Origin of the sequence: Flavobacterium cheongpyeongense, assembly GCF_003202435.1 — a bacterium.
Taxonomy (GTDB): domain Bacteria; phylum Bacteroidota; class Bacteroidia; order Flavobacteriales; family Flavobacteriaceae; genus Flavobacterium; species Flavobacterium cheongpyeongense.
In genome coordinates, this window is sequence record NZ_QJHK01000010.1 from 1 (window position 1) to 57671 (window position 57671).

Genomic DNA, 57671 nt, shown 5'->3' on the forward strand with positions numbered 1-57671 from the left:
GTCCGAAAACAGATTTAGTCGAAAAATACTTATTTTTACCCATCGTTATTTGAATTTTGCAACTCTAAATTACGATGTTTTTTAAGAAGCCATTAATTTGGCTTCTTTTTTATCGGACAACAATGTTATCTATTATTAAATCTCGAATCTGTTCTTTAATTTTTAAAATTTGATCTTTTGATGTTTCATCTTTTAATCTATATCTAAAAAAATCGAAAAGCAATGTATTCGAGGGATTCATATAAAGTTTTGGTAGCAGCATTAGTAACAGAACTTTTTTATATTCAATAACCTTATACTCTTTCCAATTCTCTTTAGCAAAATTATATGCTATTGCATATTTTTTTTGAAATACAGATTCATCAATATCACTTGGTAATCTTATATTCTCAATTTCAGTAAATTTCATGGAAAGTATTTCTGCCAAGTCAGAGCAGCCACTACCAGTTCTTCCTGTTAACCCTATAATTGTAAAGTTCCTTCTTAAAGAATATAATTGATCTAATCTCGTATTCATATAATTTTATTTTTATTCTAAAATCTTTAATTTATTGCGAACACATCTGAATATTAATACTAAAATTTCTCAACAAAAAAGCAAAAATGATTTTTATTTTTTTTCTCTCATTACGGAAATCCATATTTTAAAATTTTTAATAACTGAAAAAGTCAAATATATTGAATCAAGAAAACCAACCACCACGTATTTATACCTGTTTGTTTATAATTAATATCATCGAATTTCATAGATAAGAATATTTCAGAAGAAAAAAGCGTCATTATTCTTCCAATAACGATATGCACCTGTCGATGCTTTGGAACTGACTGAAAGAAACTTATCCGACGATTCCACTGGAAATTTATGGATCATGACCAGCAGGGCAAAAACTGCCATTAGAGCCAATGTCCCGTTACTACCTACCGTTGACAAAATTATTTCGAAATACAAAAACCAACAAAAAGGCCTTATTCCTAAAATTTCCAATCAGAAAATGAATGCTTATCTTAAGGAAATTGCTGATGTCTGCGGCATAGACAAACATCTTACATGGTATGTTGCCAGACATACCTTTGCCACCACTGTCACTTTAGGGAATGGAGTAAGACTCGAAAACGTGTCAGCCATGATGGGACACACCAACACTAAACAGACACAACATTATGCAAAAGTTTTGGATAGGAATATAATGGAAGATATGGAGAAACTTAAATCCAAGTTTAGGTGACATTCGCTTACCACAAGACTTCTGAATCTGAAGAGTCTTGAAGAACTTCAATCCATTTAGAGCAAAAAAACAAGTTGAAAGATATCAAAAGCTTTGCAGTATATTTCCAATTGCGTCCGCAGTGCGGACGCAATTGGCATGGACACATATTCTTTTTAGTTTTTAAAACTTATCCGGTTTACTAATTTTAACACAACCGAATATACTAATTTAAACACGTTTGTATTTCCCAATTGAATGGCAGAGAAAAGATAAAGCCGATGACGCGGTGTTTACTTGATTAAATATCTTGCAGAAGAAGAGCAGCATCAATACTGAACCAGATTTCATACTGCTAATTAAAGTGGTATCGAAAATTTTACATAACATTTCCAATTGTGTCCGCAGTGCGGACAAAATTTAGCTGGACACAATATAAGCTCCTGCTATCTATTGATAATGAAGAAAAAAGAGAGTTCTATATTGCCGAAAACAAAAAAAAGAATTCCACATCACACCAGATGGAACTACAGATACAGCAGGTTATCTGAAAGGCTTCTAAGGAGCAATGATTAAGAAAGTGTATTGGCAAACTGCACAAAATGAAAAATCACCTTTAGATGCTCTTCAATTTCTTCTAAGCTCATTCTTTTATTTTTTTTGAAAACACATTGCGTATCCGTAGTTACTATTTGTTGTTTTACTTAAGCTGAAAATTGATTTATTTCTTACAGCACTAAAAGCTAATATTCGAACAACATTAAAAGCTAATTAACATACAGCACTAATAGCTAATGATCTGGGGCATAAAAATGAACCAGGTCACAATAGAGCGTGTCCCTTTTTTTTCAATTTTAGATTAAGGCTAGTTTATTTATTGCTAAAAATTTCACAGATAATCGGATTTTTTCCGATTATAGCATAAAAAAGCAACAATAATAGACTTAAAATATTCAATCAGAAAGTTAAATAAGGGACCATTGAATAGACATTTTATTATAGCATTTTTTGCACGACCAAATTATGAATTCACAACCTCTCTTACAATTTTAGTCCATGATAATCATAATTTGACCTTCCTTTTAAATTATAAAAACTGCCTTCCCAAAGCAGTTAAAAAAAAGACAGCTCGGAAATAACAAGTCCCATTTATGTTTACTAATTGTAACACCAGATATACTAATTAAAGCACGTTTGATTTTACTATTTTTTTATGCAAAACTAATAACTAATCTAATATGAGAAATTGGACTAAAAATTAAATCAATACAAAATTCAAAAATATCAATAACTAAAACCTCGCCAATCGTTCTTTCATCAATTTAAAATACTTTTCTTTCATTGCTTCAGACAAAAAAGAAATCTCAATTAATTCATTCCATTTCGTTGTCTTCTCAAACATTGATTTTAAAACGCTATCGATAATTTTATCATTTAACCCTAATCTTTCTTTTCCAAAATAATCAATAAAATCACCCGCTTTAAAATTGCTTTTTTTCCCTTTTAATTTAAGAGCCATTTCTTCCTGCGGATTTTTAATAGCAATAGACGAATTCAGGAAATCATAAGCAGGTGTTAGAGTTGTTTTTCCTGATTTTGTTATCAAGGAAAAGTTTTTGAGATGCATGTCTTCATTACCAGTGATAAAACAGAATAGGATTCTCTTAAAAAACTCTGCTTTTTCAATTGAAGGAAATGTACAAAAGTCCTCTATCACTTTTACAATTTTCTCCATAGTAAAATTATATTTAGTATCTCTGGAACTCCCTGTTAGCTGTGCAAAATCTTCAGTGGCATATTTCCTGCCTTTACCATACCGGTCAAACCTTTTTATGAAATAAGATTTCGAATTATCTTTAGAATATATCAGTCCGTGAAGCGGTACCTCAATTCCATAAACCTTAGCCATTCGCATAGTAAGATCTTCATTTTCGGGTAATTCAGGAAATATATCGCTCTGCGGTTTGATAATAAAATTACCGTACTGATCTACAATTTCAAATTGCTGGTTTTTAATCGATAATACGGCGCTTAATTTAGGCTGAACGCCCTGAATTGATAACTTAGTTGCTCTATTTACTGCTTCCTGACGTAGTTCTGATGCAGAAAAAGGAAGCGTTTCTAATGAGAGCAATTTAGAAGATAATAATTTCAAGCCTTCTATGCTATACAGATCTCCTCCACAAGTTTTATAAATAATCGGACATCTATTCATCGCTTTTAGCTTTAACCGTTACTGCCCCTACCAGATCATTTCCTACAGCCATAAGCTGTGAAAAATAATCTTTCTTATCTATTTTATTTATTTTTAAAAGGCCTTCAAGCATTATACCCTCCGGTAACAGCCCTTCAAAAAACGGCGGAAAATCCAGAAATGAATATTTTTTGTGGGAAGAAGGCATCGTTAAGGACACTGGCTCTGAAGAATAATCATCATCATAGATAAATAAATATCTTCCGCTTTTTTCTTCCATAAGTTCACCCGCTCTCGTACCGTGAACATAAACTACTGCTTTTCTCATCTCTTATTTTTTTAATGGACTTATGAATTGAATATCAATATTCAAAATATTCAAGACTGCGATTACACTGTCCCATCTTACAGATGTTTTATTCTTTTCAATATCAAACACAGTTGTTTTGCCGATACCTGCTAAATCTGCTAATTGGAGCTGCGTCAGTCCAGCAGCTTTGCGATGTTCTTTAATTAACTTTCCTAAATTAAAATTAATCATAATTACTGTTTAAGCGGTAAATATACTTAATTTTCATCTTATAAATATTTAAAACATATGTTTTATGATATATTTACCGCTTTAACAGTAAATAATTTCAAATATTTAAATAATTACAAAATTTAGTGTTTCATTTATGAAAATTACTGCCCTAAAAATAATATCTGTATATATACGGAGTTTCTGTCTTTTTTAAGACGACAAGTTAATACTGCATTTAAATTAGAAAAAAAAGACATATATGATCTTCTAAGTATTTCCAGTCTTGTGGCAGAATCGTGGCACATGATTTTTGATAAAGTAAATTCAGTAAAATCAAGGAGAGCTGAGTTTAGGTGCGAATCGATGTAAAACTTGTTGTAGCAATAAAAAAAATATGAGGTTTTTATATAATTGAGTCCGCAATACGGACTCAATTTATTTTTTTTGATCCCAAACAGTTTTAAAGTTTGTGCCGACAATGTCGGCACAATTTATTTTATCTTGTTTCTTATTTAGTGTACTCGCTTAATTACACTAATTACGGAATAGATAAGAAAAATTCTTGTAAAAAATTTATCTATAATTATGCAAGCGCCACTTGCACAATTAAAATATAGAAAAGGATTCTAGAAAGTTACTTAGATTCTAAATTTGAAAAAAAATCAAGGTAATCATCAAAAATACTAAATGTAGTACTTAAGAACATACTCGATAAACCAGTTAGGAAGTTCAGAAGGGTCTATTTCTAATGATAATTTATTTTCAGCAATTTTAGCAATTAATTTGTACTCTTCACTTGAATTATCAAATAAATAACATTTGTCTACATTTTCAATCATTGGCATAAGATTGTTTAATGTATTAAAGTAACGGCTTGAAATTTTTTCAGGCGAAACATTATGACCGCCTTTAATTACTCTATTTTCAACTCGCGAAACATTTACCTCAGGATCATCTATACAAATAAAATATAAGTATGTCTTGTAGCCTTTTTGTTTTGCTTCCCTTATTTCTTCAATTTTAGAAGGGTGACTCATTACTGTCTCAAAACAAAAATCAATTTTGCTTTCTTGTAAATGATGTCTTAAAAATGCACTTATAAGAGCTCCTTCGTAACTATGCGTTTCTTTTTTTGCATCAACTATTACATTTTCTTTTAAAGAAAAATCCATTTTATGATTATCTTCTAAAGATTTTTTCATTAAAGAAATAGCTCTCTCAGTGGTTAAAAATTTATTTAAATCATTTTGAGTAAGATTTAAATTAAATTCACTTAAGTCAATATATCCATTATTTGCCAATTCCTTTTCAATTAAATCAGCATTAAGAAATACCCCAGAATTGTATTTTTTGGAAAAAGAATCAAAGAGAGTACTTTTTCCCGAACCATTTGGTCCTGCAAATATCCGTAATCTTGCTTGAGACATATTACTTTCTTTCTAAAATCATTCCTTTTCTCAATGATGATAAATCAATAGAAGGCTTTGCAATTTTTCTTACAACCTTAAAAGATCTATCAGGATTGACAGCAATAATTTCATGATCACGAATAACTTTTATTGTGATACCTAACGCCATAGAACTTCTGACAGCCTTAGATGATGCAATTTTTGCAGAATCTAACAATGCACTATCTTCCTTAGAAGATAATATTGCTTTTCTACTTTTGGTTCTTGCACTAATATGTCTTCTTCTATTATTCATAATTCAACTTTGCTCAAAAATACGAAATATCTGCAATTATTACAAGCTTTAATATTTGGACTTTCTAGGTTAAAAAAAGTTTAGACTTTTTTATTTCATTTTTTGTGGCAGAATCATGGCACATTCAAGATAAAAGTAAAACCCCAGCATTTACAAAGCAGGACATTATTTGAGTTCGAATGGCAGAGCATCCCTCCTCAAAATTCGGAGAATATGTAAATTATTAAAAAATAGGCCGTTTGTTGTTCGTACAAACTAAATGTTTAGCTAGCTGTTCTACCGATGCGAAAAATGGTTTGTTTGTGATCCTTATGTTGCGGAGTCTGAAGTTCCGCACTAGAATGTTTCTCCAGCGAAACTTAAAGACTAACCATATTCTTTATTAATAATTAGTCATCTTGAAATTTCCATTGATGTCGGCATCCCTGAAGTCTAGTTTTATCCCTGTCGGATCGACTTCATGAACAATACAATTACAAGGGCTTGTAAATGAGGCCATTCTTAATAAATAAGCTTATACATTACCTATCCACAATTTAAAATCTCACTTGAATCTAATACTTCCCTCATCAGATATTCCGAAAAAAGGCGTATAAACAACAGCTTCAAAAGTTTCGAAGATTCCTTCTTTATCTAATTTGGTCAGAAAGACCGCCCAAAAACCAACTATTAAAATAATAATGCTTGCTCTTTTATTAAAACAGGGTATTTCTACGTGCTTCCGATTGAAAATTTTTAACGACTTTTAACCTATTATAATTACAATAAACCAAGCACCTGCAAATTTATGTGATACGGCGTTGTTACAGTTTCTTATCAGATAAAAAATCAATAATAAGCTTTTATTTTTCATTATTAATCTACAGATTTAAGTTATGAAATATCTCTATATTATTTTTTTTATCCTCTATGCTGCAATTACAGTCACGCTTAAGGCTCAGAATATTAATATAAAAATAGAACGGCTGACTATAAGGGACGGACTAATAGTCGGGAAAATTTATGCTAATGGTGAATATTTGGGTCCTGCCTACGAAAATGAAGTGCTGCGAATTGAAAAGGGGACTTATAAAGGCATAATCAGGTATTATTCCGGGAGAAATTTCGTCAGTAGCAATCTTGGAAAACTGGCCACCGAAGGTGATTTTCTTTTGGAAGTCGGTAATGTGGATAATAGAAGAGACCTGCTTTTTCATACGGGAAATAAACCATACCATGCAAGGGGCTGTGTTCTATTAGGGATCCCGTCAACATCAAACAATAAAGTGTATCTTCCGCCGGAAAACCCAATACGACAGCTGAGAAAGATTTTTTATGGCACCGAAGATCCGTTGAGTTCGCCTAATAAAGAGATTACAATTACACTGGACGAAACAAAACTGAAAACCAAAAACGACAATGTTAATACATCCCTACTGATTCTTATAGATGTATCGGGGAGCATGAGTGGCGACAAGTTGACCCAGGCAAAGAAAGCAGCACAAGAAGCTGTAGAAATAGCATTAAAAAATAAAAACACTGAAGTTGCCATCTTAGCTTTTGAGGGTAAATGTAGCAATCCTATCCACACTGCTAATGGTTTTTCAACTAATCTGAAAAATTTAACAGAGACTATTAAACGCCTCACAGCCAATGGCGGCACCCCGCTTGCCAGTGCCTTAAGCAGAGCAAATTCTTATATGGCTTCAAATAAATCGCTGGCTTCTGTAACACAAATGATAATCTTACTGGCTGATGGCAATGACGACTGCGGAAATTTAGAAAGTGTTTTAGCCTCCCTGGCCAAAAAAGAAATTATTTTCAGGCATGAAACCATAGGACTTGGTCTTGATAATAATTCAACTGCACAGAGCCAGTTAAAGTCCATCGCACAAACTACAAAAGGCCAGTACCATAACTCCTCATCATCAGAAGAGCTTTCAGTTCAATTTAAAAATGCCCTTGAGAATATGAAAATGCTTGAAATGATGGGAAAAATGAATGGCAGCAGCGCTAAACCGCAGGCCGCAGACAGTGAAATTAATTGGGACATTTTAAAAGATTAAATATGAGAAATACTTTACTATTACTATTGATGCTTGGTTTTTCAAATATTATATCCTCGCAATGTACAACCGGAAATTGTGAAGATGGGTACGGAGAGCAGAATTACAGCGGGGGTAAATACCAAGGATATTTTTCTAACAGTAAAAGGAGCGGCAAAGGCACATATACTTGGACAAGCGGTGCTAAATACGAAGGTGAATGGAAAGACGGACAGTATCACGGGTATGGTATTTCAAAGTCCGATTCAGGAAGCTGTTATGAAGGTGAATTCAGGTACGGCAAAAGACACGGGCTTGGAACACAATACACTGCCAATGGAGATGTTACATTTGCCGGACAATACATTGAAGGTGAGAAACAGGTCATTAATTCTGCATTAAGCACTGACGTTCTTGCTGATAAATATCTTTTGGAAGCTAAAAAATTAATGGATGCCGGATCCTATAAAGAAGCAATCGTTTCCTTCAATAGGATTCAGGCCTTAAAAGTTTCACCACCGGTTACATTTTATTATTTCCTGGGCAAATGCTTTTACAAATCTTCCAGCTATACGCGTTCAATCATTGCTTTGACAAAATATCTTAATACTTCTGGGAAAAATGCCGAATATTATTCAGTCGCCCTTGAAATGCTTAGCGATGCTGAATCCAAGAGCAGCACTATTGCCCAATCTTTTAGTGAAAAGAAAATGGAAATCAAGAATTGCTCTCTATGCAGCGGAAGCGGTTATTACTATAAAAAAATAACATGCGGAAGCTGCAGGGGAAGAAAGCAGTTTTATGGAAACTGCTCTGATTGCGCTGGAAGCGGCAGGTCTTCTACGCGATGTGGCTATTGTGGAGGCGCGGGAAGTGTTTCAACTCATGTCGGTAATGGTATTTATAGCAGCCAAGGCTGCAGTTACTGCAATGCATCAGGCTGGATGCAGTGTTATAAATGCACAGGTAACGGGGGATACTATTACGCCTGCAACGCCTGTAACGGCTACGGCACCAGTAGTGAAAAGACAAAATGTTATAAACACTAAATTGGAAAAGGAAAGCTACAGCAGTCTTCTTTAATAACATGATCTTTTAATGAATGATCAAGATCCCAAATTTTATCAATAATACTGATTGGAGAATTATAGAAAAATTCAAAACCTGATATTACAATATAAGGTAAAATGGTATTGACATCTTTCTGCCACAAAAAGCTAAGACGAATTATACAGTTTTTATTTTGCTTAAGTTTGTGGCAGAATCATGTCACATTGCATTTGAAAATTTAAAATCCAGCGAAATAAGGATCTACAAGATTTAGGTTCGAAACATGTATTACCACAACCGCTACCCACTCAATATTTCTTTTTTTTAGGAAATTCACCAAGTTATCTTTATGTTGTGTAGTCTGAAGTTCCGTACTAGAATGTTTCTCCAGCGAACTTTCCGGACTACCCATAATCTTTATGAATAATTAGTCATCTTGAAATTTCCATCGGTCTCAACAACCCTGAAGTCCAATTTAATCCCCCTTTATATATATTGCTAATCAAAAACAAGACGAAGATTAAAACATAAATTATAGTGATAGAATCTATAGATATTCAGAAAATGAAACCCTTACAAGTTCAACCCCTAACGGAATTCATTTTCAGCAAATTGATCAAAAAGAACACACCTTTTTTTAAGAAAAACAAGTATAAATACGTATCTATTAATAATTCCCAATACATATCTTTAACAATGCATTATAAAGGAAGTCGAAAATATGACTTTGGTACAAGAATGCATATGCACAATTCCTGATTAATATTGTATTACTTTAAAAAACCATAAACGAAGTTTTGTTTTAGAAGTGCCTAATGCAGAGCTAATAAAATAACTTGTTAAACCTAAAAGACAATTTTTATGACCTTTTTTGAATTTTTAGCGCAAAATTATAAAGTAGAAACAATTCTTGGACTATGCTCCTTTATTTTCTCTGCATTCCTTGGCTTTTTAGCCTACAATAATTCACTGCGAATGAAGAAGATATCCTCAATAATTTCAATGGCAAATACAAAAAACAAGGCTAATCTTGCTACAGCGATGCTTGAGGTGTTACCTTCATATAAATTGCCGGATTTAAATCAAGAGAACGGCTTTAAAATCATCAAAATGGATATGCAACAGAAAATGAAGAAATTCGAAATTAACATGAAACTTCTAAGATTAGGCATTCTTCTGTTTACTGGTCTGATTATCCTCCTTATAATCCCCACATATATAAAATTTAACAAAACTAAGATTGAAACGCATGGCAAAAATAGCCCAGTTTTGATTGGGGACGATACAACGATAAACTACAACACAACAGAAAAATCATCTGATAGCACTAAAAATGTAAAAGATACCGTAAAAAATTAAATTATGAAAAAAGTTATATTCTTTTTGATGCTCGTTACGCAAATAAATGCTCAGACCTCAAAAGGCAATAACTCACCTGTAATCAAAGGAGCTAAGGCTAAAGTCGAATATATAAAAAAGCAAGTGATTAATCAAAAATTGCCGGCTAACTTGACTCCTTACTTGGCTGGACTAATTTTCTCGAATAAAACAATTACACCAAATCAATCTTCAATTAACAAAGCCTTATCAGTATGGTTTAAAAAATATTCCGAGCTAAAATTAAAGATTGACAAGATAAGTGACGGCAATACGAAAAAGATGGCTGAGAAAAACTTAGACGAAGGCAATTTTTCAGCGGTGGAAAAAATAATTGGCACCAAGATACACTACTCGGATCTAACTTTTACTTTTCCAAAATCGTTTGGAACAAGCGGTGATAATAGTCCTGTTATTATTGGAGACTACGCAACGGTTTCCTATGTTGTACAACAAATAATTACTTATGATTTACCCGAAGGTCTAACCATTAACTTAATAAATGAGCTAAAAATTAAATCAGAATTGATTGATAGCCAAAATGAAAAACTGGACAATATCAATACTAACTTAAAAAAGAAAGATATCATTATTAAGGATTACATTAAAAAATACCAATTTATTGAAAGTGAACTAAAAAAGACTCCTTCGGAAGTATATAAAAGAGCGTATGTATTTTTTAAAGAAGGTGATTATGAAAAAACATTAAAAGAACTAGAAAAACAGGGTGGCAGCGACAAAGCTACAGGAGAATCAAATATGCTAAAAGCAAAAATTCTTCTCCTTAAATTAGATCATTCCAAAATTGATACAATACTTACTGAGGCGGACAAATCATTTACTATCGGGGTTACATTAGCTCCAAGCGGCCAAAATTTTTTTGAATACGGCAAATTTCTTGTTGATTATATTCATAATTATGTTAGTGCAATTAATTTTCTCGAGAAAGCAGACCTTTCTATTGAAGATAATCGGCTAAAAGTTGAAATCTATAATTACCTTGGTTTGTCCTATTATGTTGTAGACAGAGTAAAATCAAACAACATGTATTTTAAAGCCATCGCACTACTTGACAGCATGGAGACATTATCAGACAATTCCCTTATATCCGCCAAATCACAAATTTATTCTAATATTGCTTTTAACTACTCTACCAGAGATTTTAATGCTGAAAATATCAAGACAGCCATCTCTTACTCACAAAAAGCTATTGATGAGATCAGCAGAATACCTGTACCTTCACATTCGGATCTATACAAAAAAACAGCATTCATACGCCAAAAAGGACAAGGGCACGCCATGCTTAATGAAATCAGCCAAGCTGTAGAGTGCTATAATACCGCCCTTCTATTTTTAAAGGATTCTTATAAAAACGACCCGGATAGTTTTGCTATTGACTTGAGTTCTGTATATTACAATTTAAATCAAGTATATTTTTACTCGGAAACCCCTGAACGTGGCATCGATGCTTTAAAACAGGCCATTTCCATAATAGAACCTAAAATTTCACTAAACAGCAAAATATTCCTTTATGCATATGAACAGCTTTATACAGCATTGTTTGCATATTATGCGATCCAAAATAAAGTTCCAGAAACAATGGAAGGCCTAAATATCATTAACGAAAAACTAAAACCATTTGTCCAGGAAAATCCAAAAGAATTTTTAATCCATCAAGCTTGGATAAATTCAGATAAAGGATACATTTATGGATTACAAAACAATTTCATTGAAGCTGAAAAGTTCTTGCTGCAAGCTTACGATTATTATGCGCAAAATATTAACATGATACAGTTTGATAAACAAAAAGCTGCAGATTGTTTTTACAGAACCAATGAGCTTCTTCTCAAATTAGGAAAATCCGAAGAAGCGCTAGCCCACAATAAAAAATTACTAACCGAAATTAAAACTGCAAGCAGCATAAATAGGTTCGCTTATGAGGATTTTATCCCTCAGCTTGAACAGCAGATAGGAAGAGTTTACACCGTTACTAAAGAAAAAGACAGCGCTTACCATCATATGGAAAAGAGCACAGCGCTTGTTGAGACAAAAGCCAAACAATATGGCTCGTCTTACCTTGGCAGCTACGGCAATTACATCTCACAGTATTATTTAACTAATTTATACTTTGGCGACTATTCTCTAGCAGATGAAAAAGTCAAAAGATTTATCAAAGTCTGTGATATTATTCTCGATGTAGATTATTATGTTAAAGAAAATATGCAGGCGGTGATTGGTGAAGTCACCTCAAATTTCGCAGTACAGCTTTTTGGATTTGCCCAGGCTGGATCAGCTACAACTAAATATAGCGAATTGAGTAAAATATATGACAATTGTTCTTATTATTTTTTACTCTCAGAAAAGTATTTTGAAAATGGGCTGAATAATGCCAACAACAGATTTAAATATTCTCAAACCTTGTATAAGTCAATGATTCTAGAAGAATTTCTTTTCAAGTTTTCTCAAAGTGATTCTCAGAAAGCACTTTCTTTGGAGAAAAAATGTAAATTAAGCAGCAAGTCGCTCTCTAACATCAAGGATTTACCTGATAATGTTTCTACACAATCCTTAAGAAATAACATCAAAGTACTAAGTTTTAATTGCAATTAAAATTGTATTTAAATAGCATATTACTGCTAAAATTTTGCTTAAGGCCGCTTTCTAATTCATGTATTATATCATTTTTTTTATAAATAGTTTAAAAAAATTTTCGAAATAAAAAAAACATTCTATATTTGCACCCGCAATGAGAAAATGATTGCGTCTTACTGGAGGAATGGCAGAGCGGTCGAATGCGGCAGTCTTGAAAACTGTTGACTGTAACAGGTCCGGGGGTTCGAATCCCTCTTCCTCCGCTGAAAGCTAAAAAAGAGACTTCTCAAAGTTTACAAAAAGGCTAAAATTAACGGAAAACCCTGCAAATCTTTAGATCTGCAGGGTTTTATCTTTTATACTCTTTGCCGATTAATAATATGCAGTTTTGTGGCACATTCGTGGCGTATCGGGAATAGAGTGTAGTGCGCCACAAATTGCACTTTATATATTTTGTCGCAGAATCGTGGCACAGCTGAAAAATTACTAACCATACCATTTAATGCCAACAAATGAGAATTATGGTTCAAATCGGAATGAGACCGCTGTTTTGTCGATTTGGTAAAACATATTCCATTTTTTTTATCTGTTCACGTTTTTAAATGGTTCACGTTTAGTGAACACTACAAAAAAATGAAGATGATTTAACTTAATATAAGCTAGCTAAAAATAAATATACTTTCCAGTTTTGATGTCTTAAATTAAAACGCTCTAAATTTGAAAGGTGGGTAGAAAGATAGGTAGATAACATAATTAACAATTATATCATAATTGAAGAAAATTTAAAGCCCGTCTTACTAACTGGTAAGAAACTTACAATTATAATGGGTAGAAACATAGGTAGAAAAACAAAATTTCGATGCCATTTAGTTAATTACTTCTAGCACTCTGAATTATTAATTTTAAATTCACATAGAAAAAGAATCTTAAAATTAAGAAAGTGCAGAAACATCAAATTTATGATCTCTATTTCAAAGTAAATATAACTTGCCTTTACAACATTTCACAGGGCTTACTGCAAAACAAAAAACTAACAATCAACCGTTTAACCCAAACAAAACATCTCCAAACTCTTGACTTTCTCAAAAAAAAAAGACTAACTTTGCCTAAATGGATACATGAGACGCTTATTGCTTAAACAATAACGCTTTTTCCAAATTAAGTAAGCAATAAGCGTCTCATGTATCCATTTAGAGACTGATAGTTCTTCATCACAAAGACTTCGTCTTTGTGATGAAGAACTATCGTAAATTTTACCATCCGACTTAAAAATCCCGTACATTTAACTTTCCTCCTTAAAGCAAATTACAAGGTACATTCTACAAAAAAATCACTCCATTCCATAAGAACATAAAATTAATATATTTGTCGCAAATATTTACTATATTTGCGACAAAGTAGCACTTAAAAAATGACAGAAAGCACTGAATATAAAGTAATTGAACGTATAAAAAAAGCCAAGAGGGGGTCTGTGTTTTTTACTGACGATTTTCTTCGTTTCGGAAGTGCAAAAACAATCAGTAAATCCTTAGAACGACTTACTGAAAAAAAAGAAATCATGAGAGTTTCCAGAGGTATTTATACAAGGCCCGAAATAAACAAAACCCTTGGAATCACAATAACTCCTTCAATTGAGAATATCGCAAAGGCAATAGCGCGTCGAGATCGGGCACGCATTATTCCTACTGGTGCATATTCTCTAAACATTCTTGGACTTTCTACACAGATACCAATGAATGCTGTATATCTTACTGATGGTGTTGCCAGAAAAATAGCAATAGGAAAAAGATCGCTACATTTAAAAAAAACAGCAACAAAAAATCTGGCCTCCATTGGAGAAATAAGCGGACTGGTAATTCAAGGCCTTAAGGCATTGGGAAAAGACCAGCTTAATGAGGACGAGATATTAAAAGTAATTGAAATATTAAAAAAAGAAAAGATAGAACGCCTGCGACATGATATCAAATTAGCTCCTGAATGGATCCGAACAATAATGAAAGCGGCATTACCAGAAAACCAGCAGCTATGATAAAAAATTGGATTTCATTAACAGATGAAGAAAAAGCAGGTTTATTTACAGAAGCAGCAGCACAAAAAGGGCTTCCTGCTTACGCTGTTGAAAAAGACTGATGGGTCACTGTGACACTGCTGGCAATTTTTACCACCCAATATTCAGATCATCTCATATTCAAAGGAGGAACTTCATTAAGTAAAGCTTACAATTTAATTGAACGATTCTCTGAGGATATTGATCTTGCTATAGATAGAAGTTTCCTTAAATTCCCAGGAGAACTTTCTAAAACTGCGATCAAAAAACTTCGCAAAGCTTCTGGGCAATTTATCATTGCTGACTTCAAAAATGAACTTGAAGCACAACTTTTAAAAATTGGGATACTAAGTACTCTCTTCAGCCTCAAAACTGATGAAAATATCGATGACACAAGCGACCCGCACTCAATTGAACTAATATACAAGCCTGTAATTAATCATGGATCAGGTTACTTGCCTCAAAGAGTTCTGATCGAAATCGGAGCCAGATCACTAAGAGAGCCCTCTGAAATGCGTCCCATTTCATCCATACTTGATGAAACATTCCCTGAACAATCTTTTAATATCCCTGCTTTTAATGCAAACGTAGTATTAGCATCCAGAACTTTTCTTGAGAAAGTTTTTCTGCTTCATGAAGAATTTAGTAAGCCTGTTGATAAAATCAGATTTAGCAGGCTGACCAGACATTTATATGATCTAGAAAAAGTTATGGATAATGAATACGGAATTTCTGCGGTTAAGGATAAAAATCTATTTTTTACCATTGTAGAATTTAGGCAAAAATACACCGCAGTGAGAGGCATATCTTATGAAAGACACACCCATTCTACTTTATCATTCCTTCCACCTCCAGAAGTGGATGAAGCATGGAGACAGGACTATACAGAAATGAGAGAAAATATGTTCTATGGCGCAACACTTAGCTATGATATGCTAAAAGAAAGACTAAATGTTCTTAATGATCGCTTTAAAGAGAACGGCATTAACTCACAGAACGACAACTAAAAGAAAAACATCAAATCTAAATTCGAAACCATTAGTAAAAAAAAAATTCCTATCTTAAATTTTAAACAATAAAAACCTTATCAGCGGCAAATCTTTCATTTTCACCTCTCTGAATATACCCAAGCTGGTTTGTTACCACATTTGTATTTCCAATTTTAAAATCTTTAGTATTATAATGGCTGTGTCCATAAATCCAGCACATTGGGTCGAACCTCTCAATAAGCTCTGAAAGCTCAACAGCAAAAGCTTCATTCAATAGGCTCTTTTTATACATTTTCGGATATTTTTTAAAAGTTGGAACATGATGAGTTGCAACGACAACTTTTTTAGAATGTACTATTTCCAAGGCGTTACTAATAAAATCTACATTCTCAAAATACAGCTTATTGTAATTATCTGCCGAAAACCTGTCTCCATCGTATTTGACAACATGAAAATCACTAAGCCCTCTTTCAATATTCAATCGGGAACCCGGACTAATGTGGGACCATAGAGTCGAGAAAACCAGTTTTAAATTATCATATTCTACAACATAATTATTTAGAAGGATTACATTATTTCTAATCTTTTCATAAAAAGTTCCTTTTTTCAGAAGAGCGTCAAAATAGTAATACTCATGATTTCCAGGAATCCAATATGTCATTTGGAAATTATCGGATAAGAAATCAAAAAAATCCTGATGTTTATCCATGAGCGAAAAAGGTACAATATCCCCAGCCAGAATTAAGATATCTCCGTTTGGAATTAAGGGATTATCTCTCATGAATTCTTTGTTTTTAATAAACTCCAGATGCAGATCTGAAGCATATTGAATTCTGTTTATCTCCATATTATTATTTTTTAAAGAACCAAGATTCCCAAAAAGAAAGAAAGTTGCTCTTTATATTGTCGATTAATCATTCTTGTAATCAGATTGTTAAATATAGTTTGCTTGTGTATTGACCTGTTTAATCGATAGCTATACTCATCTAAACACCTTTGGATATTTTGCTCATGCATCCAAGAGTATGTACTTCTTAACCATGATTTAACCTGATGGATGATTGTATTGATTTGAAAAAAATCAGATGTATTACTCTTAATTTGTTCAATATCGTATTGCATTTTTAGTGGCTTATATCCAGTCCATTTATTTGTTTTTACTTTTGCCTGAGGTGATATAAGTCTTAAGACTTTGCTTAGCGGAGGATAGTTGTTTTGGTGGCAGTTTAGGTCATAAATACTTTTTAATTATTTCTTGATTTTCAGTGTCAATTATGATTATACCTTCGTCTTTCCCATTTAATTGTCCCATTAAAACTCCTTGTCTGTTCCAAATTGAACTCTTACCTGCACAATCGTATTCGCCCGACTTTCCTGTCAAGTTGGACATCAATGAAATCATAGCATATTGTTTTGCAATTTCTGAAATTCTTTTTATGTCTTTGTCTACTCCTTTTACAGAATTCAAAACACTTGCAATATAAATATCTGCTCCATTTTTATGTGCTGTCTCAGAATGTTCAAAAATTGAAGTTTCGTAGCAAATCGCAAACGCTATTTTTTTGTTCTTTTGTTCTATTGGTAGAATGTTTTGACCGCTTACAAAATATTTTTCTTCTCCTGGGTGTAGATACTGCTTTGAATATATTTGTCTTTTTTTATTCGGCTGAAAGACTATCATACTTATACAAATTCCTTTTTCATTTTTTGTTGGCATACCAACGCCAATAATTATTTTACTTTTGTCACTTATAATTTGAAAATCATTTAGTATGCTATCCTCTATTTGTGATATTAATAACTCCTCTGCTAATTCAGGTTCATAACCTGTCAAAGAAAGCTCTGGAAAAATAATAATGTCTGCTTTATTAGAAATTGCAATTTCTATAAGTTTCTTATGATTCTGAATGTTTTTTGCAATGTCACCTTTAAAAGGTTTTGTTTGGGCTGCACAAATTTTCATAATAATGTCATTTTAAATTAAGACTAACGGCAGTTTTTCTCAAAACCTCCGCCGCGCAAAAATCTTCAGACTTTGTGTCTTTTTTTTAATGTTCTTGAAAACCGTAAATCTAATAAAAGTCTCCTGACTTTTCCTTAAACATCTTATGAATTCAACACCTTTGTTAATACTTTAGTTTTTTTACAACTCTTTCAACGCATCCCTAACCAACGCCTTCCTGTTAAAAGTCAGGAGACTTTTGACACTTTTATGGATTGGAACATGATTTTAAATTACGCAAAGTCTGAAAAAGACTTTGCGTAGCGTTAGAATGGAATACTTCATGAGGAACAGTTCGGAGAGCGGGTGTTTCATTAGGAACACTTCGGGGAACTGGGTTAGTTGAGCAGCAGTTCCTAATTATGAGTTGTCAGTTTTTTATTGTTGATTGTCTCCAAACCATTTTACAATTGATGGCATATTTCTCTCAAATCCACCAGGAATAAAAAAGTTAAGAAGTCCACATTTCTTATTTGTCCTGTTAGCAAAGTCGTGAACGGTTTTAGCAGGTATTCTTAAAAAAGTTCCCTTTTTTACATCAATCCATTTGTCACCAACAAGAACTGATGCGGTACCTTCAATACCATAAAATACTTCGTCATTGTCTTCGTGTTGGTGTGGTCCTGGACCATTTGAGTTTGGTTCAAGCCACCATTCAGAAATACTGTATTTGTTTTTGGTTTCATTTTCGTCTGCTTTAAAAACAGCTGTCATTGTACCGCATTTGTAAACTCTTCCTTCACCTGTTTTAAGAAAGAGGGTGTCGTTTTCGTTTTGTTTATGCACCATATTTCACTACTATTTTTGTTTCCTAATGAGAATGCTTATATCCAAATATACGTAAGTCCTATTTCAAACAGTGCTTGTTGATCAATTAAATTAATAAAGAATGCGAGGTAATTTTGCTTTTATCATAGCAAGTGATTAATAATTATGTAAAAATAGTTGAATACGAAGGAATTAAACAAAGATAAACTTATAAAAGGGTTGCTAAACAATATAATAGCTATTACAGACAGAGGATTTAGAGGATGATACAAATGATTGTTAAACAGATAATTATTTCTAAAAAGAACAAAGATAAAACAAAATATTGGCAAGAAGTAGCACGAAAAGATTTAGAGCTAGAGCTGAAAATAGAACCAACAATATCACATTTTAAAAATAAGAATATAATTTTGTTAGATATAAAAAAGGGATATAATTAATAAATGTGGTTGGGTGCTATGATTTTAAAATCTTTTGTAACTCGCAATTCAGTTAGAAAAATGTTTTGGTTTACTACTAAGCCTTCAAATAGTAAGTTTTTAGCAGTTCTATTATCATCTTTTTTCTTTATCAAAAACGACAAGTCTAATTCTTTACTATAGTCTGTGAAAAAAGTATTTTTTTCTTTTTCAATAACATATGAAAAATCACCAGGATTGAATTTCAGGTTATTAATTTTTTCAATATTATGGTATTTAGGATTGTTTGTTTGGTATTCTTTAAGCGTAATAAGAAATTTTTCTTCCGAGTTTGCCTTTAACATACTTGAATCTATGGCTAAAACATAAAAATTTTCGTGATTATGCTTTTTTCCAAAACCAATTAAAGCATTAATCCATGTGTTGATTTGTGCAATTATTTCTTCTTTTTCTACAAAATCAAAAGGAGATTTTGGTTTGCCAAGCAAAAAAGATTCCATCATTAGCTGAAAAGAAGGATCGTAATATCTTTCTTTAGCTAAATCTAATGCACTTCCATATTCTCCTTCCAAGTTTGGATTTGCACCATAAAGTAATAAAAGATGAACCATCTTTGGGTTACCATTTCCTGTTGCTAGCTGAAGAGCAGAACGATTTTGATGTATTAAGTCTACTGGAACTTCATTTTTTAATAGTATTTCCATTTCTTTAATGTATTTATCCTCAGAAGAGTATGAATACAAAGTACAGGCTTGGTCTTCTATGCTTGAATTTTCTATAATTAATTTAGTAATTTCTTTAGATACATTATATTTCATTTGGGCTAAAATTACTAGTTGAATTGCTGAAATACCATATCCTTGAGGTGATTTAAAAGTCATTTTGTTAAAATTTCCTCCTTGATTGAGATAGGAATTCAAAAAAAATAAATCTCCCGATAATATGGCTCTACTAATTGTTTCTTCCATAATTATTTTATTATCAATATTTTTTAATAAATCATAATTGTTTAAATAACCCTTTATCTATTCTTTCATATTGTTTGTATAGTTCAGTATTCGTAGAGGTTTTCATAGGAAGATTACTTTTTAATTTCATTAAATGGAAATGGAGAGTTATCTGGTGATGGAAAATAGTAAGAATATTAAATTGTATAAAAAACTTCAGGAAACTCATCGTCAAAAGTGCTAAAACCGAAATGGCAATGTGATTTTCTTGGTAATTTGTTAAAACCCTCAGTTTGTACTATTTCTGGTGTAATTTCAACGATCACCAATTCAAATAATCGAATCAAAAAGGCATATTATAAAAACGCAATTTCTTCTAGTTTGTAAAACTCGATATGATCGTTAAAACCGCCATGAATAAATCCCTTTTCAAGTAAATGATTCTTCACACGTTCATGCACCAAAATACTGATTAAGCTTTCGGCTAGTCTAAACATAAGTAAACCCTTCATATCATTTTCTTTCAGTATCAAGTCATCAAAAGGGACATCCATCAAGGGAGTACTATCGCCTAGTTCAAACTTGGATTTTTTCATATCTGCAGCTGAAACAACACCAATAATGTTGACCGCTTTATAGTTATTGTACACCTTTCCGTCATCTGGATCAGTAATGGAGACAGGATACTTATGCAAGTTATCTACACCGACTGCTTCTAAAGCAGCGATAAGGTCGTCACGAAAAAAATGGCATCCGCATTGACTCATATAGGGTGCTAGAAAGTCAGACATTGAGGTATTTGCGGGATGATTATGAAGGAGTTTTATATCCATGAACGGCACAGGGGCAGTAAAGACTTCACCCCTAAACCACTTATTAGGAGTTTTTTTATAGCCCTTCGATATGTAGTCGTCAATATCAAGCCAACGTTTAGGCTTACCTGCTTGTTGCATACTATAAAACATATTGCTTCTCAAAATTTATATTAATATTATACGAATCTTATTCTTTATCAAGTTATCTATCTTGTTTTTATAATTCTTTGATTTTAAAAGTAAATAGCCTTAGAATTTTAAGAATCATTATTTATAGTGATTTTAATTGAGCCATTCAATTTAATAATGCTACCAAATTTGAAGATAAATGGCTTAACATGAATTTGTTTTTTATTCCTCGTCAATAGCTTTTAAAAAATCCCCATCGTTCCAGTATTTTTCAAAATCAGTATCATCTAAAAATTGTTGTTTGTTTTTTCCTAATCTAGTGGATTCCTTGATATAATGTAACATTTCTTCTTTTCTTCCAAAATGTGCAAAACCACAGGAAAGATTGAAAGCTAATAAAACCTGACTAATCTCTTCTAGTTTTTGTACCTTTTTTAAAACAGCATCAAAAAAAATAGTGTCATTTAATTTAATTGCAGCAATAACATTTAGATACAAAACATTTTCACTAGAATAATTTTTTATTCTGGGAGATAAATAATTAAAAATAATTCTACATTGCTCATTTTCAGCATCTTTTACTAAGTAGTAAACATCATAATATAAATTACTGTATGAAAATTTAGCTTCGGTTTTACTAAAAATTTCTTTTACTTTTTCTAGTATATAAATATGCTTATCAAAAGGACTAGTAGGAATGGAATTGAAAAAAACAGATAATAATCTTTGTACTTCATTGTCATAAATGGTATCTATAGAAATGTTACATTTTGAAACTATAAAATTTCTATAGATTTCCAAATCATCAAACGATACCTCTTTATTAGGAACTAAATCTGTAATAATCATTCGTGCCAAATTGTAAGCTTCATTTTCGTCAAATGAATTATCAGTTAATGATTGACTTAGTATTGAAATAATTTTTTCAGGATTTTTTTTGTGATATTTAGATTGAAGCAATTCAGCTAAATAGGAATTTTCTTTTTTCTTAATAAGAAAAACTATTAATTGGTTAACGGCTTCTTTATTAATATTATTTTTTTTGCAGGCTTTTACAATTTCATAAAGATATTCATCCTCTAATTTTTGAGTAATTTTACTGCCTAATATTTTAATTATTTCGGGAAGATTATCTTCGGTTAAGTTTTTTAAGGATAGTATTAGGTCTTCTTGTTCTTTGTTCTCTTCTTTTTTTTCGGCAATTATTTTTTCTAATTCAGGTGACACTATATTTCTTATTTGCTGCAATAAGTGATTAAAATATTCTTTTCCGTAATAGGTTTTTGCTTTTTCTTCATATTTAAAAAATACTTCTAGTACTTTCGTCTGCAGATTTAAATCGGTTGTGTTTTGAAAAGCCGGAATAAAAAGATCTTCCATTTGGTCTCCACCTTCGCTGTTTAGCATGTCTGTGGATGCTTTTTTCAAAAGTTGGTACAACGCCTCAGATGTAAATTGAGGAAATAAATCATCTATTAATTGATCGTGAACTGTTGAACTCCATGAGCGGTGTCCAGCATCATAAAATTTGGATGCATCATAAAATTGTTTCACAATCTTTTCTTGTGTTGCAACATTTTTCCTTTTAATAATTTCTTCTAAAACAATCAAAGAAGCATTGTAATTATCGTAGATTACTGATTTAAAAGTCATTTCAAAAATGGAAATTAGTGTTTTCTCGGAAAGACTTTTTATGTGTTTCAGAATGGCATTTTCTAAAATTGGAATTTCGGTAATTTCATCTTCATCAATTTCTAGGTTAAAATAGTCTGCTAGAGGGTTTTGTTTCGTTCTATAATTTACGTTTACTAGTTTGGCTAGATAAGAAATAGCTTCTTCGAAATTTGGAAGTGTATCTGTTTCTAATTGTCCCAGAATAGTTTTTATCGGTGGTAATTCTCTAATTTCACCCCTTTTTTCCCAGTTTTCTAAAATTTCGTGTTCTGCTTCTAGTGCTTTGAGGGTTGGATGGTTGTAAACAGCACTAAAATCATTGATATGTTTACAACTTTCGATGTCTAAAGCTTCTAACGACTTTAAAGTGGAGATGATTTCAATTGATTTGATGGGACTAAAAAGGAGTTCTAATTTTTTTATGGGTAAACCTTTCAGTGCTTCCAAGTCCACTAAGTCGTAACTCATTGACAGGTCCAAATCTTCTAACTGGGTAAAGCTGGAAAACCCAGCACAGTTTGTTAAAACAGAATATCGTAAGTTAAGTTTTTTTAATTTTTTAAGTGGTGTAATAGGGCTAATGTCAAAAACCTTGCAAGAGCCCAAGTTTAATTCTTCTAAATTTTCAAGCGCTCCAATAACACTAGGTATAGGTTTTAAATATTGGGAATCACGTGTTTCTCCTTGGTTGAGAGCGCCGTTTAAATCCAGTTTTTTAAGTTTTGTTAAATTGCTGAGGCTGTTGGGTAATTTTAATGAGGAACCCCTAATTTTTAAATTCTCCAAGTTTTCTAGTCGGGTAATAACCTCCGGAAAAGACTTCAGAGGAAGTCCTATTAATTCTAACTCTTGAAGCTGTTTTAGATTTACAATAGAATCAGGTAGAATACTCAACCCACATTCGATTAAACGCAAGGATTCCAATGCATGAAGATTCCCGATATCGATAGGTAATAGTTGTTTTTCCAAGAAGTTACCCCAAACTGTGATTTTTTTCAAATTGGGGAACAAGGTAATTAGTTGTTTTGTATCTGTTTCTACATTTTTCACCGCAACATATAACTCTTCAAGCTGAGGCATTGGTTTTAATTTGGATAAGTCACAATATTTCCAAAGCGTTAAATCTCTAATATGAATGAGTTGTTCTAAATGAGATGGAGTTTCAAACAAATCTTCTTTAGATTTTCCATGAAAACTTAGTTTAGTAATGTTTGGATAATCATTTATGGCTAATGGGATTTCAATTTTGTTGCTATAATTATCGAAATGTAGTTCTTCTATTTCGGATAGATTCGGGATTTCAGAAAAATTAAAAGTTTCTTTTGCTAAATCAAAGCTTATTTTATTTGCTCCCATGCTTGCTTTTTTAATTATTTGATTTCAAATGTAACAGAGCTAGAGCGTATAAAAATCACTATTTATAATGATTTTAATGGAAATTAATTAGGAACTTTTAAAGTAAATTCTTGTTCAATCTAAAGTGCTAGTAGACCGAATTCATCAAAGAAATGATTGAAAACGTTTGGAGATACATGGGGGCACTTCGATTGATACACTTTTTAGGATGTCACCTAGGTATTGAATGTTCAGCTCTCTTGTGAATTCAGCCTAGAAATGATCCTTTAAAGAAAATACTTGTGATTTGGCATAGGCCATATTCGGGAAATATTCGGGATAATAATATAAGCAAATTTTGAGCTCCTTAAAATCAGCTCGAACCCCAGCGATCACAGAAAAATAAACACCCGATCCGTATGTTGTTCTATAGGTAAATTTGATCTTTGTGGTTTCAAAGGTTGAATTTGAAGCCAGTTTAGAATTTCCTATTCTAGTTTATTTTTCATAAATCTAGTATTTATAATTTTCGATTTACAAAGCTAAATAATAGAGAAAAGCAGCATTCTTCAAAAATACTGCTTTTTTATTTTCTGTCCATTTTAGGATTTAGGTCATAAAATCTCGTTACACTCTAAAAAAATGAGCATCCAGCCAGCGTTCTTTCCAACTGCTCCATACCTGTTCGAACTGGACTGTATTCTCTTTATAATGGCTATTAAACCATTCTTTTGTTTCAATCATGTTCTTATTCTCTTTTAAAAAACACAGAAAATCATACTGCTCTTTGTGCAGATCGTAAATGGACAGTTTAAATTTGTGCCTTAACACCACACAATAACTTTCTTTTCCAAAAGGCAGAGCGGGATTTTTACCGTTTTTGAATTCATGATAATACTTTCGGACCGGAAACTGAAACTTAAATAAAGCAAATACAGGTACCAACTTTAGTTGCTCTTCGGATGTATCGATTGCTGCCAGCTGGTAATTTTCTTCTGCCTTCTCTTCAAAAAGAACACCAATCGCATATTCAAAACGGGCCAGTTCAATCATAAAATCAATCCAGTCTTCTTTGATATCTTCATTGGCATCGGGCCTGTTGTTTTCCAGATAGTCTGCAAAATGAGCTCCCAAAAAAGATAAATTGTAATTATTTGAGGGGTTTGAAGCCAAATAGTCATCAGCGAAAGCACAAAAAATTGCTTCACCTAAAGCATATTCCAATGCACTAAACTGCTGTGACATACAATTTCGCAATCGGGCAATATAACTCCTTTGGTAAATGGCCAGATGTTCCTGAGCCGTAAGTTTTTCTGAATGGCAAATTACATCTTCAATAGAAGCTGCATTTTCTGCATTCGAAAGCAAATCATCAGGGTTCACTCCTGTTTGCTGATAAGGATCGAGCAAAAGCTGCTGCATCCATTGCTGAAAGTCTTTTAATGGTATTTTTACCGTTTTCTGCATCTTTGGAGTCTATAAAAATTTGTCTACAGCAAATAAATTCAATGGGTTTGAAACCTGCTCTTTATCAATAGAGAAAACTTCTTTTTCAACCCCAACAAATGCTGCATCCATATATTGTTTTGATTTCAGTAATTCAGAATGATACACATCAAAAGCCGGAATGTTTCCATCCCATTCTAGTAAAATTGAGGCCTGATCTGCCAATTGATAAGCCTGTTGAAACAATTTCCAAACCTGACTGTTTACTTCCCTATCGTGTGTATCAATAATGTAATTGCCACAATTTTGATGGCCTGCCAAATGCATTTGAACTACTTTATTATGCGGAATTCCGTTAATGTATTCTACAGGATCAAAATCATTATTAAAAGAAGACACATATACATTGTTTACATCCAGAAGCAATCCACAGCCGGTTTCTTCAGTCATGATTCGCAAAAACTCCCATTCCGGAAGTGTCGAATTATTGAAGGCTGCGTAGGTACTTGGGTTTTCTACAATCAGCGGTCGTTCTAAATAATCCTGAACTTGTCTAATTCGGTTACAAACATGTTTTAATGAATCTTCGTTTAACGGAAGCGGCAATAAATCGTGCGAATTGGTGGTTAAAACTCCTGTCCAGCATAAGTGATCGCTAATCCAGGCTGGCTGAACCTCAGCTGCCAGTTGTTTTAAACTCTTTAGATAATCAAAATTTAAGGGATCAGTGCTTCCTATAGAAAGCGATACCCCGTGCATGACCACGGGATATTTTTCTGCTATTTGTTGTAAAATATATCTTGGACGTCCGTGCGAATCCATAAAATTCTCAGAAATTACCTCAAACCAATCTACGGCAGGGTTCTTTTCCAGGATATGTTCAAAATGCTGGCTTCTGAGTCCTAATCCCAATCCTAAATTGGGTAATCCAAGTCTAGTGTCCATTATTTTTGGGTTGACAATTTGAAAGACTCTCCGGTAGTTTTTTAGCGCTTTCTTCCTCCATCTTCAAAACTCTTTCCGCTGCCGCAATTTTTCTTTCAGCAGGGTTGCTGATGTAGGAACAAGATCTTGAACCGCTTTGTCCGCAAGAAGAATAATCTACGCCTGAGGTGCCGCGAATGGAATTTACGTACTCATCGCTTGGCCCGTATTGCTGCGGAGCTTCACCAAAGGATTCTCCGTTTTTTATTCTTTTTTCTTCAAAGCGTATTCTTGCCAATTGCCAAACACTAAGTCCTTTGTTAGGGCCTTGTGCCATAAAACGGGAAGACAAAATAGGCACACCGCAGCTGCCCTGATAGCGACAATCATTTTCGCCGGGATGGCAAAGTTCTTCAGTCGTTCCAAAAATCCCACAGCCTCCCTGCCCTTTACAGGCATTTAAGGTGTGGCAGGGATGACCAACTGCTGTTGAGCAATCGCCTTGGCCTGCACAATCATTATTTCCTGAATATCCCGCATTTTTGCATGAATTAAGCCCCATGCATACATGAAGTTCTTTAGTTACTAATTCTGACATGTTGTATCTTTTTATATTAATGATTATGTCTATAAGGTGTACCTGGTACTTTAGGAATATCGGCTTCAATGCTGTAATCCAATCCTACATCTGGTAAAGACGGGAAATAGTTTTCGCTTTTTATAGCCCAGCCCCAATTAACAGGGTCTGCCTTCGCCAATTGATCCACCAAACTCATGATTTGTGCTTTTGGTCTTAAGAAACTTTGCTCAAACGAAAAAGGTTCAAATGTTAAAGCACCTTTATAAGCCTGATTGCCTTTCGTATAGGTGTATTGATTGATTTGGTTACCAACTCCACTCAAAAGCCAGATCATTGATTTATGAATACCAAAAATGAATAAATCGTATTGTGTACTTTCGTCTTTATGATAACAAGCTTCAATCATTAAAAGAATATAAGCAAAAACTGCATTCCCTAATTGTGAACATAGCGCCAGCGCCTGATTGCCAGAAGCTATATAATCGGCTGTTTTAGGATTAGCATCAGTATCATATACAAAATAGCTGAAGAAATCATCTAAGCCCTGAATGTTACGAAACTTTTGCTGATAATGCCCGCCAAGTGTGTAGGCTTCAAGAAATTTGGCAAAATGAGCAGGTTCTTTACCAGAATCATCATAATCACCTTCCCAAAAAACTACTTTGCCCTCAACAATATCCATTGGTACCGGCATTTTATTTTCGCCCCAAATTAAGGTATGCTGTTTGTATTTACTTTTCCCTTCTCCCTGATCAATAATACGTTCTATCGCATCAATTGCCGATTGAGCGTCATGTACTCCAACAAGTCCGCCGCTATCATCTGCATTAGCAAATTGAGGATTGTGCTCTCTGTCATAATGAACCGTATTCATTGAATTTTGAGAATAATACGGTCTCGGACGATTTGGATTCTCCGGAGGAAGCAATTGAGGTCTATAATTATAAGGCCCCGGGAAATCCTCCTTTATACATTTGATAATCATTTCATACAAACGCCCGATTGTCTGATATTCAACCGTATTCAGCAATTGTTCATTTGCATAAGGATCTTTAAACGGTTCGGGGCTTTCAATTTGTAAAAATGTAGTTAATTGCTTCAATGACAATTTTGCTGCATTAATTTGAAATTCAGGAATATGTCCATCTAATTGTGTTGGAAATGTTAATACTTTTCCAATTCCTAACAAATCAGGTGCTGTCTGACAAACCGCCTGTTTTACATTACAGGCAAGTGCCAGATGCAGCATTTCTTCGATGACAACACTCATAATTAAGGCAGCCGATTTATTCGAATAAACTAATATATCGAGTTTCAGTTCTTGCGCCAGTTCGTCGATTTTGGCAGCGGTACGTTCACCGGATTGTGAAAGCTGTGCATGAAGTTTAGCATACAGTTTATCCTGATCCTGTGCTCTGTTTATCGAATAATAGGTCGATAAATACGTTGGGATTGTAGCAAGCTCCAGCGCAATTGCCTGCTGCATTACCTCTTTGATATTCTCTTTTGTTACCGAAGTAGAAAAGTTAAATAGTTTTTTGGTTTTCATTTGTTTTTGGTTAAAATAGATTATTCCGGACTGATAAATGGATAGTATTTTTCGTCAATAATAGGTTCGATTCCAAAGAAATCATTCAAAACAGATTCGGCAGTACAAAATGCCCCTTCTACCCAAGCCTGATCGTTGGAATAGGTTTCTCCTACAATAAAAATTTCGGAGTCTGTATTTGGAACGAGCTGAGATGGTTTTCTAATTTTTCTTTGCACATCACCTAAATTATAATGCGATTTATAGGCATGGTATCCTGCATTAAAAGGAGGAAGTGACCAGTCCATATATCTCGTTTCTAAAGGCTCAGGCACATACGAATAATCAGCCTGCGGCCCAAAATGCAATGATGCCAGCTGTGAACGAAGCATTTTTACCATTACAGGAGTAGCTTCTCTTGGTCCTTCGAGAGGCTGACAGTCTCTGGATTCAGGAATTTCGCGCGTAGCATCTGGTCCAAGTTCCAGAGCTTTCCAGAATGTTGCATATTGAATATCATCGTAACTGGCCAAAATACCGTATATTTTTTTTCCTTTTCCGTCTCTGGCATTATCCCCAAAATAAACCACTTGTCGAATAGGCATATCGGTAATACTTGGGCCAATAGTATCTAATTCAGCAATCGTTGCGATTTGTTTTTCTTCTTTAAAAGTTAAACGTTCCTGAATTGCGTTTTCTACAGCAGCTATAAAACTGGCTTTATCATTAAAGGTATTTGCTATAATAACCGGATTTTTAGCCTTTTCTATTTCTTTAAGATATTTAGATGGAAAATTCTCTTTTTTTAATTTCTCTATTCCTTCCTGAGTTAAAAAATAACTTGTAATCTTAGCAGGATAAGTTGGACTTCCGGCCTCGGTTACTCTCCACCAGGGTGTATCGAAAAACATTCCTATTTTGTATGACGGTTCCATCAATACAGACTCTAAATACAGCTGTACTTTTTCATGATTTAGTACATCTACACCTTCTGCATCGCTATATCTCGATGCCTGTGCTACTAATTCAATAGCTGCCCTTGGCATAGCAAGAAATGCTGCATCACATTTTTTTCTTTCTGCAAGTGCATCCGGATCTTTGCGTGTTGCAGTTGTAAAATTTACTCCAGATTTGGTGTGCAAAATAGAACGCAGCCTAACATTTGGGTAATAATTTAGTGTAATTCCTTTTTGTTTTGCCAATTTTTCAACTTCTTCAAATAAGCTGTCAAATAAGCTGGAATATCCTTTTATTAATGTTTTGTATTCTGTTCCCGGAAGAAACTCATCATTCACATTAAATGACTGGGCACTATTGCTGTTGACTACGTTTGAACTATAGCCATTTCCATCAGATAAATAACCAAATCCTTCTTGTCCAAGCATATCATAACCAAGGTTCCAATATCCAATTTCTTTTAATAAGTCTCCTTTTTGAAAGATCGAACTATCGGGCATGTCAATATTGATTCTTCCTTCTTCATAAAATTTGCACCATTCTCTTCGCGTAGTCGGCCCAGATGTTTGCGTGATCGCTACAGATTGTATCGTTGTAAAACCATCATCTGGCGGAGCATCCTGAGCATAATTGTTTGCAAAATACGGAGCTGGCTGGTTAGAATTGATATCTGAGATATACATGTTTTTTGAACGCAAAGACATCAATGGGTCTGCTGATTCATTAAACGGAACTGAATCTTTCTTTAAATCCAGTTCTTCAATGGTTTTAGTCACTAAACGATGTCCGGGTCCCTCAGGAGTTCCATCCCAATATAAATATCTCATACCTCCTAATTCAAGATATGAATTGTCTTTGTCGTCTTTATAATGCCATGTACAAACACGTGCGCCCGGTGCTCTGGTTCCTGGATTTTTTTTAGAAAAATCATATTTCCCCCAATCGTAGAGTTCTAACACATCGCCTTTAACGAGCATTTTTTCGTTTTTAGCGAGTTTAGATTTTCCATCGAGTAATCTCCACGCCGTATAGAGTCCGGCTGCGCCTGCTCCAAAAATAGAGTATGTCTTTTTGGTCATGATAGTATGTTTTTAATTTTTTTAGTAGTTATAGATAGTGGTTTTATTCATTTCCAAGTCTTGCCATTTGCTGTGCCAGATCTTTTTGAGGAATCACAATTTCTACCAGAGTGGGAAGATTTGTTTTTTTCTTAAGTTTAAGCAATACTTCATCTAACTCTGACACGGTTTGAGCACGATAGCTGTTTGCTCCAAATGCTTTGGCAAGTGCCTGATAATCCCATTTTGGAAGAATATCAAATTCGTCAAACTTATGATTCGGGCCTGCTTTAAACGAGTCCATGTCTACGTATACTTGTTCTATAGCATATACCCCATTGCTCATTACAAAGATTACGGAGTTGATGTTGTATTTTACAAGGGTAGAAAGTGATTGTGCCAACATCATAAAGCCACCATCACCTGCTACAGTCCATGCCTGTTTACCGCTTCCCAACTGAGCTCCTGAAGCTGCACCGGTTTCAAAACCAATACACTGCCAGGCAGCCGAAGAAATATAGGCGTTTTGAGATAATCCGTACATATTGGTAGCGACGTACATGGATGAACTTACACCAAAAGTCATTACAATATCGTCCAGCATTTTTTCTTTTTTCAGAAAAGATGTTGCATGCTCAAAAAAACGGTTAAACGTTATTACTTCCGGCGTTAAATCGTACTTAGGATCAGAGTTGGAACGCCATGGTTCCGGGAATTTTGGCTGGGCAGGAGCTATTGCTTTTAATGGATATCCTGAAGCTTTTTTAAATCGTTCTGTTAAGGCTTCGATAAAGTCTTTTAAAGTTACTCCCGAATAGGTAAAATAACCAGCTCTGGTTTCCTGAGTTGTTACCTGAATCATATCCGAAAATTTATTTTCTACCAGCCATAAATAATCATCGGTAATAATAGTTCCTAAGGATAAAATGCAGTCTGAAGCTTCGACTATCTTAATAACTTCGGGTATTGAAGCCTGATCAGAATAAGTACCAATAAATTTATCGCCTTTCTCATCGAGAACCGTTTTTCCAAGTGAAGTTGTAGTGTACAACATTCCGCTGGCTTTAATAAGTTCTTCTAATGGCTTGGTTAGTTTATGTCGCAAAAGCTCTACACCTGCCAAAATCAAAGGATTTTTTGACTGACTAATTTGTGACCATGCCTGAGAAACCGCATTTTCAAGTGCCGCTGGTTCACTCTTTATGATTTCGGGTTCTAGTTTTTTACTGGAAGGTTTAGGACAAGGTTCGCCCCACACCTCTTTATAACATGCTATGTACACTGGTCTTTGGTGTGTAAGTGCTGCAATCAGTAATTTATCGATTTTTTCAGGAGCACCTGCAGAAGTGCTTAGTGTCTCGGCAGCAACAGTTACTCTTTCATACACTTCCTGATCTGCGTTAAGATTACCTGTGGAGTGATGATAAAGTACATTGTACATACTTCCTATTTGTCTTGCATCTGCTCCGGGTGTGGCACTAATTACAACAACTGGGCTGCGCTCTACATAAGCTCCTGCTATGGCATTTAATGCGCTAAAAGTACTTACTCCGTATTGTAAAGATACGGCAGCTAAACCTCTGGTACGTGCGTAAGCATCTGCCGCATAAGAAGCATCTAGTTCATTTGAAGTCCCAATTGTTTCAATTCCGTCAAAGTATTCCAGAGCCTGTGTAAAATGTTTTACATAATCTCCCGGAATTTGAAAAACCTCGGTGACATTTAATTGTTTGAGTCGGGTTAGCAGATAATCTGCGACCGTAAATTCTTTGGCAGGTTTCATTTTTTGGTTATTATAAATTAGGAGTGTTTTTGTTTTCGGTAATAAACAAACCTCTTCAACTTACCTTTTGAAGAGATTTATATAATCTTTTAAATTTTGATACGCACCTGCAAACTGCCAATATTATCGGCTAATCCAGCTCCGTATTCAGCATTTAAATCATCGTTGATGCATAATTTTAATGGTCCGCTTTGACCTGCAGGAGTTGTAACGGGTCCATTTCCAATAAAAAATGGAGCATTATTTCCAACTTGTCCTATAAGTGCACCCATATTTACATTTTGAATAGGATATCCTGATTGCGTAACAATAATTCCCGGACATCCGTTTGCGTCATACAGGTTACCGTTATTCGTTTGAGGATCTGCCGTCCATAGACCCGATTCGTAACTTACTGTTATTGTATTACCTGGCTGTACTGCAATTCCAGTATTCTGCCATGCCTGATTCGCATTAACCGGAACAAAAGTTTCTACCAGCTGCAACGTATTCGCATCAATATGCAAAAACTGAGTTGGCATACCGTTAATCACAAATTGTAAAACAATATTTTGAATGTATTGCAACTGAGTTGTTCCGTTACTTAAATTTTCAACATACCAGGTAGTGTTCATTGAAAGCACTTTTCCAAAGGAATTTTCAAAATTTATATTGCTGACTGCACCGCCTTCATTACTAGTACTTACTGTAATACTTGAGTAGCTGTCAACAGTTATCCCCTGGCTATTCAATGTATTCAATTGCTGTGTCAAATAGGTTGACGGATCGATTATCGTAGGATCTGTAAACGGTAATTTGGTTCTGTCAGCGGTTGGAAAAACCGGATTTCCTGTTCCCGAAGCAACTGGTCCTCCCGTCATCAAAACGGAAACGCCATGAGGTACCGAAATTTGTTTGTTATACTGAGTTGCCGGATTTTGTAAAGGAATCGGATTTGAATCTAGAACAAAACCAGGACCATAAGGACCTTCAACCTGGTTTTGTATTACGTGATAAAGCCAGGTGCCGTTTTCGGCATGAATTAAAGTATTTTGAATGGGCTGTGCTCCGTTTGGATCGGCATTGTTGGCAATGTATACTCTTTGTTCATAAAACAACACACTGCTTGCCTGTGTATATTGTCCTTCTCTATTTGGTGCTCCGCCTGCTATAGCCGAAAATGAGATTTCTTCGAAATAAGGAAAGTTTTTAGTGATATAACCATTTGGAGCATCGGTTTGCGGCAAAGGCATAACATTGTAACCTGTAGCATTTGCTCCTGTAGGGCTATTCCAGGTACCAATAAAATTATTTAAAAGTCCAAGATTATTAGTACCCACAACCGGCGGCTGATTCGTTGTTGCTACAAGTGGAGTTGTAATGTCTGGAATTACCGCCGCTGCATCTGCTTGTTGTGCCAAATAAGGGCATTTTTGTTGTTGTAAACCGTTTGAATTTTCCATTTTGTTATGTATTTTGATCCTTTTCAGGTTAGTTACGTCTGGTTTTGGAAAGTGATTCTGAAGCAAATTGGCGTAAGCATCTTATCTCATTTCTTTAATAAAATTACTAGGACTCCATAGTTCAAATTAAAAAAAAGGCATGAATACGGGATTTTTATCCATGAGAGACCGAAACAAAAGCATAAGACCCTTTCGTTATATATTTATTAACTGCTTCCCGGTATTTAATCTGAAAAGAATAGATGTGCAAAAAAGCGGAGAGACAATTAAACCTAAATTCCGCATTAGAAAATAATTATTAAATTGAGCTTCAAAATCCTAATGCTTGGCATTAGAAAATCAGTACCATGGAATTTGATATATCCTACACCAGTAAAGAGATTACGCCATGGAGCGGAATGGTCTTCTTAAAACAAATGTTGCAGAAAATTGGATTTAGAGAACATATTTCTAAATGCGAAGATTTACCACAGCCTAAATCCAACAGAGGTCATAAAGTCACTACGATAATTGAGGCATTTATCACCAGTGTTTGGTGCGGAGCAAATCGTTTTATGCACACCGAAGCTACTCGTCATACAAGACAGTTTAGCATACATAGATATCAAAACTTGACAAAGTCGCATATAAGCTTTGGTATTGATGGCGAGAAATGAATATTCACCCATAGACAAAAACAGAAAGTGCTGTTAAAATTCCAATCCTTCAGATTACTCAAATGATAATTGATAATATGAAAACCACCAGCAATCGATAACAGAAAACAAGCTACTCCTATCCTATCTTACCAAAAAATGAACGCTTATCTGAAAGAAATTTCGGATGTCTTTGGAATCCATAAAAAACTTGCTTTCCTCTTCGCTAGTGAGAGATAAACCACTCTATTTAAACCCTTTAAAATCAGTATTTTTAAATATAAATGTAAAATAATTTTAAAAAAATGAACGCTGTTCAGAAATAAAACATATCTTTGTCGAATAATATTAAAATTATGAGTGTAGCAGACAGAAAAGCAAGAGAAAAAGAAGCTTTGAAAGCACTTATTCTAAAAGGTGCCAAAAAACTTTTTATAGAAAAAGGGATTGAGCAAACAACCATTAGAAACATTGCAGACGAAATTGACTATAGTGTAGGTACCGTATATGTTTATTTTAAAGATAAAACTGCGATTTTGCACGACCTGCATTCTATTGGTTTTCAAGAACTAGGAAGCTACTTTCAAGAATTATTCAAAATAAAAGATCCTATGGAGCGCCTTCGAAAAATGGGTTTTGCTTACATTAAATTTGCTTTAGAAAATCAAGAAATGTACGATTTGATGTTCAATCTTAAAGCACCGATGGAATTTCTGGAAAAATCAGAAAACGAAGATTGGGATGAAGGCGCTGCAACATTTAACCGAGTTAAAGTAACAATAGAAGAGTGCATAAATAAGGGGCACTTTAAAGGTCATAATGTAGAACCGCTTTCTTTTATGGTTTGGAGTTTGGTACACGGTATGTGCTGTCTCGAAATTCGTCAAAGAACTAAAGGTGTGAAATTCAGTAATCCTGATACTATCTTATTTGATGGCTACAATGAGTATTTAAAAATAATAGAGAAAATGTAATTTTTTTTTGTTCAATAAAATGAACAATGTTCAATTAAAAAACAATGTAATATAAAATGAAAAAAACACTAATTATTATCACCACTTTACTTGGATATCAAGGATATTCACAAAGTAAGCTAGACGGCTATATTGAGGCTGGTCTAAAAAATAACGAAGTCATCAAGCAACATAACTTTGACATAAATAAAAGTATGTATGCTTTGAAAGAAGCACGTGCCTTGTTTTATCCTACTGTTACCCTAAATGGAAATTATACAATAGCTGAAGGTGGAAGAACTATTGATATTCCGATTGGCGATTTACTTAATCCGGTGTACAGTACCTTAAATCAAATCACAAACTCCAACTCATTCCCTACCCTACAAAATCAGTCAGTTCTCATTAACCCTGATAATTTTTATGATGCCAAAATTCACACAACAATGCCCTTGCTGAATTTTGAAATCATCTACAATAAGAGAATTAAAACGCAGCAAACTTCCTTACAAACTATTGAATTGGAAATCTACAAAAGGGAATTAGTAAAGGAAATAAAAATCGCCTACTACAAATACCTACAATCTGTTGAAGGCATTAAAATTTACGAGGATGCACTCAAATTGGTTAAGGAAAATCAAAGGGTCAATCAATCTTTATTCAAAAATGACAAAATAAACCGCACCGCTGTTTTGCGAAGTGATAATGAAGTCATTCGCATCCAAGCCAATTTAGAAACGGCGAAGCAAACCAGTACAAATGCAAAGGCATACTTCAATTTTTTATTGAACGAAAAACTGGATTCACCTATCGAAAGCGATGCAAATGAAAAACTACCTAACGATTTGGTTGTCGAAAATACAGCAAACAGAGAAGAACTTGAGAAACTAAAACAGGTAAAAGTATTAAACGAAACCGTTGGCAAACTCACTCAATCACATTGGCTTCCAACCTTAAGTGGATTTGCAGATTTTGGTTTTCAGGATTTTGATTTTGAAGTAAATAAAGATTCCCGCTATTATTTTGCAGGACTTGCTTTGCAATGGAACATTTTTTCTGGCAATAAAAATAAATACAAACTCAAACAGGTTGAAGAGGAGGCTAAAAAAATAAGTTCACAGACCGATAATGTGAGACAACAATTATTGCTTCAGTTTCAAATTTCACAGAATAATCTAAAATCAGCTTTGGAACAATTTAATGCCAACAAAAACCAAAATGAATCGGCAAAAAAATACAACGATGATATTACCAAATTATATAAACAAGGACAAGCCATTTATATTGAACTTTTAGATGCACAAAATCAATGGGTCACTACCCAACTGAACACTAACATAGCGCTTTACAATTCGTGGATTGCTTATGCCGAATTAGAAAGAGCCAATGCTTCTTTTACTTTAAACAACTAATAATAAAACAATTATGAGAAAATTAATAATTATCCTATTCGTACTCCCTCTTTTTTATGCTTGTAAAGAAGAAACAAAAGAACAAAATCCCTTTGAAAATGCCGATGTTATTTCGATAAAAACGGCTACGGTTCAATCATTGGCTCTTACAAGCGATATAAATGCTTCGGGTTTGGTAACTACAGAAAATCAAGCCAATTATGGTTTTAAAATTGGTGGCGTTGTCCGTAAAATCTATGTAGAAGAAGGTCAGTTTTTCAAAAAAGGACAACTTTTAGCGACATTAGATGAAACCGAAATCGGTTCGGGCTTGAATCAATCGGACTTGAATGTAAAAAAATTCGAACGTGATTATACCCGTGCAGTAAATCTTTACAAAGACAGCGTGTACACTTTAGAGCAACTTCAAAATACAAAAACAGGTTTAGATATTGCCAGAAAACAAAAAGATGCCGTTGCTTTCAATGCGCGTTATGCCAAAATTTATGCTACAGCCAACGGTTTTGTTACTGCAAAAATAGCTAATGAAGGGGAAGTAGTTGGTCCGGGTTCACCCATTTTGGCTATCAACGAAACTACAAAAAACAATAATTATCTATTAAAAGTGGGTTTAACCGACCAAGAATGGGCAGCTGTAATTATTGGCCAAAAAGCAAAAGTAACGCTTGATGGATTTCCCGATGAAGAATTTGACGCTACTATTTACAGAAAATCACAAGCTGCTGATAGGTCGTTAGGTTCGTTTCAAGTAGAACTAAAACTGAATATGAAAAACCGCAAACCAGCAGTAGGAATGTTTGGTAAAGCTCAAATTAAAGCAGAGAAAGCCGAAGATTTTATCATTATTCCTTATAACTCACTCATTGAAGCTGACGGAAACAATGCATTTGTATTTATCGTAGAAAATAAAAAGGTAAAACGCCAAGCAGTTACAATTGCTAAATTTGAAAATAACAAAGTATTTATCAAAGACGGTCTTCAAAAAACGGATGAAATTGTAATTTGCAATAGTGCTTATCTCAACGAACAATCTACTATCAAAATCATAAAATAATAGGCTATGCAAATAACTAATTTTTCCGTTAAAAATTATCAGTTCACGCTGATTCTAGCGCTGTTAGTCGCTGTAGTAGGTGTTCTTACCTTATTTACGATGCCACGAGCAGAAGACCCGTCAACACATCCACCACAATATTTGATTACGGTTATTTATCCCGGCACAAGTCCGAAGGATATGGAAGAACAAGTGGTAAAACCTATTGAGAATAAGATTTACGGCTTAGAAAACATCGAAAAAATACTAACCACTGTAGAAGATGGTGTAGCGGCTTTTCAAGTAAAATTCAAATACGGTGTGGATGTTGACAATAAATATCAGGAAATATCTACCGAAATGAACGCGCTAAAAAGCAGTGAATTGCCGAAAGATATTTACCAAATTAAAACCGAAAAAATTTCCTCTTCAGATGTAAAAATTCTTCAGGTAGCTTTGGTTTCTGAAAATGCTTCTGATAAAAAACTGCGTGATGAAGCAGACAAACTAAAGACAAAAATTGAAAAAATAACCAATCTTAAGGATGTAAAATACAGTGGTATTCCCGAGCAGGAAATCCGAGTGGATTTGAATTTGGAGAAATTGGCGCAGTTAAGAATTCCATTGAATATCGTAATGGGAAGTTTACAAAGCGAAGCAGCCGATATTCCCGGCGGAAGCATTGATTTGGACACCAAAGTATTCAATGTAAAAACAAGCGGTAAATTCAAAAATGCCGATGATGTCGCCAATACGGTGGTTTATAATGCCAATGGAAAAATCATCTATCTAAAAGAGGTAGCTGATGTAAATTATAAATCAGAAGTAGTAAATCATATTACCAGAATTAATGGACACCGTTGCGTTCTAGTTACTGCGGGAATGAAAGACAATGTAAATATTAGTAATGTTCAGAAAGAATATTTACCGATAGTAGATGCGTTTTCTAAAGATTTGCCTAACAACATCGAACTGATAAAAAACTTTGACCAAGCCGATATGGTGTCAAGTCGTTTAGGGCATTTAGGTTTTGATTTTGCTTTGGCTATTCTTTTGGTTGTAATTACTTTGATTCCTTTGGGCGGAAGAGCCTCGCTTATTGTAATGATTTCTATTCCTTTATCATTGGCTTTGGGTTTGATTGCAATGAATGCACTAGGGTTCTCCTTAAATCAATTGAGTATCGTTGGATTAGTGGTTGCTTTAGGATTATTAGTTGATGACAGTATTGTCGTAGTAGAAAATATTGAACGCTGGCTTCGTGAAGGACATTCTAAAATGGATGCCGTTTTAAAAGGTACAAAGCAAATTGGCATTGCTGTTGTCGGTACTACAGCCACTTTGGTTATAGCTTTTTTACCATTAGCTTTTCTACCAGATATGGCAGGTGAATTTATCAGAAGTTTGCCTATGGCGGTTATCACGAGTGTATTGGCTTCTATGCTTGTGGCTTTAACATTGGTTCCGTTTTTGGGAAGCCGATTTTTGAAAACCCACGAACACGGTGAAGGGAATATTTTTCTTCAGTATTTGCAAAAATTTCTAACAAGAGCTTACAAAGATATAATGCCAAAAGCATTGAAATTTCCAAAAACTACGATAGCCATTTCAATATTTTTAAGTGTTATTGCCTTTGGATTGTTTTCTGTTGCCGGATTTAAGTTATTCCCAACTTCAGAAAAACCAATGTTTTTAATCAATATAAAAATGCCGCTTCAAGCCAATATTTCGGAAAGTGACAGGGTAACAAAATTGGTAGAAAAAGAATTGAAAAACCACAAAGAAATTGAATATTTCACTTCCAATGTGGGACACGGAAATCCACAGATTTACTACAATGTGCATCCACAGGATAGAAAATCTGATTTTGCTCAAATTTTCGTTCAATTGAAAGAGGAAGCAAAACCTTCAGAAAAAACCAAACTGATACTTGAATTGCGCGAAAAATTTAAAACGTTGCCTTATGCTAAAGTGGAAGTAAAAGATTTTGAACAAGGACCACCATTAGAAGCCAACATCGTAGTACGCTTATTTGGCGAAGACCAGAAAGTGTTGCGCAAACTGTCTTCTCAAGTAGAAACTATTTTGCGAAATGAGAAAGGAACCGTTTACATCAATAACGAGTTAAATACCTATAAAACGGATGTTAAAGTAAAAATTAATAAAGAAAAAGCAAGAACATTAGGAGTACTAACGAGTGAAATTGACAAAGTAATTCGTCTGGCTGTTGCGGGTTTAACAGTAGGAGATTATATAGATGATCGCGGTGATGCTAGAAACGTGACCATTACATTACCAAGGGATAAATTTTCTAATCTTGATGCACTGAAAAATTTATATGTAAACAATGTCCAGGGAACACCAATTGCTCTCAATCAAATTGCAACAATATCTTTTGAAACAGCGCCTACAGCCATAAATCACTTTAATAAATCACGTTTTTCAAAAGTCAGTGCGATGACAAAAGAAGGCTATTTAGCAAATGATTTGTTGGTAACTATTATACCAAAACTGGATAAACTTGAAATGCCAAAAGGATATTATTACAAACTTTCAGGAGAAAAAGAATCGGAAGGTGATTCCTTAGGAGGCAATTTTCTTGCAGTAATTATATTAAGTACGTTTTTATTCATTGCTGTTTTATTACTACAATTCAAAACATTTAAAGGAATCATCATTGTGATGTCCATCATTCCGTTAGGCGTTCTTGGAGGTCTAGTATTCTTAATCGCATCAGGAAACCCAATGTCACTAGTTTCTATTATCGGTTTCATTGGATTGTCGGGAATTCAAGTCAAAAACTCCCTCCTTTTAGTTGATTTTACCAATCAATTAAGACAAGAAGGCAAATCTATTGATGAAGCTATTGCTATTGCTGGTGAAACTCGTTTTCTTCCGGTAGTTTTAACATCAGTCACAGCCATCTGTGGTTTGATTCCACTGGCTGTGAATCCAAATCCTCAAATATCTCCATTGGCGATTGTATTGATTGGTGGGTTAATCAGTTCAACTATTTTGGCAAGAATCGTTACGCCAGTGATGTATAAATTGATTCCGCCTAGTTTAGAAAAAGAATAATCCTAAAACATTAAAATGAAATCGAAGATTCACGAATACAATAAAAACAATTCTATTGTAATGAGTAAAAAAACAATTCTAATAACAGGAGCCTCATCAGGCATTGGTTTAGAAATGGCAAAAATACTTGCCTCAAAAAATTATAATTTGATTTTGGTGGCAAGAAACCTTGATCGTTTAAAAAGTATTAAAGATGATCTTGAATCAAAATACAGTAGTAAAGTAAAAATAGTTCGAAAAGATCTATCCTTATCTGGTAATGCAGAAGCTTTGTATTACGAAATTAAAAAAGAAAAACTTGAGGTTGACTACCTAATAAACAATGCCGGTATTGGCAACTATGGTAATTTTATAGAGACTTCACTTCAGGAAGAGTTAAATATGATTGAACTCAATATCGCTTCTGTGGTAGTGCTTACAAAGCTTTTTTCGCAAGATATGGTGAAAAAAGATTCTGGAAATATTATGAATATAGCTTCTTTACTTTCCTTTTTACCTTTTCCTTACTATTCGGTTTACTCGGCTACTAAATCTTTTGTATTGGCATTTTCAGAAACAGTGAATGCTGAGTTAGAAGGAACAGGCGTCATGGTAAAAGCATTGTGTCCTGGTCCAATTGATACCGGTTTTACAACCACTGAAATGGCTGCAACTAATGCGTATAAAACAAACAAACCTGTTCTTCCAGAAGTAGTAGCTCAAGAAGGAGTCAAATTATTGCTTAATACAAAAACTAAAAAAATAGTAGGTTTTACAAATTGGTTTATTTCGAATTTACCTCGAGTTACTCCCGATTTCATAATGATGAAAATCAAAAAGAATTTAGCTAGTCAAAAAAAATAAAAAATAGAAACAAAATGGAAAATAATAGATTACAATTACTTCAAAGTTTTATTGGAAAACCATTTTCAGGAAGTCCGTCTCCATATGCCAAATGGCTCAATGGGACGGTGCTTGCTGTGGATGAAAACTCAGTTGAATTTGAATTTGAAGTAAGAAAAGAAATGACTAATCCGGCTGGAACGCTTCACGGAGGTGTTATTTGTGGCATGTTTGACGATTGTATCGGTGTTAATTTTATGATTTTAGGTACAGAATATTTCTTCCCCACCATTAATCTAAATGTGGAATTTTTTAGCCCAGCGAAAGAAGGCGATACTGTACTAGTAAAAACAACTGTTGTTAAAAAAGGAAAATCGGTAATCAACGTAAAAGCGGATATGTTTCTTTCTAAAAAAATGATAGCCTCTGCAACATCAAATCTTGTAGTAAGCCAAATTAAAATCAATGGGTAGGCCGATTTAATAAAACGGTTTTATGATGATGCTCTTTCAAATCAGGGCAAAAGCCTGTAAATTTTAGGATTTACAGGCTTTTTTGTTTTGGTTATACCTTAAATCGTAACGTTTAGGTGAACTATTTCTTTTTGTAAAAATAGATTACCTAAAATCACGCGAGATCAATGACCAAGAGATAAAAGATAATCCGGTTAGGATAACTCGCGAGCTGTGCTATTCCCCGACCTTTACACTCACACTTCATTACAACAACTTTAAACTCTTAAATTTTTAAACCCATAAAAATATCACAATGAGGAATACCGTAATTAAAAACTAGTTATAAAGTATAGTTTTGCGATTCTAAGAGTAAAAAGTTGTTTTCAAATGATTAGCAGTTTAAATATGAAAAATCAAGAAACTCGTTCATTATTTGAATAGGTTATTTATGTAATATTCTTTACTTTTAACGCAATAATACTATTACAATTTTTTAATTACACACTACTCATCTAAAAACACATGCCAATAGATTTATCTAATATTTTAGTAATTGGAGTTTCAACAAGAGCTTTATTTGATTTAGAAAAAGAAAATGAAGTCTTTGAAAATGAAGGCATTGAAGCGTTTAGAAAATACCAATTAGAAAATGAAGATGAAATTCTCAAACCAGGTACCGCTTTTTATTTAGTAAAAAGTTTAATGGAATTGAACAAAATAGCCAATAAACAAATAGTGGAAGTCGTTGTAATGTCAAAAAACAGTGCCGAAACAGGATTTAGAGTCCTTAACTCGATTGAGAATCACGAATTAGGCATTACTAGAGTGGCATTTACAGGTGGAGAGCCGTTATCGCCTTACATAAATGCGTTTTATGTTGATTTGTTTCTTTCTAAAGACACTAAAGATGTACAAACAGTGATAGATAACAAAGATTGTGCTGCTGCATTACTTTACGCTCCACCTACATCATTTAATCCAATTGATTCTCGAGTAAAAATTGCTTTTGACGCAGATGCCGTAATTTTTTCTGAAGAATCTGAATTAAGATACAAAACTGAAGGAATGGGTCCATTCCACAAATATGAAAAGGAACATGAAAATGACGCCTTAGCCGAAGGTCCTTTTGCTAAATTATTGATTAAACTTTCCAAAATACAGGAATATCTTCCCACTCGAATTGAATACTCTCCCCTAAGACTAGCAATCGTAACAGCTAGAAATGCTCCCTCACACAAACGAGTAATCAAAACATTAAGAAAATGGGGAGTGTATATTGATGAGGTTTACTTCTTGGGAGGATGGCCAAAAGACAAAGTATTGGAGGCTTTTGGAGCGCATATTTTCTTTGATGACCAAGATACACATGTTGGCCCTGCCTCATTAGTAGTTCCCTCTGGCAAAGTCCCTTATGAGACGACTTCTCCCCTGAACAATTTACAAACACAACGCTAAATCTAAATTCATTACAAATTATAAAATGGCCAAAACCGATAATTCTACTTTTGAACAAAAACTCTTTAAATCAGCAGATAAACTGCGAAAAAATATTGATGCTGCCGAGTACAAGCACGTTGTATTAGGTTTAATATTCTTGAAATACATCTCTGAATCGTTTGGTGAATTGTACGACAAACTAAAAGCTGATGAATACTCTGACCCTGAAGATAGAGACGAATATTTAGCAGCTAACACGTTTTTTGTACCTAAAGAAGCTCGTTGGAGTCACATTCACGCCAATGCCAAATTGCCTACTATTGGGCAAACCATTGATGAAGCTATGGAAGCCATCGAAAAGGAAAACAAAGAACTAAAAAACGTTTTACCACAAGTATATGGTAGAGCCAATCTTGACAAAACCTCATTAGGTGAATTAATTGACTTAATTTCTAATACCGAACTACAAGTAGAGAACCTCAACTCTAAAGACCTTTTTGGTAGAGTATATGAATACTTTTTAGGAGAATTTGCTAATGCTGAAGGTAAAAAAGGAGGACAATTTTACACACCTAAAAGTATTGTAAAATTGATGGTCGAAATGATAGAACCATACAAAGGCAGAGTATATGATCCAGCTTGTGGTAGTGGAGGAATGTTTGTAATGAGTGATACTTTTGTAAAAGAACATAGCGGAAACATAAAAGACATTACCGTTTACGGACAAGAAAGCAACCAAACCACTTGGAAATTGTCTAAAATGAATCTTGCCATTCGAAACATCAACTCCAAATTTGTAGCTTGGAATACCGAAGGTACTTTCTTAAAAGATGCACACCCAGACTTAAAAGCCGATTATATCTTAGCCAACCCACCATTTAATCAAAGCGAATGGGGTGTTGATATTTTACAAGAAGACGGACGATGGAAATACGGTACACCACCAAGTGGAAACGCAAACTACGGTTGGATGCAACACATGTTATACCACTTAGCCCCACGAGGAGTCATGGCAACGGTTTTATCTAACGGTTCTTTGAGCTCTAATACTAGTGGCGAAGGTGAAATACGTAAAAATTTAGTAGAAAACGATTTGGTAGAATGTATTGTGGCTTTACCTAAACAATTGTTTTACAACACAGGAATACCTGCTTGTATTTGGTTTTTGCGAAGAGAAAAAGCCAACCATAGTCGTGAGGTGTTATTTATAGATGCTAGCGAAATGGGCTATATGAAAGACCGTGTACACCGTGATTTAGCTGATGAAGATATTGATTTAATTACCAACACCTACCACAATTGGCGTAAAAGCGAAAACTACCACAACATAAAAGGTTTTTGTAAAAGTGCTAGTATTGAAGAAATAGAAAAACACAACCACGTTCTCACACCTGGGCGTTATGTAGGCATTGAAGCGGTAGAAGACGATGGTATTTCTTTTGAAACGAAAATGGCAGCATTAACTTCTACCTTAAAACTACAAATAGACAAAGAAGCTGAACTGAATAATGAAATTGCTACACAATTGGCTAAAATTGGTTTGACGTTATGAGTGAAGTAAAAAAAACACCTAATGGTTGGGTGGAAACTACTTTAGGAGAAGTAGTTGAAAGAATAACAAAAGGAACTACACCTAAAACTTTTTCTTCTAACAACGATGATATTAATTACATTAAATCAGACGCATTAAATTATGGTGGTTTTTTAGAAAGTAATAAATTCGTGAAAATCACAAATAAAGTAAATGAAGAATTAAAAAGGTCTCAATTAAAAGTTGATGATATTTTATTGTCAATGGCAGGAGAATATTTAGGCAAAACAGGATTAGTAAAAGAAGAACATTTACCTGCAAATACAAATCAAGCAGTTGCTATAATTACTGTTGACAAAAACATTGTTGACCATATATTTTTATGGTATAAATTACGTGATATTAATACAGTAAAATATTTTAAATCAATTCCTAGTCAATCTGCTCAACCAAATATAAACTTCCAAGAAATTAGAACTTTATCAATATACCTTCCTCAAATATCTGAACAAAAATCAATAGCATCCATTCTAACTGCTTTTGATGATAAAATACAGTTATTGCAAGCCCAAAACAAAACACTTGAAGCAACAGCACAAACTATTTTTACAGAATGGTTTGGAAAATATCAAATTGGAGATGATTTACCTGATGGTTGGAGAATATTTCAATTAAATGAGTTAGTAGATATAGTAAATGGATATTCATACAAAGGAAGCGAATTAGTTGAATACAGCGATGAAGTATTAGTAACCTTGAAGAGTTTTGATAGAAATGGTGGGTTTCAAACTAGAGGATTTAAACCTTTCAGAGGAAACCCAAAAGAAAATCAAGAAGTTAAAATTGGCGACCTTGTAGTAGCTCATACAGATTTGACACAAGATGCTGAAGTTTTGGGCAATCCTGCTTTCATATTTGATGATGGTGGATTTAAAAAAATGTATATTACGATGGATTTGGTAAAAGTTGTATCAATACACAAAGATATAAGCTCCTCTTTTTTATATTATCTAATGAAAGATAAAGCTTTCAAAGGACATTGTGTTGGATACTCAAATGGAACAACAGTGCTACATTTATCAAAAAAAGCTATTCCAGAATATCAGTTATTACTTCCTATTGATTTTAGTTTGATTAAGCGTTTTTCTGAAATAGCAGATAGTACTACAACTAAAATTTCTTTAAATAAAACTACAATCAAATCACTAACTCAAACCCGAGATGAATTATTGCCACGATTAATGAGTGGTGAGATAAGGGTAAATGAATTTAAAAACTAATAAGCTAATGGAATATAATATATATTGTGATGAAAGTTGCCATTTGCCCAATGATACAAGTAGTACAATGGTTTTAGGTGGCATTTGGTGTTTAAAAGATAAGAAAAAAGAAATTTTTAAACGCCTTAAAGAAATTAAAATTAAACACGGTTTAGCTGAAAATTTTGAAGTAAAATGGAATAAAGTTTCACCGGCTAAACAGGATTTTTATATCAATTTAATTGATTATTTTTTTGATGATGATGATTTGCATTTTAGAGCCATTGTGGTAAACAAAGACATTCTTGACCACAAAAAATTCAATCAAACCCACGATGATTTTTATTATAAAATGTACTTTGATTTAATCAAAGTAATATTAGAACCTAGTAATTCTTATAACATCTATATAGACATAAAGGATACACAAAGTCAAGAAAAAGTAGATAAATTAAAAGAAGTGTTGCGCAGTAGCCATTATGATTATGATAAAAAAATTATAAAAAACCTGCAACAAATTAAATCTCACGAAGTAGAATTATTACCTCTAGCGGATTTATTAATTGGTGCAGTTGGATATTTACATAGAGGTTTAAATTCTAATGCAGCTAAAGTTTCTATTATAAAAAGAATTCAGGAAAGGTCAGGTTATAGCCTATTAAATTCAACCTTGTATAAGGAAATGAAAACCAACATATTTATTTGGAAACCTAAAAATTCGGATGTATGAAGCTAGTTACATTACCCGAAATAATAGAGATAAATGAATTTGGAGGTGATTACCATTCTTTTAATGAAGCAGTTTATGCTATTTTTAGAAATGACTTTGTAATAAACAAACCCATTTTTGAAGGTAAAAGGTTGGGACTTAAAGCACACCCAATAGTAGATGGAAAAGAATATACTTATTATCATTTTACACATTCAGGAGATATTGAAAACGAAAGAATTCCTGATTTTAGAAGAATGGAAAGAATAGGTTATCCCAAACCAATAATAGACAAATCGAAATGTATTAGTTTAAAAGTATGGAGAAATAAAAGAGGTAGAAATAACCGAATATTAATTCTTCACGAAGAAGCACAATATCTAGTAATTTTAGACGATAGAATAGATTTTATTTTGCCTTGGACTGCCTATTTTATAGAATATAAGCACAGATTACAGAAATATTTAAAAGAATATGAGGAGTATATAAATGCCGAAACCGCTGATTAAGGCGGCTTCTTTTCTCCTTTAACACTTGGTCATTGAGATGGTGCAAAGATACATTATGTTTTAATATAAACAAACAAACTGCAACATTTTTAATAATAACAAAGTAAAATACAATTCAAAATATAAAATAAAATAATGAGTATAGAAGTAACAGGCAAGCAAATTGCAAGTGATAAAATAACAATAAAAGACGTTTTTGGAGAAGATATGTGGTTTTGTATACCCGATTATCAAAGACCTTATGTTTGGGGAGAAGACCAAATAAGTTCATTGCTAGATGATATTTCTCATTCAGCTATCAACACACCAGACAGTCAATATTTTTTAGGTTCTTTGGTTTTGCATTGTGAACCTAAAAATTTTAAAGGAACAAGTTACCAAGAAAACAGCGTTTTAGATGGTCAACAAAGATTAACTACGCTTTATGTATTACAAGCAGTTATTAGAGACGTTACAAAAACTGAAACTAGAAAAAGCACTTGTGCCAAAGCGATATTCCAAAAAGGGAATCCTGACGACGGAATACCTGAACGTTTAAGAATTGAATTTGCCATTCGTAAAGAAGTAGAAACCTTTATCAATACTTACATTAAAGAAGAAGGCGGCACGCAGAAAAAAGAAGAATTGGTTCTACTTGCAACAACTTCAAAAGATGTTTCCATAAGAAATATGGCAAACGCAATTTTAATCATTTCTAAATGGTTTGAGAATGAGGATAATTTAGATATTGACACTTTCTTTCCTTACTTACGTCAATATGTTATTTTGGTTTATGTGGCAAGTAGCGAACTAGAAGATGCTTTCCGTTTGTTTACAGTATTGAATGATAGAGGTATCAAATTGCGTAATAGTGATATACTAAAAGCTCAAAACCTTAAAGAAGTTAGCACCGAAGAAAAACAAACCGAATACGCCAAATATTGGGAAGAACTAGAAGGTGAATTAGGAGAAGATTTTGATTTATTTTTATCATATATCAGAACCATATTGGTAAAAGAAAAAGCAAGGCACAATCTATTAAAAGAATTTGAAGATAATATTTACAAACCAAAGAAATTTAATTACACTACTAAAAAATATGAAAATGTAGCTCCACTATTAAAAAAGGGTGATGATACATTTGATATTATCAAAAAATACAAAACACACTTTGACATAGTTTTTAGTGGCAACAATCACCATATCAATAACAATTGGGCATTTGATAATTTAATAAAAGTGATGCAAGATACTGCCTTGTCAGATATTTGGATTCCGCCATTATTAGTGTACCGTCATTACTTTGGAGATCATAAAATATTTGATTTCTTAAAACTTTTAGATAATAAATTTTCAGGTGATTGGATTGCTAGAGAAACACCTACAACTAGAATTGATGCAATGAATTCTATTATCAAGAAAATTGAAGAAATAGACGCTTTAGAGGATACTTCAAAAGACGATAAATTAAATACGTTGTTTGTTGATTTAGCATTCAAATTTAATACTTCTCAATTCTTATCCGATTTAGATATTAACACTATTTATGGTAGAAGATATGCGCGTTATATTTTAAGAAAAGTGGATTTCTTGTTAGATGCTCCTTTGTATTCTGAAAAAAGAAGCTCATATAGTGAAATGTCTGTAGAGCATATTTTACCACAAAACCCAGAAGCAACAAGCCAATGGATAAATGATTTTACGCCTGCTGAAAGAGAAGAATGGACACACAAATTAGGAAATTTAGTTTTAATTAGTCGTAGAAAAAATGCAGGTCAAGGTAGATTAGATTTTGCAGATAAGAAAACTAAATACTTTAATAATAGTATTGAATCCTTCCCAAATTCTTTAAAAATTATGCAAAAACCACAATGGACAATTAAGGAGTTAAAGGATAATCATTTACAATTGATAAACAGAATTAAGCTACATTACAATATATAGTATTTTATGATAACCGAAAACCACATAGAACAATCACTAATTGCTCAATTACAAGAGCAAGGCTATACTTATTTTTATGGTCCAGACATTGCGCCATATAGTGATAATTCACAAAGAGAAAACTTTGCTTCGGTTATTTTAGAAAATCAATTTAAAGACTGTTTAAAAAAATTGAATCCTGCGCTTCCTGAATCAGCACGAGTGGAAGCCTTTCAAAAAGTAATCAATTTAGGTACAGAAGATATTATGGAAAACAACGAGCGTTTCCATAACCATCTTACCAATGGTGTAACAGTTGAATACACCAAAGGCGAAAACACTATTGGTATTCCGGTTACTTTAATAGATACTGAAAATATAGACAATAATAGTTTTTGGGTTGTCAATCAATTAGTAGTCAAAGAAAACAACAATGAAAAACGTTTTGATGTAGTGATTTACATTAATGGTTTACCATTAGTTTTTATCGAATTAAAAAATGCTACAGATGAAAAAGCAACGGTATTAAAAGCCTTTCAACAAATACAAACCTATAAAAGTACCGTTCCAAGTATTTTTTATTACAATGCGCTTTGTGTTATTTCTGATGGTATAGATGCCAAAGCATCGAGTGTCTCTGCTCCTTTTTCGAGATATTTACCTTGGAAAGCACCAAAATATAATAAAAGTGAAGTTAAAACCGAGTTACAAATTCTAACAGAATATATGTTAGATAAAAAAACGTTGGTAGAATTAATTCGCTATTGTACTGTTTTTGAATCAGAAGAAAAGAAAGACCAAAAAACAGGATTGATTTTTCAAACTAAGGTAAAAAAAGTAGCGGCTTATCATCAATATTATGCAGTACAAAAAGCAGTAGCACAAACCATACGAGCTACTCACAGCACCGATGGCGACAGAAAAGCAGGTGTAGTTTGGCACACACAAGGAAGTGGTAAATCGTTAACTATGGTTTTTTATAGCGGACAAATCATTACGCATCCACTAATGGTAAACCCGACCATTGTAATCTTAACTGACCGTAATGATTTAGACGATCAATTATTTGGAACTTTTGGAAATTGTGTGGGGCTATTGAGACAAACACCAGTGCAAGCCAATAGTAGAGAACACATTAAAGAATTATTAAAAATTTCTGGTGGTGGAGTAATCTTTACTACCATTCAAAAATTCTCACCAGAAACTGGCAATGTTTACGATACCTTATCAGAAAGAACGAATATAGTTGTGGTTGCCGACGAAGCACATAGAAGTCAATATGGTTTTGCAGGTAAAGAAGTAGAAACAGAAGACGGTATGCAAACTCGCTATGGTAATGCAAAATACTTACGTGATGCCTTACCTAATGCTTCATACATAGGATTTACAGGAACTCCAATAGAAAAAGAAGATAAATCTACACCAGCAGTTTTTGGTGATTATATAGATGTCTACGACATTAAACAAGCAGTTGACGATGGAGCAACTGTGCCTATTAGTTATGAATCACGTTTAATTAAAATCAAATTAGACGATGTTACAACAGCCACTATAGACGCAGAAATCAACGCTATTTCGGATGCTACCGAAGAACAATTGGAAAAAGCCAAGCAGAAAGTAGCTACTATTGATGCAGTTGTAGGACATCCTGACCGTTTGAGAGACATTGCTAAAGACATTGTTAGCCATTTTGATAAACGTCAAGAAGTGTTCGAAGGTAAGGCAATGATTGTTTGTATGACTAGAACTATTTGCGCTAAACTATATGAAGAAATTATCGCTTTAAAACCTGAATGGCATAATTCCGATATGGACAAAGGAACCATAAAAGTTATAATGACGAGTTCTTCTGATGATATTGCTTTGTTACAACCACATCATACCACTAAAAAACAACGCAAAGATTTAGCAACGAGAATGAAAGACCCTAATGATGAATTAAAATTAGTTATTGTTAGAGATATGTGGTTGACCGGATTTGATGCACCAAGTTTGAGTACTATGTACATTGATAAAAAAATGCAAGGAGCAAATCTAATGCAAGCCATTGCACGAGTAAATAGAGTATATAAAGACAAACCAGGTGGATTAATTGTTGATTACATAGGAATTGGTCAAGATTTAAGAAACGCAATGGCAATCTATTTACAAAGTGGCGGTGAAGGCACACCAATATTTGATATAAAAGAAGCTATTGCTGGAATGAAAGAGAAGTTTGAGGTGATTGAGCAAATGTTTAACGGCTATAATTTTAAAGCTTATTTTGGTTCAGAAACGGCTCAAAAGTTACAAATCTTGTTGGGTGCTCAAAACTTTATTTTATCAAGTGACACTTTAAAAGACCGCTTTTTAAAAGAAGTCACTTTACTTTCAAGATTATTTGCAATGTCAATTCCTAGTGCAGATGCTGACAGAATAAAAGATGGCGTTGCTTTTTTTCAAGCTGTAAAATCAAGAATAAACAAGTTCAATAGTAATGGGGTTAAATCAGATTATGAAATAGAAACTGCCATAAAACAAATTGTAGATGAAGCCTTGTCAAGTGATGGTGTTATTGACATTTTTGAAGCAGCAGGAATAAAAGCTCCATCGGTTGGCATTTTATCAGACGAGTTTTTGTTGGAAGTAAAAAATATGCAACAAAAAAACCTTGCATTTGAATTACTTAAAAAATTATTGAGTGACGAAGTTAAAGTTCGCAAAACAAAAAATCTAGTTCAAGGTAAGAAGTTTTCTGAAATGTTGGAATCAGTTGTAAAACGTTATCATAATAACCAAATTGATTCTGCACAGGTATTACAAGAGCTATCAGAGATTGCAAAAGAAATGCGATTGGAGGATAAAAAATCCCAAGAACTAGGATTAACGCCTGAAGAATATGCGTTTTATAGTGTTCTTAAAGAAAATGATTCTACTTCTTTTTTAGATGATGATAAAATGAAAGATTTGATTCATACTATAGTTGATGTAATCCGCAAAAATGCAACCGTAGATTGGAGTAAACGTGATGATGTAAGAGCACAATTACGTTTGACTGTAAAGAAAATATTAATGCGTTACGGCTATCCACCAGATGTAGCTAAGATGGAAGCCGATAGAGTAATTGCTCAAAGTGAGAGTTTGGCTGATGTATTTTCAAGAGAATAATCTAAATTGATTATTACTATATTTTAAATCATATAAACATATATACAAAAAACAATGTCAGTACCAGATTTTCAAACTATAATGTTACCATTTTTACAAAACTTAAGCGATGGTAACAAACAGTCGATAAGTCAAGTTATGGAGAATTTAGCTAATCACTTTAAATTAACTCCAGAAGATTTGTCTTTACAAGTTCCTAGCGGGAAAATGGGTTTATTTAGAAATCGTGTTGGTTGGTCGAGAAGCTATTTAAAAAATGCAGGATTGGTAAATTATCCTGAACGTGGTGTATATCAAATAACTCAAGTTGGTGTAGATTTCCTAAAAACAAATCCTAAGAAATTAAGAATGCAGGAATTGCTGCAATTTCCTATGTATAATGAATGGAGATCTACTTTTAATTCTAACACTGGATCTCAAGGATTAGAAAGTGAATCAAGTAAAATTGAGGAAGAAGAGCTAACGCCACAAGAAAAACTTACTAAAACAATTGATGCGATTAATCAACAATTAGCATCGGACATATTAGATGCTTTAAAAGGAAATACTTTCCAATATTTTGAAAAATTTGTAGTTCAATTACTTCAATCAATGGGATATGGAGGATTCAGAAAAGATTCAGGGATGGTTACTGGTGCTAGTGGAGATAATGGTATTGATGGAGTAATCTTGCAAGACGTCCTAGGTTTAGAATCAGTTGGTATTCAAGCAAAAAGATTTACTACAAATAATGCAGGTTCTGGAGATATCAGAAATTTTATTGGTTCATTAGCCATTAAAGGTTTTAGTAAAGGTGTCTTTCTAACAACTTCTTCATTTTCTCCAGAAGCAATAAAAACTGCATCAGAAAGTAAACAGCATAAAATCATTCTTATTGATGGGAAAAAATTAGCAAATTTAGCTATTGAATTTAATGTTGGGGTTCAAATCGATGAAACTATTCAATTAAAAAGAATTGATATGGATTTTTTTGATGAGATAAATTAGAAATTCTAAAAAAAGTATTAGGGTTTGTGCAAACCCTAATACTTTTTTTAGTTGACACTTTATGGGATAATACAATTTTCAAATTCTTACCCCCAGCTATACGAAGTCTCCCGACTTCGTATTTTTTATTATATCCTTAGATAGTACATACTAAAAATCTCCTGCCTTTTTCAGTAAATGTTTTACAAATCTCGCGATTTCATTATCAATTCATCGGCCATCTTTAACTCGCGCAGAGCAGCAAAGGAGAGCAAAGGCTCCAGCTTCACGCCATTTTCAATCGTGTGGCTTTGAAAATCCATTTTACATTTTATTCATCAGCTTAATCCACTATTTCCTTAGCTGATTTGATTTTTTCCTTAACTCGTTGTTTTGTGTTTGAATAGTGAAAACACTTAGAATAGCTTTGCGCTATGTTTAACTAAAATGAGTAAAGAAATGAACAAAGAATTAGTATTTTTAAGAACTTTTGCAGTTGCTACTGCCATTGGATTTGTGTTTATGGCCTCTTCAGCTTTTAAAAACAATAGCAATCAAAAATTTACCGAGATTGATGTAGAGAGAATCAATATTGTAGAAAGAGATGGTACCGTAAAAATGATCATCACCAACGTTGATAAATTTCCAAATGGGAACACTCTGATTAACGGAAAACCAACAAATGAGAACAGAAAAAAACGCTCTGGAATGCTATTTTTCAATGAAGACGGAATAGAATGCCTTTACCGAATAAAAAATGGTACTGCTGTTCTAAATAAAAATACTGCAATACAAAATATCTTCCCTGAATACCTCTCCGTATTCAGGGATTTTTTTTATAAAATTTCCAATAAAATGTAACAAGGGTCACTTCCGTTAGTGATATCCATCATTTCTAAAGGTATTGTAATGCCCCACCTTTGTCTGAGAAATAATACAAATATTTAAAACTAAAATAATGAAAAATTATACCATTTTACTAGCCACTGCTGCCATTGCAATAGGGCTGAATGCGACCGCCCAAATTCAGAAAGGAAACATTCTAATCGGCGGAAATCTTGCTAATGTCAATCTTGGATTAAACGGTTCAAAGATAATCAGCGCAGAGATTACCCCTAAGATAGCGTGGTTCATACAAGACAATATTGCCCTTGGGGGTTATATCGACCTTGGAATTGAAACAGCAAAAAATTCAGGAACCACTACCAATTACGGTATTGGAGCATTAGGGCGTTATTATGCCGGCAAAGAACAAGAAGTGATAAAACACAGCCGTTTTTTCGGTGAAGCCACCATAGGGCTTGGAGGTGTTAATGTGAGTGATGCAGATAATACCAATGGCCTTAACATCAGTGCCGGTCCGGGGTTTGCCTACTTTATAACCCCCAATATCGGACTTGAAGTCCTTTTAAAATATAATGCGCTGGTTGGACTGGGAAGTGCACCCTATCAGGGAAATCTAAATGCTTCTTTTGGTTTTCAAATCTATCTGCCAGGTAAAAGTGCTGCCAGAAAAGTCCAGAATGATATACAGTAAAAACAGCATAAATTCAATTTTATAGCGGTCAAGAGAAGAAAATTCACCTGCACGGAAATCAGGTCCTAACCCAATAAAATTGTTTTTAAAACTATAATCTATATCAAAACCTAGTTATAATGATAGCCATCGTAAAAGAGCAGCTTACACAGGCAGGAAATTTTTCATTGTTCATTGGGCGTTTTTTTAAGGAAATTTTCGTACCTCCTTTTCAAATCAATGAATTCCTGCGACAATGTTATACCATCGGATGTAAATCACTTCCCCTTGTAAGCATCACGGGCTTTATCATGGGGCTGGTACTGACCATTCAGTCCAGACCGACCATGACAAAATTTGGGGCAGAATCCTGGCTGCCGAGCATGGTTTCACTTTCCCTGATCAGGGAAATAGCACCTGTGGTTACTGCCCTTATCTGTGCGGGAAAAATTGCTTCGGGCATTGGCGCCGAACTGGGGTCAATGAAAGTATCTTCACAAATTGATGCTATGGAAGTATCTGCCGTGAATCCCTATAAATATCTGGTGGTTACCCGAATATTAGCCACAACGCTAATGGTACCACTGCTGGTTATTTTTGCGGATTTAGTTGGCATTTATGGAGGTTACATCGGTTATAATGTACACGGTACTATTACAATGAGAAGGTACTTTTCAGAAGTAATTGAACATCTGGATTTTTTAGATCTTATGCCTGCAACGATAAAAACATTCTTCTTTGGATTTTTTATCGGAGTTATCGGCTGTTACAAAGGCTTTAATGCCTCTAGCGGCACGGCAAGTGTAGGACTTGCTGCAAATTCAGCTGTAGTGACTGCATCACTTTCTATTTTTATTGTCGATATGCTGGCGGTTCAAATCACCGATTTATTTTTCTAAACCATGAAAGAAGAACCCATCATAAATATCAAAAACCTGTACAAGGCGTTTGGAAAAAATAAAGTACTCAAAGGAATCAGTCTCACGGTTAAAAAAGGGGAAGATCTGGTTATTCTTGGGCGTTCAGGATCCGGAAAATCAGTAGCCATAAAATGTCTGGTTGGACTTTTGAAAGCAGACAAAGGGAAGTTAGAAATCTTCGGTACTGATATCACCAAGCTTAATTATAAACAACTTAATAAAATAAGGCTCAGAATAGGTTTTATGTTCCAGAATGGAGCCTTGTACGATTCGATGTCGGTTCGTGAGAATTTGACTTTTACCTTGAAACATCATGCTGACCATCTGACAGAAGAAAACATAGAGAAGCAGATTCTCGAAGCGCTGGACAGTGTGGGACTCATAGAAGCTATTGACAAGATGCCGTCCGAATTATCAGGTGGCATGATCAAACGCATCAGCCTGGCAAGAACGATCATCATCAAGCCCGAAATTATATTTTACGATGAACCAACAGCCGGTCTCGACACCATTACGGCGCAGGAGATCAGTGAATTGATCTTATCGGTACAAAAAAAATACAAAACAACCTCCATTATCATTACCCATGATATGATCTGCGCTAAAATGACTGGTAACCGGATCATATTGATTAAAGATGGCTTAATCTATGTGCAGGGCACTTATAAGGAACTCGAAAACAGTTCCGATCAATGGGTCAAATCATTCTTTTTTGCAACCAATCAATACGCGGCGGCTCCTGGCTTTCCTGCTTAAATAATACCATCATGAAGAAAAAATCAGATTATATCTGGAAATTAGGATTGTTTGTCATTGCGGCGCTGACCATTTTTCTCGTTGCGGTTTATTTCATTGGCAAAAGCCAAAACCTTTTTGGTGAGACCTTTAGCTTAAAAGCAAAATTCAAAAATGTCAGTGGACTTAAAAACGGCAATAATGTACTGTTATCGGGAATCACTATCGGAACCATAAAAGACATCTCTTTTATTTCCGACTCTACCGTAGTGGTCAATATGATAATCCGGGAAGAAGTACATCAATACATCAAAACCGATGCCTGGGCCAGTATTGGCTCGGATGGGCTAATGGGTGATAAAATACTAACGATCTCTCCTAAAAACAGTTTTGCATCAGTGGTCAAAGACGGCGATATAATTGCATCAAATGAAGCGGTGGGAATGGAAGACCTGATTGCCGGGCTCAAAAAAAGCATTGACAATGCAGAGGTTATAACAAAGGAGTTATCTGAATTCAGTTCTAAAATTAATAATGGAAAAGGTGCCCTTTCGAAAGTGCTGACCGATGAGCATTTTTCAAAAAGCATCGATGTTACAATGAAAAACCTCAAGGACAGCTCTAATGAATTTGCTGTTTTTACCAAAAAGATTAACGATAAGGAAGGTACATTATCAAAACTTATGACAGATCCTTATTATGCCAATAGCATAAAAAAAACACTCTCCGGTTTTGAGAACAGTGTGGCTGATTTAAATATTTTTACCCAAAAGCTAAATAGTGGAAAAGGCATCCTGCCCAAACTGATCAGTGACGAAAGATTGTCCAATTCTTTAGATTCTACCCTTATAAATTTACAAACAGGCTCAAAAAATCTAATTGAAATTGAGCAGGCAGCCAAACAGAATTTCCTGCTTAGGGGCTATTTCAAAAAAAAGAAAAAACTGGAAGCCAAAAAAGAACTGGAACTGCAAAAAGCAGTTGATACTAACTAACAATGAAAACCTAACTACCTTAAAAATCAAAATATGGAATGGCATGACGGGCAGGTAAAACAGAAACCAGGAGGCAGTAACGTTTTAGGATATGTGAAATTTATGTTTCTGAATTCCTATAACATTTATCTTCATGATTCGACAT

The 57671-nt window shown here is 33.9% G+C and carries 47 protein-coding genes, 1 tRNA gene and 2 pseudogenes; 30 read left to right on the forward strand and 20 right to left on the reverse strand.

What is annotated here, in order from left to right; translation table 11 throughout:
- Nucleotides 1-109 precede the first annotated feature (109 nt).
- On the reverse strand, nt 110-517 hold the full coding sequence (locus DMB65_RS12180; RefSeq protein ID WP_110306925.1) for a hypothetical protein: 408 nt from the start codon (nt 515-517) through the stop codon (nt 110-112).
- 352 nt (nt 518-869) lie between these two features.
- Between DMB65_RS12180 and DMB65_RS12190 the strand changes: the two genes are divergently transcribed.
- Entirely contained in the window at nt 870-1226 is a 357-nt protein-coding gene (locus DMB65_RS12190) for a site-specific integrase (protein ID WP_230470658.1), read from the forward strand.
- 353 nt (nt 1227-1579) lie between these two features.
- Nucleotides 1580-1756: pseudogene (locus DMB65_RS22690) on the forward strand (DUF1016 N-terminal domain-containing protein); the annotation flags it as partial.
- Between the two features lie 740 nt (nt 1757-2496).
- Here the strand turns inward: DMB65_RS22690 and DMB65_RS12200 are convergent.
- The 5 genes from DMB65_RS12200 to DMB65_RS12220 form a co-directional block, all read right to left on the reverse strand.
- Complete coding sequence (locus DMB65_RS12200; RefSeq protein ID WP_110306928.1) at nt 2497-3420, reverse strand: HipA domain-containing protein; 924 nt, start codon at nt 3418-3420, stop codon at nt 2497-2499.
- Nucleotides 3413-3727 (reverse strand): HipA N-terminal domain-containing protein, encoded by a 315-nt coding sequence (locus DMB65_RS12205; protein ID WP_110306929.1) that lies wholly within the window; start codon nt 3725-3727, stop codon nt 3413-3415. The genes DMB65_RS12200 and DMB65_RS12205 overlap by 8 nt, the downstream gene beginning before the upstream one ends.
- A 3-nt stretch (nt 3728-3730) precedes the next feature.
- Nucleotides 3731-3940, reverse strand: coding sequence for a helix-turn-helix domain-containing protein (locus DMB65_RS12210; RefSeq protein ID WP_110306930.1), 210 nt, complete (start codon nt 3938-3940; stop codon nt 3731-3733).
- A 665-nt stretch (nt 3941-4605) separates the two neighbouring features.
- Nucleotides 4606-5349 carry a zeta toxin family protein gene (locus DMB65_RS12215; RefSeq protein ID WP_110306931.1) on the reverse strand — a complete coding sequence of 248 codons (744 nt, stop codon included), beginning with the start codon at nt 5347-5349 and terminating at the stop codon, nt 4606-4608.
- A gap of 1 nt (nt 5350) precedes the next feature.
- Nucleotides 5351-5626, reverse strand: coding sequence for a hypothetical protein (locus tag DMB65_RS12220; protein WP_110306932.1), 276 nt, complete (start codon nt 5624-5626; stop codon nt 5351-5353).
- Nucleotides 5627-6501: 875 nt separating this feature from the next.
- On the opposite strand from DMB65_RS12220, the gene DMB65_RS12225 reads away from it, so the two are divergent.
- The 7 genes from DMB65_RS12225 to DMB65_RS12255 all read left to right on the forward strand — a co-directional run bounded on the left by DMB65_RS12225 (nt 6502) and on the right by DMB65_RS12255 (nt 15723).
- Complete coding sequence (locus tag DMB65_RS12225; RefSeq protein WP_110306933.1) at nt 6502-7671, forward strand: DUF5675 family protein; 1170 nt, start codon at nt 6502-6504, stop codon at nt 7669-7671.
- A gap of 2 nt (nt 7672-7673) precedes the next feature.
- Nucleotides 7674-8699, forward strand: a complete 1026-nt coding sequence (locus DMB65_RS12230; protein ID WP_110306934.1) for a hypothetical protein — start codon at nt 7674-7676, stop codon at nt 8697-8699.
- An 862-nt stretch (nt 8700-9561) separates the two neighbouring features.
- Nucleotides 9562-10059, forward strand: a complete 498-nt coding sequence (locus tag DMB65_RS12235; RefSeq protein WP_110306935.1) for a hypothetical protein — start codon at nt 9562-9564, stop codon at nt 10057-10059.
- Nucleotides 10060-10062: 3 nt separating this feature from the next.
- Nucleotides 10063-12687 carry a hypothetical protein gene (locus DMB65_RS12240; RefSeq protein WP_123955340.1) on the forward strand — a complete coding sequence of 875 codons (2625 nt, stop codon included), beginning with the start codon at nt 10063-10065 and terminating at the stop codon, nt 12685-12687.
- A gap of 160 nt (nt 12688-12847) precedes the next feature.
- A tRNA-Ser gene (locus tag DMB65_RS12245) sits at nt 12848-12932 on the forward strand.
- Nucleotides 12933-14080: 1148 nt separating this feature from the next.
- Complete coding sequence (locus tag DMB65_RS12250; RefSeq protein WP_110306937.1) at nt 14081-14698, forward strand: DUF6088 family protein; 618 nt, start codon at nt 14081-14083, stop codon at nt 14696-14698.
- A gap of 110 nt (nt 14699-14808) precedes the next feature.
- Nucleotides 14809-15723 (forward strand): nucleotidyl transferase AbiEii/AbiGii toxin family protein, encoded by a 915-nt coding sequence (locus DMB65_RS12255; protein WP_230470659.1) that lies wholly within the window; start codon nt 14809-14811, stop codon nt 15721-15723.
- A gap of 61 nt (nt 15724-15784) precedes the next feature.
- Here the strand turns inward: DMB65_RS12255 and DMB65_RS12260 are convergent, their stop codons facing one another.
- The 4 genes and pseudogenes from DMB65_RS12260 to DMB65_RS12275 form a co-directional block, all read right to left on the reverse strand.
- Nucleotides 15785-16552 (reverse strand): metallophosphoesterase, encoded by a 768-nt coding sequence (locus DMB65_RS12260; protein ID WP_110306938.1) that lies wholly within the window; start codon nt 16550-16552, stop codon nt 15785-15787.
- A gap of 11 nt (nt 16553-16563) precedes the next feature.
- A pseudogene (locus DMB65_RS12265) lies at nt 16564-16884 on the reverse strand (IS1595 family transposase); the annotation flags it as partial.
- A 52-nt stretch (nt 16885-16936) separates the two neighbouring features.
- Complete coding sequence (locus tag DMB65_RS12270; RefSeq protein WP_110306939.1) at nt 16937-17668, reverse strand: carbon-nitrogen hydrolase family protein; 732 nt, start codon at nt 17666-17668, stop codon at nt 16937-16939.
- Nucleotides 17669-18085: 417 nt separating this feature from the next.
- The gene (locus tag DMB65_RS12275) at nt 18086-18496 is read right to left on the reverse strand and encodes a cupin domain-containing protein (protein ID WP_110306940.1); all 411 of its coding nucleotides are present in this window, start codon (nt 18494-18496) and stop codon (nt 18086-18088) included.
- A gap of 251 nt (nt 18497-18747) precedes the next feature.
- Here DMB65_RS12275 and DMB65_RS22140 point away from each other — a divergent pair, with 251 nt between their 5' ends.
- Nucleotides 18748-18915, forward strand: coding sequence for a hypothetical protein (locus DMB65_RS22140; RefSeq protein WP_165834929.1), 168 nt, complete (start codon nt 18748-18750; stop codon nt 18913-18915).
- Here DMB65_RS22140 and DMB65_RS12280 read toward each other — a convergent pair.
- The 10 genes from DMB65_RS12280 to DMB65_RS12325 form a co-directional block, all read right to left on the reverse strand.
- Entirely contained in the window at nt 18912-19862 is a 951-nt protein-coding gene (locus DMB65_RS12280; RefSeq protein WP_110306941.1) for an ankyrin repeat domain-containing protein, read from the reverse strand. The two genes, DMB65_RS22140 and DMB65_RS12280, sit on opposite strands and share 4 nt — an antisense overlap.
- 335 nt (nt 19863-20197) lie before the next feature.
- On the reverse strand, nt 20198-20794 hold the full coding sequence (locus DMB65_RS12285) for a hypothetical protein (RefSeq protein ID WP_230470660.1): 597 nt from the start codon (nt 20792-20794) through the stop codon (nt 20198-20200).
- A 213-nt stretch (nt 20795-21007) separates the two neighbouring features.
- Nucleotides 21008-23815 (reverse strand): leucine-rich repeat domain-containing protein, encoded by a 2808-nt coding sequence (locus tag DMB65_RS12290; RefSeq protein ID WP_110306943.1) that lies wholly within the window; start codon nt 23813-23815, stop codon nt 21008-21010.
- Between the two features lie 606 nt (nt 23816-24421).
- Entirely contained in the window at nt 24422-25261 is an 840-nt protein-coding gene (locus tag DMB65_RS12295; protein WP_110306944.1) for an HvfC/BufC N-terminal domain-containing protein, read from the reverse strand.
- Nucleotides 25262-25270: 9 nt separating this feature from the next.
- Nucleotides 25271-26185: an MNIO family bufferin maturase gene (bufB, locus tag DMB65_RS12300; protein WP_110306945.1), complete on the reverse strand. Its 915-nt coding sequence runs from the start codon at nt 26183-26185 to the stop codon at nt 25271-25273.
- Nucleotides 26175-26762, reverse strand: coding sequence for a hypothetical protein (locus DMB65_RS12305; protein WP_110306946.1), 588 nt, complete (start codon nt 26760-26762; stop codon nt 26175-26177). The genes bufB and DMB65_RS12305 overlap by 11 nt, the downstream gene beginning before the upstream one ends.
- Before the next feature lie 16 nt (nt 26763-26778).
- Nucleotides 26779-28293, reverse strand: coding sequence for a ferritin-like domain-containing protein (locus DMB65_RS12310; protein ID WP_110306947.1), 1515 nt, complete (start codon nt 28291-28293; stop codon nt 26779-26781).
- Nucleotides 28294-28313: 20 nt separating this feature from the next.
- Complete coding sequence (locus DMB65_RS12315) at nt 28314-30308, reverse strand: flavin monoamine oxidase family protein (protein ID WP_110306948.1); 1995 nt, start codon at nt 30306-30308, stop codon at nt 28314-28316.
- Nucleotides 30309-30351: 43 nt separating this feature from the next.
- Entirely contained in the window at nt 30352-32070 is a 1719-nt protein-coding gene (locus DMB65_RS12320) for an alpha-keto acid decarboxylase family protein (RefSeq protein ID WP_110306949.1), read from the reverse strand.
- 89 nt (nt 32071-32159) lie between these two features.
- Nucleotides 32160-33512, reverse strand: coding sequence for a heme-binding protein (locus DMB65_RS12325; protein WP_110306950.1), 1353 nt, complete (start codon nt 33510-33512; stop codon nt 32160-32162).
- Between the two features lie 347 nt (nt 33513-33859).
- Here DMB65_RS12325 and DMB65_RS12330 point away from each other — a divergent pair, with 347 nt between their 5' ends.
- The 20 genes from DMB65_RS12330 (at nt 33860) to DMB65_RS12425 (ending at nt 57526) form a co-directional block, all read left to right on the forward strand.
- Nucleotides 33860-34168 (forward strand): hypothetical protein, encoded by a 309-nt coding sequence (locus tag DMB65_RS12330; RefSeq protein ID WP_110306951.1) that lies wholly within the window; start codon nt 33860-33862, stop codon nt 34166-34168.
- Between the two features lie 335 nt (nt 34169-34503).
- Nucleotides 34504-35121 carry a TetR/AcrR family transcriptional regulator gene (locus DMB65_RS12335; RefSeq protein WP_110306952.1) on the forward strand — a complete coding sequence of 206 codons (618 nt, stop codon included), beginning with the start codon at nt 34504-34506 and terminating at the stop codon, nt 35119-35121.
- A gap of 56 nt (nt 35122-35177) precedes the next feature.
- The gene (locus DMB65_RS12340; RefSeq protein WP_110306953.1) at nt 35178-36512 is read left to right on the forward strand and encodes a TolC family protein; all 1335 of its coding nucleotides are present in this window, start codon (nt 35178-35180) and stop codon (nt 36510-36512) included.
- A 13-nt stretch (nt 36513-36525) separates the two neighbouring features.
- Nucleotides 36526-37566 carry an efflux RND transporter periplasmic adaptor subunit gene (locus tag DMB65_RS12345; RefSeq protein WP_110306954.1) on the forward strand — a complete coding sequence of 347 codons (1041 nt, stop codon included), beginning with the start codon at nt 36526-36528 and terminating at the stop codon, nt 37564-37566.
- Nucleotides 37567-37572: 6 nt separating this feature from the next.
- Nucleotides 37573-40623 carry an efflux RND transporter permease subunit gene (locus tag DMB65_RS12350; RefSeq protein WP_110306955.1) on the forward strand — a complete coding sequence of 1017 codons (3051 nt, stop codon included), beginning with the start codon at nt 37573-37575 and terminating at the stop codon, nt 40621-40623.
- Between the two features lie 15 nt (nt 40624-40638).
- Nucleotides 40639-41466 carry an SDR family NAD(P)-dependent oxidoreductase gene (locus DMB65_RS12355; RefSeq protein WP_110306956.1) on the forward strand — a complete coding sequence of 276 codons (828 nt, stop codon included), beginning with the start codon at nt 40639-40641 and terminating at the stop codon, nt 41464-41466.
- Between the two features lie 14 nt (nt 41467-41480).
- Nucleotides 41481-41918 carry a PaaI family thioesterase gene (locus DMB65_RS12360; RefSeq protein WP_110306957.1) on the forward strand — a complete coding sequence of 146 codons (438 nt, stop codon included), beginning with the start codon at nt 41481-41483 and terminating at the stop codon, nt 41916-41918.
- A gap of 504 nt (nt 41919-42422) precedes the next feature.
- Complete coding sequence (locus tag DMB65_RS12365; protein ID WP_110306958.1) at nt 42423-43355, forward strand: 5'-nucleotidase; 933 nt, start codon at nt 42423-42425, stop codon at nt 43353-43355.
- Nucleotides 43356-43380: 25 nt separating this feature from the next.
- Complete coding sequence (locus DMB65_RS12370) at nt 43381-44889, forward strand: class I SAM-dependent DNA methyltransferase (RefSeq protein ID WP_110306959.1); 1509 nt, start codon at nt 43381-43383, stop codon at nt 44887-44889.
- Nucleotides 44886-46148 (forward strand): restriction endonuclease subunit S, encoded by a 1263-nt coding sequence (locus DMB65_RS12375; RefSeq protein WP_110306960.1) that lies wholly within the window; start codon nt 44886-44888, stop codon nt 46146-46148. Before DMB65_RS12370 ends, DMB65_RS12375 begins: the two co-directional genes overlap by 4 nt.
- A 7-nt stretch (nt 46149-46155) precedes the next feature.
- Nucleotides 46156-46857: a DUF3800 domain-containing protein gene (locus tag DMB65_RS12380; RefSeq protein WP_110307055.1), complete on the forward strand. Its 702-nt coding sequence runs from the start codon at nt 46156-46158 to the stop codon at nt 46855-46857.
- A complete protein-coding gene (locus DMB65_RS12385) occupies nt 46854-47345 on the forward strand; it encodes a hypothetical protein (RefSeq protein ID WP_110306961.1) in 492 nt (163 codons plus the stop codon). Before DMB65_RS12380 ends, DMB65_RS12385 begins: the two co-directional genes overlap by 4 nt.
- 135 nt (nt 47346-47480) lie before the next feature.
- Nucleotides 47481-49268, forward strand: a complete 1788-nt coding sequence (locus DMB65_RS12390; protein WP_110306962.1) for a DUF262 domain-containing protein — start codon at nt 47481-47483, stop codon at nt 49266-49268.
- A 6-nt stretch (nt 49269-49274) separates the two neighbouring features.
- Nucleotides 49275-52394, forward strand: coding sequence for a type I restriction endonuclease subunit R (locus DMB65_RS12395; RefSeq protein ID WP_110306963.1), 3120 nt, complete (start codon nt 49275-49277; stop codon nt 52392-52394).
- A 54-nt stretch (nt 52395-52448) separates the two neighbouring features.
- Entirely contained in the window at nt 52449-53381 is a 933-nt protein-coding gene (locus DMB65_RS12400) for a restriction endonuclease (protein ID WP_110306964.1), read from the forward strand.
- Between the two features lie 438 nt (nt 53382-53819).
- Nucleotides 53820-54221, forward strand: a complete 402-nt coding sequence (locus tag DMB65_RS12405) for a hypothetical protein (protein ID WP_230470661.1) — start codon at nt 53820-53822, stop codon at nt 54219-54221.
- A 97-nt stretch (nt 54222-54318) separates the two neighbouring features.
- Nucleotides 54319-54897, forward strand: a complete 579-nt coding sequence (locus tag DMB65_RS12410; RefSeq protein ID WP_110306965.1) for a hypothetical protein — start codon at nt 54319-54321, stop codon at nt 54895-54897.
- Between the two features lie 119 nt (nt 54898-55016).
- Nucleotides 55017-55775 carry an MlaE family ABC transporter permease gene (locus tag DMB65_RS12415; RefSeq protein ID WP_110306966.1) on the forward strand — a complete coding sequence of 253 codons (759 nt, stop codon included), beginning with the start codon at nt 55017-55019 and terminating at the stop codon, nt 55773-55775.
- A gap of 3 nt (nt 55776-55778) precedes the next feature.
- Nucleotides 55779-56552, forward strand: coding sequence for an ABC transporter ATP-binding protein (locus DMB65_RS12420; RefSeq protein WP_110306967.1), 774 nt, complete (start codon nt 55779-55781; stop codon nt 56550-56552).
- An 11-nt stretch (nt 56553-56563) separates the two neighbouring features.
- Entirely contained in the window at nt 56564-57526 is a 963-nt protein-coding gene (locus tag DMB65_RS12425) for an MlaD family protein (protein ID WP_110306968.1), read from the forward strand.
- The last annotated feature ends 145 nt before the right edge of the window (nt 57527-57671 follow it).

Excerpts from the sequence above, each read along its gene's own strand:
- DMB65_RS12180 (WP_110306925.1), bottom strand. The coding sequence starts at position 517 with ATGAATACGAGATTAGATCAATTATATTCTTTAAGAAGGAACTTTACA.
- DMB65_RS12190 (WP_230470658.1), top strand. The coding sequence starts at position 870 with ATGACCAGCAGGGCAAAAACTGCCATTAGAGCCAATGTCCCGTTACTA.
- DMB65_RS12200 (WP_110306928.1), bottom strand. The coding sequence starts at position 3,420 with ATGAATAGATGTCCGATTATTTATAAAACTTGTGGAGGAGATCTGTAT.
- DMB65_RS12205 (WP_110306929.1), bottom strand. The coding sequence starts at position 3,727 with ATGAGAAAAGCAGTAGTTTATGTTCACGGTACGAGAGCGGGTGAACTT.
- DMB65_RS12210 (WP_110306930.1), bottom strand. The coding sequence starts at position 3,940 with ATGATTAATTTTAATTTAGGAAAGTTAATTAAAGAACATCGCAAAGCT.
- DMB65_RS12215 (WP_110306931.1), bottom strand. The coding sequence starts at position 5,349 with ATGTCTCAAGCAAGATTACGGATATTTGCAGGACCAAATGGTTCGGGA.
- DMB65_RS12220 (WP_110306932.1), bottom strand. The coding sequence starts at position 5,626 with ATGAATAATAGAAGAAGACATATTAGTGCAAGAACCAAAAGTAGAAAA.
- DMB65_RS12225 (WP_110306933.1), top strand. The coding sequence starts at position 6,502 with ATGAAATATCTCTATATTATTTTTTTTATCCTCTATGCTGCAATTACA.
- DMB65_RS12230 (WP_110306934.1), top strand. The coding sequence starts at position 7,674 with ATGAGAAATACTTTACTATTACTATTGATGCTTGGTTTTTCAAATATT.
- DMB65_RS12235 (WP_110306935.1), top strand. The coding sequence starts at position 9,562 with ATGACCTTTTTTGAATTTTTAGCGCAAAATTATAAAGTAGAAACAATT.
- DMB65_RS12240 (WP_123955340.1), top strand. The coding sequence starts at position 10,063 with ATGAAAAAAGTTATATTCTTTTTGATGCTCGTTACGCAAATAAATGCT.
- DMB65_RS12250 (WP_110306937.1), top strand. The coding sequence starts at position 14,081 with ATGACAGAAAGCACTGAATATAAAGTAATTGAACGTATAAAAAAAGCC.
- DMB65_RS12260 (WP_110306938.1), bottom strand. The coding sequence starts at position 16,552 with ATGGAGATAAACAGAATTCAATATGCTTCAGATCTGCATCTGGAGTTT.
- DMB65_RS12270 (WP_110306939.1), bottom strand. The coding sequence starts at position 17,668 with ATGAAAATTTGTGCAGCCCAAACAAAACCTTTTAAAGGTGACATTGCA.
- DMB65_RS12275 (WP_110306940.1), bottom strand. The coding sequence starts at position 18,496 with ATGGTGCATAAACAAAACGAAAACGACACCCTCTTTCTTAAAACAGGT.
- DMB65_RS22140 (WP_165834929.1), top strand. The coding sequence starts at position 18,748 with ATGATTGTTAAACAGATAATTATTTCTAAAAAGAACAAAGATAAAACA.
- DMB65_RS12280 (WP_110306941.1), bottom strand. The coding sequence starts at position 19,862 with ATGGAAGAAACAATTAGTAGAGCCATATTATCGGGAGATTTATTTTTT.
- DMB65_RS12285 (WP_230470660.1), bottom strand. The coding sequence starts at position 20,794 with ATGCAACAAGCAGGTAAGCCTAAACGTTGGCTTGATATTGACGACTAC.
- DMB65_RS12290 (WP_110306943.1), bottom strand. The coding sequence starts at position 23,815 with ATGGGAGCAAATAAAATAAGCTTTGATTTAGCAAAAGAAACTTTTAAT.
- DMB65_RS12295 (WP_110306944.1), bottom strand. The coding sequence starts at position 25,261 with ATGCAGAAAACGGTAAAAATACCATTAAAAGACTTTCAGCAATGGATG.
- bufB (WP_110306945.1), bottom strand. The coding sequence starts at position 26,185 with ATGGACACTAGACTTGGATTACCCAATTTAGGATTGGGATTAGGACTC.
- DMB65_RS12305 (WP_110306946.1), bottom strand. The coding sequence starts at position 26,762 with ATGTCAGAATTAGTAACTAAAGAACTTCATGTATGCATGGGGCTTAAT.
- DMB65_RS12310 (WP_110306947.1), bottom strand. The coding sequence starts at position 28,293 with ATGAAAACCAAAAAACTATTTAACTTTTCTACTTCGGTAACAAAAGAG.
- DMB65_RS12315 (WP_110306948.1), bottom strand. The coding sequence starts at position 30,308 with ATGACCAAAAAGACATACTCTATTTTTGGAGCAGGCGCAGCCGGACTC.
- DMB65_RS12320 (WP_110306949.1), bottom strand. The coding sequence starts at position 32,070 with ATGAAACCTGCCAAAGAATTTACGGTCGCAGATTATCTGCTAACCCGA.
- DMB65_RS12325 (WP_110306950.1), bottom strand. The coding sequence starts at position 33,512 with ATGGAAAATTCAAACGGTTTACAACAACAAAAATGCCCTTATTTGGCA.
- DMB65_RS12330 (WP_110306951.1), top strand. The coding sequence starts at position 33,860 with ATGGAATTTGATATATCCTACACCAGTAAAGAGATTACGCCATGGAGC.
- DMB65_RS12335 (WP_110306952.1), top strand. The coding sequence starts at position 34,504 with ATGAGTGTAGCAGACAGAAAAGCAAGAGAAAAAGAAGCTTTGAAAGCA.
- DMB65_RS12340 (WP_110306953.1), top strand. The coding sequence starts at position 35,178 with ATGAAAAAAACACTAATTATTATCACCACTTTACTTGGATATCAAGGA.
- DMB65_RS12345 (WP_110306954.1), top strand. The coding sequence starts at position 36,526 with ATGAGAAAATTAATAATTATCCTATTCGTACTCCCTCTTTTTTATGCT.
- DMB65_RS12350 (WP_110306955.1), top strand. The coding sequence starts at position 37,573 with ATGCAAATAACTAATTTTTCCGTTAAAAATTATCAGTTCACGCTGATT.
- DMB65_RS12355 (WP_110306956.1), top strand. The coding sequence starts at position 40,639 with ATGAAATCGAAGATTCACGAATACAATAAAAACAATTCTATTGTAATG.
- DMB65_RS12360 (WP_110306957.1), top strand. The coding sequence starts at position 41,481 with ATGGAAAATAATAGATTACAATTACTTCAAAGTTTTATTGGAAAACCA.
- DMB65_RS12365 (WP_110306958.1), top strand. The coding sequence starts at position 42,423 with ATGCCAATAGATTTATCTAATATTTTAGTAATTGGAGTTTCAACAAGA.
- DMB65_RS12370 (WP_110306959.1), top strand. The coding sequence starts at position 43,381 with ATGGCCAAAACCGATAATTCTACTTTTGAACAAAAACTCTTTAAATCA.
- DMB65_RS12375 (WP_110306960.1), top strand. The coding sequence starts at position 44,886 with ATGAGTGAAGTAAAAAAAACACCTAATGGTTGGGTGGAAACTACTTTA.
- DMB65_RS12380 (WP_110307055.1), top strand. The coding sequence starts at position 46,156 with ATGGAATATAATATATATTGTGATGAAAGTTGCCATTTGCCCAATGAT.
- DMB65_RS12385 (WP_110306961.1), top strand. The coding sequence starts at position 46,854 with ATGAAGCTAGTTACATTACCCGAAATAATAGAGATAAATGAATTTGGA.
- DMB65_RS12390 (WP_110306962.1), top strand. The coding sequence starts at position 47,481 with ATGAGTATAGAAGTAACAGGCAAGCAAATTGCAAGTGATAAAATAACA.
- DMB65_RS12395 (WP_110306963.1), top strand. The coding sequence starts at position 49,275 with ATGATAACCGAAAACCACATAGAACAATCACTAATTGCTCAATTACAA.
- DMB65_RS12400 (WP_110306964.1), top strand. The coding sequence starts at position 52,449 with ATGTCAGTACCAGATTTTCAAACTATAATGTTACCATTTTTACAAAAC.
- DMB65_RS12405 (WP_230470661.1), top strand. The coding sequence starts at position 53,820 with ATGAACAAAGAATTAGTATTTTTAAGAACTTTTGCAGTTGCTACTGCC.
- DMB65_RS12410 (WP_110306965.1), top strand. The coding sequence starts at position 54,319 with ATGAAAAATTATACCATTTTACTAGCCACTGCTGCCATTGCAATAGGG.
- DMB65_RS12415 (WP_110306966.1), top strand. The coding sequence starts at position 55,017 with ATGATAGCCATCGTAAAAGAGCAGCTTACACAGGCAGGAAATTTTTCA.
- DMB65_RS12420 (WP_110306967.1), top strand. The coding sequence starts at position 55,779 with ATGAAAGAAGAACCCATCATAAATATCAAAAACCTGTACAAGGCGTTT.
- DMB65_RS12425 (WP_110306968.1), top strand. The coding sequence starts at position 56,564 with ATGAAGAAAAAATCAGATTATATCTGGAAATTAGGATTGTTTGTCATT.